The sequence below is a fragment of the Thiemannella venezuelensis genome (genome assembly GCF_014203605.1).
Lineage (GTDB): Bacteria > Actinomycetota > Actinomycetes > Streptosporangiales > Streptosporangiaceae > Planomonospora_A > Planomonospora_A venezuelensis.
Window position 1 is genome coordinate 285,638 of the sequence record NZ_JACHJJ010000005.1, and the last position, 56,817, is coordinate 342,454.

The following is a 56,817-nucleotide window of genomic DNA, read 5'->3' on the forward strand; positions in this document are numbered from 1 at the left end:
CGTCGGGCACCCCGGCGGCCAGCGCCTCCGGCTCCATCCGGTTGTGCCACAGGTGCTCCATGCCGAGCTCGGGCAGCTCCGTGAGCATGGCCCGGCCGAAGCGCTCGCGCGGGCCGACGATCGCCGCGGGGCCCGAGCTCATCAGCGTGTAGGACGCGAACTTGGTGCGGCCGTCGATCACCGCCTCCCGGGTGACCAGCCCGCCGAAGGAGTGGCCGACCAGGTGGACGGGCTCGCCCTCGCCGATCGTCTGCGCGAGGAGGTCGACGTCGTTGCCGAGCGCCTCGCAGGTGTAGGCCTCGGGGTCGTCGGGGCCGCCCGTCTCGAACTGGCCGCGCATGTCGACCGCGATGACCCGGCGGCCGGACTGGGCGAGCGTCTGCAGGACCGCGATGAAGTCCTCCTTGCTGCCGGTGAGACCGGGGACCAGCAGGGCGGGCCAGCGCTCGGGGACGCCGCTGACGGGCAGCGCCTCCAGCGCGGCGAAGGAGCCCGCCGACGTGTCGATCGAGGCCGGGCGGACGCCAGGAGGCAGGGTCAGAAATCGCGGCGTACTCACGTGAGACCACGATACCTCTATGACCGGGATGGCTCGGTGTCTGAAGGAGGACGACGGAAGGGGCCCCGCCCCTGCGGGCGGAGCCCCTTCCGCGCTGGTACGGCTAGTTCGGGCGCCGCGGGCTCCGCTGGGCCCTGGGCTGGGGCCGGCGGCGGTTCTGGATGCGCTCGGAGGCCGCCGAGGGGGCGATCTCGTCGTCGTCCGTCGCCAGGTCCGGCGACTGGAAGATGACCGTGAACGGGCTGGCCGGAATGATCTTCTCCGGCTGGGGCCGGGGCGCCTCCGGCGCGGGCTCGTCGTCCCGGGCCGGGCTGCCGGCCGCCACCGGCTCGCCGAGACCGGCCTCGGGGTTGAGCCCGGTCCTGCGGGTACGGCCGCGCCGGGGCGCGGGCTCGTCGTTGCTCGGTGCCACGTCCGCCTCCACCGGAGGAAGTTCGACGACTTCTACGACAGGGTCCTGGATCCGCCCGGCCTCGACCGGCGCCGGGGTCTCCTCGGTGACACGGCCGCCGCGGGTGCGGCGGCTCCTGGTCTCCTGGGCGGGACGGCGCTCCGCCTCCTCCGCGAGAGGGGCCGGCGTGACCGCGGCCTCCTCCTGCACGGCCTCTTCCTGCACGGCCTCTTCCTGCACGGCCTCCGCGCTCCGGCCGCCGCGGGTGCGGCGGCGCTCGCGGGGGGCGCGGGCGGGCCGCTCGCGGCGCTCCTCGCGGTCCTCGTCACGGCCGCGGCGGGAACCGCGCGAGCGGACGCGGCCGGTCTCGCCGAGGTCCTCGACCTCTTCGGCGGCCAGGCCCGCGCGGGACCGGTTGGCCCGCGGCAGCACACCCCTGGTGCCCTCGGGGATGCCCAGGTCGCTGTAGATGTGCGGGGAGGTCGAGTAGGTCTCGGCGGGGTCGGCGAAGGAAAGCGAGAGCGCGTTGTTGATGACCTTCCAGCGGGTGAGGTCCTCCCACTCCACGAAGGTCACCGCGACGCCGGTACGGCCCGCACGGCCGGTGCGGCCGATCCGGTGCACGTAGGCCTTCTCGTCCTGCGGGCAGTCGTAGTTGACGACGTGGGTGACGTCGTCGACGTCGATGCCGCGCGCCGCGACGTCGGTCGCGACGAGCACGTCGATCTTGCCGTTGCGGAAGGCCCGCAGGGCCTGCTCGCGCTGGCCCTGGCCAAGGTCTCCGTGGACGGCCGCGGCCGCGAACCCGCGCTCCTTGAGCTGCTCCACGACCATGTCGCAGGCGCGCTTGGTCTCGCAGAAGACCATCGTGAGACCGCGGCCCTCGCACTGCAGGAGGCGCCCCAGGATCTCGATCTTGTCCATCCGGTGCGTGCGCCAGACGAACTGCGTGGTCTGCGGGGTCGCCTCCGCCTCGGCGTCGTTGGTCTCGGCCCGCACGTGGGTGGGGCGGTTGAGGTAGCGGCGGGACAGGGCGACGATCTCGCCCGGCAGGGTGGCGGAGAACAGCATCGTCTGCCGCTCGGCCGGGACGAGCTTGATGATGCGCTCGATGTCGGGCAGGAAGCCCAGGTCGAGCATGCGGTCGGCCTCGTCCAGGACGAGCATGGCGATCTGGCTCAGGTCGAGGTGCTTCTGCTTGACCAGGTCGAGCAGGCGGCCCGGGGTGCCGACGATGACGTCGACGCCCTGCTGGAGCGCCTCGATCTGGGGCTCGTAGGCACGCCCGCCGTACACGGTGAGGATGCGGGAACCGAGCTTGCCGGCGGCCGTGACCAGGTCCTCGGTGACCTGGAGGGCCAGCTCGCGGGTGGGCACGACGACCAGCCCGCGCGGCTTCTTCCGGTTCTTCCTGGGCTTGCCGACACGCTGGAGCATCGCCACGCCGAAGGCGTAGGTCTTGCCGGTGCCGGTGCGCGCCTGGCCGATGATGTCCTGGCCGCCGAGGGCCAGAGGGAGCGCCATCTCCTGGATGGGGAACGGCGCGGTGATGCCCTCGGTCTCGAGGGCGTCGGCGATCTCTGGTGTGACTCCGAGGTCTCGGAAGGTCGTCAGCTTGGGCCTGCCTAAGTCTCCGTTGAAGGCAGTCCTGCCGGGACCGCGGGCGAAAAGATCTCCCCGTGCCGGGTCCTCGCGGAAGGGCCAGCCCTCTCATGTCATCAACGACCGCTGCGGCGTCACGCCGACTTTTGGGGGCGTCCGAGGGCGGGTCCCCCCGGATTAACACAGTGCGGTCGCACTTTCACAGATGAGTGTACCCGATACCACAACGGGGAATCGATTTCTCGGCATTCCCGCTGAATCCCCTGGCCATTCTGCCGCCCGCCCCGTGCGCGGCGGGTCGCCGGCCCTGCGGAGACGCCGGGCCCCGCCGCTCGTAAGCTGCGCTCATGAGTGATTCCTCTCCCGGCGTCGTCGACCTTCTCGGCGTCCTGGCGTATGCCGAGCTGACGGCGTTCCTCCGCCTCGCGGAGGACGCCGCACGCCACGCTCCGACGCTCACCGACCGGGCCGCACTCGGCGATCTCGCGGCGGCCGAGTACGCGCACTTCCGCCTGCTCCGCGACCGGCTCGCCTCGCTCGGTGCGGACCCGGAGGAGGCGATGGCCCCGTTCGCCGGGCCGCTGGACGGCTGGCACGAGCAGACCGCGCCGGGGGACTGGCTGGAGGTCCTGGTCAAGGCGTACGTCGGCACCGGTATCGCGCTCGACTTCTACCGCGAGGCCGCGGCCCGCGTGGACGAGGAGACACGGCGGCTGGTCGAGGAGGTCCTCGCCGACGAGGGGCGCTCCCAGTTCGCGGTGGAGCGGGTCAGCATGGCGATCAAGGAGGACCCGAAGCTGAGCGGGCGGCTGGCGCTGTGGGCCAGGCGGATGGTCGGCGAGGCGCTGAGCCAGGGACAGCACGTGGCCGCCGCGCGGCCGGAGCTGGCCGCACTGCTGGTGAGCGCGGAGGAGGACATCGCCCGGATGTTCACCCGGCTGACCGAGGCGCACGGCAGGCGCATGGAGGCGCTGGGCCTGACCCCCGGACCCTGACGCTCCGGGGTCCCGGCCCCGGTCCGGGAGAACCGGTCTGCTGATCGGGCGGCGTGGAGGCGGTCAACGGTTGTACGGTGCGAGACATGAGGGCCTCGCGCCGCTACGGCAGTTCCTTGACGAGATGTGGGCCGAATCGCTGGGCTTCGCGCGCAGTGCTGCGAAGGGGGAGCGCGGGCTGCCCGGCCACCGAGCCGGGACGGGACACCGCCCACGGGGTCCGCCGGACCCCCCGCCCGCGCGGTTGCGGACTCGGCGGACGGGGCGAGTGCCCGGGCGGCGAAGACTAGAGGGTGCCGCCGAAACCGACCGGGCGGGCCTCCTCCTCGCCGATCTCGATGAAACCGAGCGAGGCGATCGGGACGAGGACCTTGCGGCCCTTGACGTCGGTGAGGGAGAAGATCCCCCGGTCGGCGGAGAGGGCCTTGCCGAGCTCCTCCTCCACCTGCTCGGACGAGAGGTCGGTCTCCACTACGAGCTCGCGGTGCACGGACCGCACGCCGATCTTGACTTCCACGGTGTCCCCTTTCGATGAGGGCTGCCGTCCCATCGTGACCCCATCGGGGATCTGACGCGCCGGTTGATCGCGTCAAGCGAACAGGAACACCGCGGGCCCGGGCGGATCGCCGGGCCGTGCCGCGAGCCGCCGGCCGTCAGCTCGTGCGGGGGAAGCCGGAGATGCCGCGCCAGGCCAGGCGGGCCATGAGCTGGGTGGCGGCGTCCTTCGGGATGGAGCCGGTGCTGCTGATCCAGTAGCGGGCGCTGACCTCGGCCATGCCGACCAGGCCGACGCCGAGGAGGCGGGCCTCGTCGCTGGAGCAGCCGGTGTCCTCCTGGATGACGTGGCTGATCATCTCCGCGCTCTCGCGGAGGTTGCGCTCGATGCGCTGGCGGACCTGGGCGACGTTGCGCAGGTCGGACTCGAAGACGAGGCGGAACGCCTCGCCCTGGCCGGAGACGAAGTCGAAGAAGGCGCCGATCGCGGCCTGGACGCGCTGCTTGTTGTCCGTGGTGGAGGCGAGGGCGTCCCGGCAGCGGGTGATCATGTCGTCCACGTGCAGGTCGAGCAGGGCGAGGTAGAGCTCCTGCTTGCCGGGGAAGTGCTGGTAGAGGACCGGCTTGCTGACCCCGGCCCGCTCGGCGATCTCGTCCATCGCGGCCGCGTGGTATCCGTTCTCCACGAACACCTCCTGCGCCGCACTGAGCAGCTGGCGGCGGCGGGCCATCCGGGGCAGCCGGGTGCCCCGGGGCTTGGCGTCCGGGGTAGCGGTCACGGCGGTCTCCTTGCGGGATGCTCCTATGAGCGCCCGGGGCATCCCACCCGGCCGCCGCTGGCTGCGCGCGGCCCGGTCGGCGGGCACTCTACGTCTCGGGCCATCCTACGCGCGGGTAACCAGGTCAGCGATAGTCGTCCTCGTCGATGGCGACCTCCCGGCTCTGCTCGGTGGCGTCCGCGGGGTCGGCGTCGAACGGGATCCGGTCGGGCCAGGCGGGGCCTCCGGCGCGCATCTCGCGGTGCTGCTCGGCCGCGTCGGCCTCGGGGGTCTCGACGTCCCGCTCGCCCCCGGTCCCCGCGGCCGCGGTGTCGTCGATCTCCTCGAGGGTGTCGCCGTTCACATCCATCTCCGACATCGGCCCGTCCTTCCGTCCTCCGCGAGCAATGGACGCCACCCAGCGTACGTCTCGGCGGCCCACCCGTTTGACAAGGCAGGGGCATCGGTTTTCCCGTGGCGGGTATGTGCCCCGTCGGTGAGTGTTTCCATCCACTTGACGATATTTCCGAACATGTGCGCGAAAATCGATGGAGAAACCTCCGGAGAGACCGAGGCAGGGAGGCGCCATGCGGAGCATCTGGAAGGGCGCGGTGTCCTTCGGGCTCGTCACGATCCCGATCAGGTTGTACACCGCGACGGAGCAGCGCGACGTCGCCTTCCACCAGGTGCACCGGGAGGACGGCGGCCGGGTGAGGTTCCGCCGGGTCTGCGAGGTCTGCGGGGAGGAGGTGCCCTTCGCCCACGTGGCCAAGGGCTACGAGCTGCCCACCGGGGAGATGGTGGTGCTCGGCGAGGACGACTTCGAGGACCTGCCGCTGCCGACGGCGCACCGGATCGAGGTGCTCCAGTTCAGCCCCGCGGACCAGATCGACCCGATCCTGCTGAACAGGTCCTACTACCTGGAGCCGGACCCCGTGGGCGTGAAGCCGTACGTCCTGCTCCGCGACGCGCTCGAGCGGTCGGGGCGGGTGGCGATCGCGAAGGTGGCGCTGCGGCGGCGGGAGTCGCTCGCGGCGCTGCGGGTCCGGGAGGGGGTGGTCGTGCTGGAGACCATGCTCTGGCCCGACGAGGTGCGCGAGGCCGGCTTCGGCTTCCTGGACGAGAGCGTGGAGATCCGCGCGCAGGAGTCGAGGATGGCCGCCTCGCTCGTCGAGTCCATGAGCGGGGACTTCGACCCGGCCGCGCACCGAGACGCCTACCGGGAGGCGCTGCAGGAGGTCATCGAGGCGAAGGTGGCGGGCCGTGAGATGGTGCGGCCCGCGGCCCCGGTCGCGGAGGGCGGCCCGCCGGCGGATCTGATGGACGTGCTGCGGGCCAGTGTGGACGCGGCGAAGCGGGAGCGGAAGAAGCCCGAACGCGGGTCCCGCAAGGCCCGCGAGTCCGCCTGAGGCCGTGGGGAGCCGGGGGAGGGCGCGCCTGCGCCGTGCGTCCGCGGGGCGGTCGGCGTCCGCGGGGCGGCCCGGGCCCGGCGCGGACATGCCCGTGCCGTGGGCCTTCGCGGGCGCCACGGCACGGGATCACCTGGTGGTGAACCGATCATCGGTTCAGGGCGTGAACTGGAACTTCCGGCCCTTGTTCAGGTAGTACTTGTGGGCGCCGCCCCACAGGCCCGAGTTGCCGATCACCCACCGCCAGTTCTCCTTGGCGCGCCTGCACTGGCCGACGGTCGTCTGGTTCGGGTAGAGGACGTCGATGACCTTGTACCTCTTCTTGACGACGGGCCTGATGCCCGGCTTCCTGTGCACGTTGAGGACGCTGCCGGCGGAGACGTTGCGCACCTTGTAGAAGCAGGCGGTCTCGGCGCTGGCCGGGGTCGCGGTGATGGCGCTGAGGGCGATCAGGCCGCCGCCGGCGACGGTCGCTGCCGCGAGAGTGCTCGCGAGGCGCTGGAACTTCATTTAGGTCACTTCCTTGCAGTCATTTCGAACCAACTTGTCGCCCGAATAATCGGTTATGCAGCCATGTAACGGGACATATGCGACTATTGGATGGACGAAAGTCGTCGGACGCGTCTTCTTCTCAAGGCCCGTGGATGTGCGAACAAGTGCGACGCATCGGGACCCGCGTGGTGAGGGCCGTGCCATCGATCGTCCTGGGCCGTCGGGGCTGTCAGTACACCCGCAGGAGCTTCTTCAGGTAGCGCTTGTGCGAGAAGCCCTCGTTGCCGCCGATGCCGGTGACGGAACGCCAGTTCGCCCGCTCCCGCTTGCACCGGCCGACGGTGATCTGGCCGGGGTTCAGGGCGTCGATGACGGTGGCGCTCGCGAACGGGGCGTCGCGCACGGCGAGGGCGCTGCCGGCGGGGACGTGGCGCACGCGGTAGGCGCAGGTCGCAGCCTCTGCGGCGGTCGCGGTGGCGGCGCTGAAGACGACCATGCCGCCGCCGGCGACGGCGGCTGCGACCATGGCGCCAGCGAGTCGCTTAAAGATCATTAGTCACTCCTTCTCTCTCGATGCGGTGACTACGGCCTTGATGTCCGGATTCATGCTACAAAAACGGGCACTCAGCGTCATATACCAAATACATAGAGTTACATGATGCGTCCTTGCGCCTTTTCCGGACAAAAGGGACATGCCGCGGAGTCCGGGCGGACTCCGCGGCATGGGAAGGGTGAAGGGAGGGCGGCGGCCGTCCTAAAGGCCGTACTCCCGGGTCGTGCCGAGCCTCTTCAGATGCTTCTGCCGGACGTAGCCCCGCTCGAGGTCCCGCGTGCCCACGATCTTGTGCCACTTCTCGCCGCCGCCGTACCCCTGGCAGCTCCCCAGGGTCCGGTCGCCTCTGCGGAGCCGGTCCACGGCCCTGCCCTTCCTGGAGGGCTTGGCCTTCACCGGCGCGCTGTGCCTGACCAGGAACACGCAGCCCAGCCCCGCGGCCTCGGCCGGAGCCGCCAGGGCGGCGCCCGTCACCACCGTGCCTCCGGCGGCGACGGCCGCGGCGGCGAGGGCGACGGCGAAGCGCTTGAGTCGCATGGTGTAACCCCTTCTCGACATAGGACCCTGCTTCCGTCCTGGATGTCACCGCCCGGCGCTCGAGGAGGGGCGACGCTCGGCCATATGCCGAACGCTTAGGTTCTCCCGGGTCGTTCTTGTGGAATAACGTCGGAACAGGACATGAACCTCGGGAGGGCGCGTGGTGGACAGGCCGATTCCATGCTGGCCGGGAGAGCTGGTCGACCTGGGAGGGCAGCGCGTCCACGTGCGCTCGACCCCGCGCGGGCCCGCCGAGACGGCCGTCTACGTGCACGGGCTCGCGGGCTCGGCGACCAACTGGACCGACCTGATGGGCGAGCTCTCGGACGCGGTGACCGGCCACGCGGTCGACCTGCCCGGTGCCGGGTACTCACCGGAGCCGCCCGGCGGCGACTACTCCATCGGCGCCCACGCCCGGACCGTCGCGAAACTGATCGAGCGGGTCGCCGACCGCCCCGTCCACCTGTTCGGCAACTCCCTGGGCGGCGCGGTCTCGGTGCGGCTCGCCGCCGCCCGCCCCGACCTGGTCCGCTCGCTCACCCTCGTCTCCCCGGCCCTGCCCGACCTGCTGCCGAGGTACGGCCCGGCGCGCGTGGCCCTGTCCGCGGTGCCCGGCCTCGGCGAGTGGGCGTTCGACCGGCTGCGCGTCCTGCCCGCCGAGCGCAGGCTCAACGCCACCCTCGGCATGTGCTACGCCGACCTCGGCCGGGTGCACCCGGAGCGGCTCCGGGAGGCGGCCGAGGAACTGCGCCGCCGCGACGGCCTGCCGTACGCCGGGAGCGCCCTGCTCAACTCGGCGCGGGGCCTCGTCGCCGAGTACTTCAGGCGCGGCGAGGAGAGCCTCTGGCGGCAGGCGGCCCGGATCCAGGCGCCCACGCTGGTGATCCACGGCCGCCACGACCGGCTCGTCAACCCGCGCATGGCCGCCCGGGCCGGCCGGACGTTCCCGCACGTGCGGCTGGTGCTGCTGCCCGACGCCGGGCACGTGGCCCAGATGGAGCTGCCGGAGAGGGTGGCCCGCGAGGCGCGTCGTCTGATATATGAGACGACGCCCGTCACGATTGGGGAATGACCGGGGCCCCCGGCTAGGTTGTGAGTGGTGCGCTAGCCGTACCACTCAAGACCCCCTGAAACGGGAGCAGAACTGTGTCGTTGCCACCGCTGGTAGAGCCGGCAGCCGAGCTGACCGTCGACGAGGTGCGCCGTTACTCGCGGCACCTGATCATTCCCGACGTGGGCATGGCCGGGCAGAAGCGCCTGAAGAACGCCAAGGTGCTCTGTGTGGGCGCCGGCGGCCTGGGCTCCCCCGCCCTGCTGTACCTCGCGGCCGCGGGCGTGGGCACCCTGGGCGTCATCGACTTCGACGTCGTCGACGAGTCCAACCTGCAGCGCCAGGTCATCCACGGCCAGTCCGACGTCGGGCGGCCCAAGGCCGAGAGCGCCGCGGCCTCGGTCAGGGAGATCAACCCCCTGATCGACGTGGTCGTCCACAACGAGGTCCTGACGACCGAGAACGTCATGGACATCTTCGCCCGGTACGACCTCATCGTCGACGGCACCGACAACTTCGCCACCCGCTACATGGTGAACGACGCGGCCGTCCTGCTCGGCAAGCCGTACGTCTGGGGCTCGATCTACCGCTTCGACGGCCAGGCCAGCGTCTTCTGGGCCGAGCACGGCCCCTGCTACCGCTGCCTCTACCCCGAGCCTCCGCCGCCCGGCATGGTCCCCTCCTGCGCCGAGGGCGGCGTGCTCGGCGTGCTGTGCGCGTCGATCGGCTCGATCCAGGTCAACGAGGCCATCAAGCTGCTCACCGGCATCGGCGAGCCGCTGGTCGGCCGGCTGATGATCTACGACGCCCTGGAGATGACCTACCGCTCGGTCAAGGTCCGCAAGGACCCCGAGTGCGTGCTCTGCGGCAAGAACCCCACGGTCACCGAGCTGCTGGAGGACTACGAGGCGTTCTGCGGCGCGGTCTCCGAGGAGGCCCAGGAGGCCGTCTCGGGCTCCACGATCACCGCGGCCGAGCTCAAGTCCTGGCAGGACGCGGGCGAGAACATCTACGTGATCGACGTCCGGGAGCCGAACGAGTACGAGATCGTCTCCATCCCCGGCGCGGTGCTCATCCCCAAGGGCGAGTTCCTCAACGGCTCCGCCCTGGAGCGGCTCCCGCAGGACAAGAAGATCGTGCTGCACTGCAAGTCCGGCGTGCGGTCCGCCGAGTGCCTGGCGGTCGTCAAGAACGCCGGCTTCTCCGACGCGGTCCACCTCGGCGGCGGCGTGCTGAGCTGGATCAAGACGGTCGACCCGAGCCTGCCGACCTACTAGCCGCTCTCGTACGGCCGGCGCCCCGCGGAGCTCCTGCTCCGCGGGGCGCCGTTCATGTGGGGCGCTGGTCCGGGGTGAGGCTGAGCCCGGAGGCGGCGACGATGGCCTGCAGGGCCGCCACGTGGGCCCGGTAGGCCTCGCGCCCCCGGGCGGAGAGCTTGAGCCAGGTCCGGGGCCGCTTGCCGACGTACCCCTTGCGGATCTCGACGTATCCCGCGGCCTCCAGGGCGCTCGCGTGCTTGGAGAGCACCGAGTCGCTCACCCCGACCTGGTCGCGGACGAACCCGAACTCGGCGTCCTCCGCCGCGGCCAGCAGGGCGACGATCTGCAGCCGCGCGGGCGCGTGGATGACCGGGTCGAGCTCCATCACTTGCCCCTCTCGATCTTGCTCGCGTTGCGCCCGGAGATCCAGCGGGCGAGGAACGGGCCGGTGAGGCCCATGGCCGCGGTCATCGCCAGACCGGCGCAGGCCGCGGCGTACGGCACGTCCCGCCAGGCCAGGAACAGGGCGAACGGGATGGTGAGGCCGACGATCGAGAGGACCCAGACGAAGTATCCGATGAGCCCCCCGGCGTCGGTGACGCTCTTGTGGGCGCGCATGCTGCCGCTGCGGCCGACCGCGACGGAGCATCCGGTGATCCCGGCCGTCGCCAGCACGATGCCCGCGATCCTCATCGGCACCGGGGTGAGGGGGTCGGAGGCGGCCAGGATGCAGGTGACGGACAGGCCGATGCCGATGACGAACCAGGCGGGGAACCAGGGGGTGGAGCGCACGGCCCGGGCCTGCGTGGCGCGGATGTCGGACAGGGCGCGGGCGGCCTCCTCGGGGGAGAGGTCCGCGTTCTGGGGAGTGGTGTTCATGGGGGCTCCTCTCAACTGCTTTCCACTAAGGAAAGTACTTTCTACTTTCCACTCCGTCAAGTACTTTCCTTCCCCGGATAGGGAGGGAACGGCGGGTGGCATCCATCCCGCCGCATTAAGGTCGGGGGCGTGAACGACGTGCCGGACCGCCGCCGGCGGGTGTGGCCGGTGCTGGTGGCGGCCTCCGCGCTCACCCTCCTGTGCGCCGCCGTGGCCGGCGTCGCCGCGAGTGCCGCGGGCGCCGAGCTCACCCGAGGCCCGAGCGCGGCCGAGCTGCGCCGGGCGTCCGCCGAGGAGGTGGCCCGCCGCTGGCGGACGTGGCCCGCGGGCCGGATCTTCCCCGAGACGGTGCGCTACTCCGCCGAGCAGGGCGGCGCGGAGCGGGCCCGCCGGGTGGGCATCTCGCCGGAGACCGGCTGCGACCCGGCCGTGGACGCCCGGTTGCGCGCCCCGCTGCGGCGGGCGGGCTGCAGGGCCGTCCTGCGCGCCACCTATCTCGACGCGCTCCAGGGACTCGTCGTCACCGTCGGCGTCGCGGCCTTCCCGGACGACCGGAGCGCGGCCGCGGCCAGGGCGGCGCTGCCCCGCGGCGGGCGCCCCTCGCCGGGGCTGAGGGCGCTGGCCTTCCGCGGCACGGTCACCGACCGCTTCACCCCGGCGGGGCGGCAGACGTTCTCGGCGCGCCGGAGCGGGCCGTACGTGGTGATGGTCACGGTGGGCCGGACCGACGGGCGCCCGGCCAGAGCCGCCGGGGAGCAGCGGCCGACCATGTTCGCCTTCGCCGACGACATCGCCGCGCAGATCCTCGCGGCCCTGTCCACCCCGGCCTCGCCGGACTGCGGCTCGCGGGAGTGGCGGTGCTGAGTCGTACGGCCCGCGCGTTCTCCGCGGTGCTTGCGGCCGTGCTCATGCTGGGATTCACGCTGGGTACCGCGCCCGCCGCCCACGGGGACGACGTGCGCGACAGCCAGCGGGCGGTGCTGCGGACCCTCGGGCTGCCCGAGGCGTGGCGGATCTCCGAGGGCGAGGGGGTGACCGTCGCGGTGCTGGACTCGGGGGTGGACGCGCGCCACCGCGACCTGGCGGGGGCGGTGACCGAGGGCGCGGACTTCACCGCGGGGGCCAACCCGCCGGGCGTGGAGCCCCTGCGGCTGCACGGCACCTACATGGCCTCGCTCATCGCCGGCCACGGGCACGGGCCCGGCGGGCGCGACGGGGTGATCGGGATCGCCCCCCGGGCGCGGGTGCTCTCGGTGCGGGTGATCCTGGAGGACGAGGAGCCGGGGTTCCAGGAGTTCAACACCGCGGAGCGGTACGAGAACGTGGTGGCCAGGGGCATCAGGTACGCCGTGGACCACGGCGCCGACGTGATCAACATGTCGATCTCCAAGGAGCTGGCGACCAGGGAGGAGCGCGCCGCGGTCCGCCACGCCATCTCCAAGGGGGTGGTGCTCGTCGCGGCCGCCGGGAACGACGGCGCGGGCGAGCGCGACGCCAGCGGCTACGCCCCCTACTCCTACCCGGCGGCCTTCCCCGGGGTGGTCTCGGTCGCCGCGACCGACGGGGGGCTGCGCCGGGCGTCGTTCTCCAACGCCAACCCCTCGGTCCTGCTGGCCGCGCCCGGGGTGGACATCCTCGGCGCGGGCCCCGGCGACGAGTACTGGGTCGGCCGGGGCACCTCGCAGGCGACCGCGCTGGTGTCCGGGGTCGCCGCCCTGATAAAAGCGAAATATCCGAAAATGTCACCTGCTCTGGTCGTGCAGGCGCTCACCGCGGGGGCGACCCGGAGGCCCGCGGGCGGCTACGACACCGCCACGGGCTTCGGCGTCGTCAACGCCGGCCGCGCGCTCGCCGAGGCGGCCCGGATCTCCCGCCACACCCACACCGCGGCGGCCCGCGACGCCCAGGACCCCGCCCGCCCGCTGGGCGGGACGGCGGAGGGCGACCCCGCCCCGGTCCGGGTGGTCCACCGGGACCGGCGCACGATCACCTTCTACGGGGGCGTGGCCGCGGCCGCCGGCCTCGGCGCGCTGGTCTGCCTCGCCGTCATCGCGGTGGTCGTCGCCCGGGCGCGAAACGTGAGGGAGTGAACACGCTCCGGAGGTGGGGCCGGGGAGCGCCGCGACGTAGCATCGAAGTATGTCGCAGACCGGGAGGTCCCAGGAGCCGGAACGGCGCCCGGAATCCTCCTCGGCGCGCGCCCGCGGCGGCTGGCCGCCCGCCGGGTCCCGCATCGCCCGGGGCGCCGCGGGGCGTCGCGGTCCCCTGCCCGAGGGTTCCCCGGCCGGAGGCGCCGGAGCGGCCGGCTCCGGGAGCGGCGACTCCGGGGCGCACGACTCCGGGGCGGGACCCCCGCGCCGGACGCCCGCGCCGCGTCCCGCCGCCCGCCGCGCCCGGGTCCGCCCGTGGTCCGCGACGGTCCGCGACCGCCTCGCGGCGGAGCGCGCCGGGGCGGTCGCGCTCGAACGGGGCATCCGGTTCCGCGCCGTCTTCCTGCTGCTGATGGGCACGATCCTGGCCGTGGCCGCGGCCGACGTGCTCTCCGGCACGGTCGGGCTGCTGAGCGAGACCGCCGCCCGCCCGCTGACCGCCGCCGAGCAGAACCGCTACGTCCAGGAGGACGTCGCCAGGCGCTGGCGCACCTGGCCCGCGTCGCTGGTCTTCCCCCGCGAACTGGAGTACATCGGCCTGGCCCGGACGCAGCAGTACGCCCAGCGGGTCGGCATCGCCCCCGAGACCGCCTGCCGGTCCGGCACGGACGCCGCGGTCGGATCGGTCCTGGCCCAGCACGGCTGCCGCACGCTGCTGCGGGCCACCTACGTGGACCAGACGTCCACCTTCGCGATCACGGTGGGCGTCGCGGTCATGGACGACGCGGAGAAGCGGCGGGCGGCCACCGCCGAGCTGCCCGTCGACGACCGGGTGGGGGTCCGGCCGGTGGCCTTCCCGGGAACCGCGACCGACCTGTTCGGCGCGGCCCAGCGTCAGCGCAACGCGTGGATCGGGGTCGGCCCGTACATCGTCTTCTCCACCGCCGGCTACACCGACGGCCGCACCCGCGCGTCGATCGCCCCGGAGGAGATCCCGCACAGCGAGCTGTGGCCGGCGGCCCAGGCCGTGGCCGGGCGCATCGCCCACGCGCTGGGCGCCGAGCCCGCCGTACCGCGGTGCACGCAGGGGAACGCGTGCTGAGGCGGGCCCGGGCGGCGGGCGCGGCGGTCGTGCTCCTCGCGGCGGCCTGCCTGGGGCTCCTCCCGGCGCCGCCCTCGGCGGCGGCGGGCGCGCCGGCCGCCGCCGACGTCAACCGGGAGCCGGGCTGGAGCGCGGACGACATCCGCGAGGAGCAGCGGTGGGTGCTGGAGGCGCTCAACGTCGAGGAGGCGTGGCGGGTCACCCGGGGCGCCGGGGTCACCGTGGCCCTGGTGGACGGCTCCGTGGACGGCGGGGTCGCCGAGCTGCGCGGCCGGGTCACCGTCGGGCCCGAGCTGGGGCCGGACGATCCCGGGGCGCGGACGGGCACCCCGGGGGAGGGAGAGGACTCCGCGACACGGCACGGCACCGCCATGGCCTCGCTCATCGCCGGCGGCGGCACCGGCGGCGGCAGGGGACTGCTCGGGATCGCGCCCGAGGCCCGGATCCTCTCGCTGCCGCTGAACTTCTCCGGCGAGGACGGCACGATCCCGCCGGAGGAGGACGTGCGGACGCTCCGGAACAGCCCCGTGGCCCGGGCGATCCGCTACGCCGCCGACAACGGGGCCCAGGTGGTCAGCATGTCGCTGGGCGCCTACGGCCCGCACCGGGCCGAGCGCGAGGCGGTCTCCTACGCCCTCTCCAAGGGGGTGGTGCTCGTCGCGTCGGTGGGCAACGGGGGCGACAGCGAGTACGCCGCGGCCAACGCCACCTCCTTCTGGAACTTCCCCGCCGGGTACTCGGGGGTCATCGGGGTCGGGGCGTCCGGCCCGGCGGGCGAGCCCGCCCCGTTCAGCAGCGACAACCTCTCGGTGCTGGTCTCCGCGCCGGGCGTGGCGGTGCCCGTGGTGCTCCCCGGAGGGGAGTACGGCTCCTCGGACGGGACGAGCGCCTCGGCCGCACTCGTGGCGGGAGTCGTCGCCCTGATAAAGGCGAAATACCCTGACATGTCGCCGCAGATGGTGTCACGCGCGCTCACCTCCACCGCCGCTTCCGCCTCCGGCGCCGGGTACGACGACCACCTCGGGTTCGGCGTGGTGGACGCCGGGGCGGCGCTCGCCAGGGCCGGGGAGCTCGCCGGCGCGGGGAGGACGCCCCCCGCCGCGACCCCGCCCCCGGTGGCGGACGAGCACCACTTCGGCGTGGGCCCGCTCCCCGAGGAGCCGCCCCGCCCGGGGGCCGACCCGCTCCACCTCTGGCTGTACGGCGCCGGCCTGCTCCTGGGCGTCCTGGCGTTCGCCGGAGCCGTGGTGGCCCTCACCCGGAGATCCGGCGCCGGGGGACCGGCGTGACGCGATTCGAGCGCGTTTTGGACACTGTTCGGATGCGGTCGACGCGATGTCGGCTTTCCCTGTCCGGAAAGGGGTGAAGGTTCGCTAGGGTCGCGCAGCATGGGGTACGAGTTGCGGGTGGAACGCCCGGCGCCTTTCGCCTTCGCGGAGCTCGCGGACGTGCTCGGGCGGGCGGGGTTCGAGTTCCGCGGTTCGCAGGAGGCGGGCGAGATCCTCGCGCGCCACGGTGAGAGAGTCCACGCCGTCGCGGTCTGGAACGGCACGCTGTCCGGCGCGCCCGGATCCGACTGGCAGGTGGCCCAGCTCGCACGGGTGTCGGCCCTGCTCGGCGCGTCCCTGGTCGGCGAGGACGGGGAGTCCTACGCGATCCGCGACGGCCTGGTCGAGCAGCGCAGCGGCTCGGACGCCTACGAGTTCGGGCGGCTGGACGAGATCCTCGCGGCCGGGCCCGCCGTATGGAGCGCGTAGCGGACCCCCGCCGGAAGGCGGAACGCCGGTGACGGGGCGCGCCGAGCCTCAGGGCCACCCGCCCCCGTACGCCGAGGCGGTGCTCGACCTGGTCGAACGCATCCCGCGCGGCATGGTCATGTCCTACGGGGACATCGCCGAGTACCTCGGCCAGGGCGGCCCGCGGCAGGTCGGGAGCGTCATGTCCGCCTGGGGCGGCGGTGTCCCGTGGTGGCGCGTGGTGCACGCCGACGGCACCCCGCCCCCGGGCCACGAGCAGCGCTGCCTCGCCCACTGGAGGCAGGAGGGGACCCCGCTGCGGGGCTCCCGCGCGGACATGCGCCGTGCGCGATGGGACGGACAGTTGGAAAGTAGCGCGTAACCGACTCCCGGAGCGCACTAACATGGCGTGGGACGGACAGCGTCTGCCCGAAAGGCGGTGCCTCCCCCATGGCCACCGGCGTCTCACCCGCGCGAGCGAGCGGCGATGCCGTCGTCGAGCGTCTGCGGACCGTGCAGGACCTCTGCGACCGGGGAGAACCCCTCTCGTTGATCATGGATGCGCTGCTCGCCGGAGGGCTGACCCCGGCCGAGCGCAGGCGGTTCGACGCCGAGGTGCTGGCCGGTCCGCTCGGCTTCCGGATGGACGTCGCGGTCAAGCGGGGGGCCGCCCGCCGCCGCGAGTTCCTCACCGCGGTCAGGCCCTACCTCGCCGGGGTCGACCCCAAGGTCAAGCTCGAGCTCCCGGTCGCCCGGCGGCTCGCCTTCCATCTGATCGAGAACCACGGGATCGACGAGCTGGCCGAGGGCGACGCCCTGAGCAAGCTCGTCACCGCCGCCGCCGAGCCGTCCCGGCGGATCCGCAAGAGCATGCGCTGGTACGCCGACCTGCCGCTCCGCGACCAGATCCCGGAGCCGCTGTACCGGCTCCGCGCCGCCGACCTCATCCCGGTGACCCAGGTCGAGGACATCTCCTGGGAGGGCGGGCGGCTCCGGATCACCGGCCACGCCTACCTGGCCGGGCTCTCGGTCCGCAGCCGCCGCTTCAACCGCGCCACCGTCGTGCTGCGCGGCCCCCGCTGGCTGCCCCCGATTCGGCTGCGCACCCGCCGGATCCACCACCCGGAGGCCACCCACGGCGCCCGCGAGGCGGGCTGCAACTACGACTGGTCGGGGTTCACCGCCGAGCTGTCGCCGTCGGCGCTACGCTGGCGCGCCGCCCTGCGGGCCGTCGTCCGCGGCGGCAAGCGGCTGCTCCGCCGCCGCGCCACCGTACGCGACACCACCACCTGGCGCGCCGAGATCGTGATCTGGAGCCGGGGCGCCCGCGCCGTCGGCCTGCTCCGCGGCCCCTCCAGCGGCCGGACCGAGCGCCCGTCGGGCATGGAGACCCGCCCGCGCTGGTGGATCCGGCCCGTCTGGACCTCCGACCGCGCCCTGCAGGTCGTGCTGCAGCCCACCCGGGCCGAGCTGACCGGGGTGCGGCTGGACGGCGAGCGGCTGGAGCTGAAGGTCTTCCTCCCGGAGAAGAAGGTCGTCAAGGGGCACGCGCGGCTGGACGGCCACCGCATCGCGGCCGACTTCACCCCGGCCGAGGGCGGCACCGAGGTCGTCGTGCCGCTGGCCGTGTCGTCGCTGCTGTCCGAGCGCGACGGCGGCCGGCTCTGGATCGAGCCCAAGGGCGATCCGGCGGCCCCGGTCATGCTGGGCGGCGCGCGGGAGAGCCGGACCGTCATCGGCGCGCGGGAGATCACGGTCCTGGGCGACCGGCGCGACCGGGTGGTCATCTCCGCGCACCGGGTCCGCCCGGTCGTCTCGGCCGCGACCTGGGAGCAGGACGGCTCGCTCACGCTCGAGGGCTCCTATCCCGGTTCGGACCGGGCCGAGCTGACGATCCGCCACCGCAGCGGGCTGATGTACGCCACCGAGCTGGAGCGCGACGACTCCCGCTTCACGGTACGGCTCACGTCCGCCGCGATGCCCCGCTTCGGGGAGACCGTCCCGCTGGGCAGCGGGAACTGGAGCATGGCGGTCCGCGAGGCGTCGGGGGAGATCGTCCCGGTCCGGATGGAGCACGAGGCCCTCGGCGCGCTCGACGAGAGCCCGAAGGCCGTCGACGGCCGCGAGTACCGGCTGATCTCCACCCGGTTCGACGTGCCGGTGCTGGCCGTCGCCGAGGTGCGGCCCGACGACGAGAAGGGGCCGGGCGGGCTGCACGTCCTGCAGCGCACCTTCTACCCGGCCGAGCGGACCCGCGGGCTGACCGACGCGACCGTCTACGTCGCCTACGACGGGCGGCAGTACGAGGGCAACGTCCGCGCGATCTACGAGGAGCGGGTGCGCCGGGGAGACGACCGCGAGCACATCTGGATCGTCAAGGACGGCGCGTTCACCCCGCCCGGCTCGCGGGAGCTGGGGTTCGGCCCGGACATCCGCCCGACCGTGGTCCGCGCCGGAAGCCGGGAGCACTACGCGGTGCTCGCCCGCTCCCGGTACGTGGTGACCAACGGCTTCCTGCCTCCGTGGTTCCGGGCGCGCGAGGACCAGACGGTCGTGCAGACCTGGCACGGCAGCCCGCTCAAGCGCATGGGCAACGACCTGCCGCACATGTCCCGCGACCCGAAGCCGCCGGCCTGGCACCGGCAGGCCGTCGAGGTGCGCGGCTGGGACCTGCTGGTCGCGCAGAGCCCGTGGGCCGTCCCGGTCCTGCGCAAGGCCTTCGGCTACCAGGGCGAGGTCCTGGAGAGCGGCTACCCGCGCAACGACGTCCTGGCCTCCCCGGACCGCGATGAGCCGGCGGCGCGGGTGCGCGCCCGGCTGGGCGTGGCCGAGGACGCCAGGCTGGTGCTGTACGCGCCGACGTTCCGCGACTACGACCGGAAGAACGCCTCGCTCAAGCTGGACCTGGCCGAGGCGCACCGGGTGCTGGGCCCCGGCCACGAGTTCCTGATCCGGGGCCACTCGATGCAGGCGGCGCCCAACATCCCCCGGGGGTTGGGACGTGACGTCACCACGTATCCGGACATGGCGGATCTGCTGCTGGTCGCGGACGTGCTGATCACGGACTACTCGTCGGTCATGTTCGACTTCGCCGCGACCGGGCGGCCGATGGTGTTCTTCACCTACGACCTGCAGCGCTACTCGGCCAAGCGCGGTCTCTACCTCGACCTGGCGGCCGAGGCCCCCGGCCCGCTGCTGTCCACCGGCGCCGAGGTGATCGAGGCGCTGCGGACGATCGACGAGGTGGCCGCCGCCCACGCCGACCGCTACGAGCACTTCAGGCGCGTCTACGCGCCCCGCGACGACGGCAAGGCCACTGCCAGGCTCGTCGACCACGTCTTCTGAGCGCGGCGGGCGGTCCGGCGGGGAAAGAAATGTTAAAGAAACTTTCCAATTAGGGTTCCCCCACCGGGTCGGTGATGATCTGATTCGGTCATGAGATGGCGCGCACCTCTCGTCACCGCCCTGGCCGCCGCCGTGCTCTCCGCGGGAGCGTGCTCCGGCGCGGACGGGGACGCCGGGGGAGCCCCGCACGGCCTGGTGCCGCTCCCCGCCGAGGTCGTCTACCGGGGGGCCGGGTTCACGATCCCCGCGGACCTCGTGATCACCGCGCCGCCGGAGGCCGCGGGGGCGGCCGGGCAGCTGGCGGCCGCCGTACGGGAGGCGACCGGGCGGGCGCCGCGCACCGGGGAGGGCGGGGCCGTCCGCCTGGAGCTCACCGGCGGCGGGAGTCCCGGCCCGGGACCGGGAGGGGCCGCGGGTCCGGAGGCGGTCCTCGAAGGGCCCGAGGCCGAGGCGTACGAGCTCACCGTGGACTCCGGCGGGGTCCGGATCCGGGCGGCGCGGCCGGTGGGGCTCTTCCGCGGCGTGCAGACGCTCGGGCAGCTGCTCCCGGCGACCGGCCCGGCCCGGGCGTCCGGGACGACCGGGGTGACGCTGCCCGGGGTGCGGATCGCCGACCGGCCGCGGTTCGCCTGGCGCGGCGCGATGCTGGACGTCGCCCGGCACTTCTTCACGGTGGAGGAGGTCAAGCGCTACATCGACCTCGTCTCGGCCTACAAGATCAACGTCCTCCACCTGCACCTCAGCGACGACCAGGGCTGGCGGCTGGCGATCGCCGGACGGCCGGAGCTGACGGAGGCCGGCGGCGCCACCGAGGTCGGCGGCGGGCCCGGCGGCTTCTACACCGAGCAGGACTACCGGGAGATCGTCGCCCACGCGCGGGAGCGCTTCGTCGAGGTCGTGCCCGAGATCGACATGCCGGGCCACGTGAACGCGGCGCTGACCGCCGACCCGGAGCTGAGCTGCGACGGCCGCCGGCGCGAGCCGTACACCGGGACCGACGTCGGGTTCAGCGCGCTGTGCGTGGGCACGCCCGCCGTGGACCGGTTCGTGGCCGACGTGGTCGGGGAGCTGGCCCGCATGACTCCCGGCCCCTACCTGCACATCGGCGGGGACGAGGTCTCCGAGCTCGCCCCGGAGCGGTACGACCGGTTCGTCGAGCGGGCGCAGGAGCTGGTCGGGGCGGCGGGCAAGCGGGCGGTCGGGTGGCAGGAGATCGGCGGCTCGCGGCTCGCGCCGGGCACCGTCACCCAGTACTGGCAGACCGGCCGCACGCCCGAGGAGGCGCTGAGCGCCGTACGGCAGGGCGGGAGACTGGTCATGTCCCCGGCCTCGCGGACCTACCTGGACATGAAGTACGACTCCGGGACCCGCCTCGGGCTGCGCTGGGCCGGGCTCATCGAGATCGAGGACGCCTACGACTGGGACCCGGCGGCGATGATTCCCGGGGTCGGGGACGGCCAGGTGCTCGGCGTGGAGGCGCCGCTCTGGACCGAGACCGCCGAGACGATGGACGACCTGGAGTACCTGGCGTTCCCGCGGCTCCCGGCGGTCGCCGAGGTGGCCTGGACGCCGCAGCGGGCCAGGGACTTCGACGGCTTCGCGGCCCGCCTGGCCGGGCACGGGCCCCGCTGGGCCGCGCTGGGCGTGGACTTCCACCGGTCCGGGGCGGTGGCCTGGCCCGGCTGACCTGCCCGGACCCCTTCCCCGTCATGCCGTGCGGGCGGACTCGGCACGATCACTGCCCGGGATCTGGTGGAATGGCGAGTTGTGAGTGGTCAGGGCTGGCGGCTGGTGCGTCGCGGGGGTGCGGGGAGAGCCGTGGCCCCCGTGCTCGACGAGCACCAGCGGGCGGTCGTGGCCCATGGGAGCGGCCCCCTGCTCGTCCTGGCGGGCCCCGGCACCGGCAAGACCACCACGATCGTGGAGACCGTGGTCGACCGGGTCGAGCGCCGGGGGACGGACCCCGAGCGGGTGCTGGTCCTCACCTTCAGCCGCAGGGCCGCCGACGAGCTGCGCGGGCGGATCACCGCCCGGCTCCGCCGCACCACCAGGACGCCGCTCGCGCTCACCTTCCACAGCTACGCCTACGCCCTGCTCCGCCGCGAGGCGGTGCTGGCCGGGGGGCCCGCGCCCCGGCTGCTCACCGGCCCCGAGCAGCTTCTGGAGATCCGCCGCATGCTCCTGGGCGAGCTGGAGGACGGCGGGCTGCACTGGCCGGACGACATGCGCGAGGCGCTCAAGACCCGCGGGTTCGCCCAGGAGCTGCGCGACTTCATCGCCCGCGCCGCCGAACGCGGCCTGGACGGGCAGGGCCTGGCCGCGCTCGGCCGCCGCCACGGCCGCGCCGACTGGGCCGCGGCCGGGCGGTTCACCGACCGCTACCTGGACCGCTTCGACCTCGACCCCGACCCGGTGCTCGACTACTCCGAACTGATCCGCGCCGCCGCGGGCCTGCTCGCCGACCACGACGTACGGCAGCGCGAGCGCTCGGCCTACGACGTCGTCCTCGTGGACGAGTACCAGGACACCGACCCCGCCCAGGAGGCCCTGCTCCAGAGGCTCGCCGGCGAGGGCCGCGACCTCATCGCGGTCGGCGACCCGGACCAGTCGATCTACGGCTTCCGCGGCGCCGACGTCCACGGGATCATGGACTTCCCCGACCGGTTCCGCGACACCGCCGGGCGGGAGGCCCCGATCATCGCGCTGCGGACCTGCCGGCGCAGCGGTCCCGCGCTGCTGGCCGCCACCCGGCGCGTCGCCGCCCGCCTGCCCGCCGTCCCCGGCGGCGCCGCGCACCGCGACCTGACGGCGCTCGCGGAGGCCGAGCACGGGGACGTCCGGGCCGTGGTGGCCGACAGCCCCACCCAGGAGGCGGCGATCGTCGCCGACACCCTGCGCCGCGCCAACCTGCTCGACGGCGTCCCGTGGTCGCGGATGGCCGTGCTGGTCCGGTCGGCGACCCGGCAGGTGCCGCTGCTGCGCCGGGCGCTGGTCGCCGCCGGGGTGCCGGTCGTGGTGGGCGGTGGCGGGGTGCCGCTGATCCAGGAGCCGGGCGTGCGCCCGCTGATCCGGCTGATCCAGGTGGCGCTCCACCCGGAGACCCTCGACGAGGGCACGGCCGAGGAACTGCTGACCGGCGCCCTCGGAGGCACCGACATGATCGGGGTGCGCCGCCTGCGCCGCGCGCTGCGCGTCGCCGAGCACGAGGCCATGACGCTCCCGGCGGAGATCGAGGAGCCCGGCCCCGAGGGCGGCGTCCAGGACGCTCCCGAGACGTCCGGAGCACCCGTGCCGGAACCGTCCGGTCCCGCCGGTTCCGGGACCCCCGAGCCCGAGCCGTTCACGCCCGGTCCGGGGTCCGCCGATCAGGAGGCGCCCGCCCCCCGGGCTCCCGGCGGCAGGCCGAGGTCCTCCGGGGAACTGCTCGTCGCGGCGCTCAAGGACGCGCGGGAGCTGGTCCTGGTGGAGCCGCACATCGCGCTCCCCGCCGAGCGGCTCGCCCGGCTGATCGCCGCCGCCACCGAGGCCGTACGGCGGGGCGGCACGGCCGAGGACGCGCTCTGGGCCGTCTGGCAGCTCACCGGCCTCGCCGAGAAGTGGAGCGACACGAGCGCCGCGGGCGGGCACCGGGGCCGGCAGGCCGACCGCGACCTGGACGCCGTCATGGTGCTGTTCGACCGGGCGGCCAAGTTCGTCGACCGGCTGCCGCACGCGGGCGTCGACGTGTTCGTGCAGGACCTGGTCTCCCAGGAGATCCCCGAGGACTCCCTGGCCGCGCGGGCGCCCGAGAGCGACGCGGTGCACGTCATGACCGCCCACAGCGCCAAGGGCCTGGAGTGGGACCTCGTGGTCGTCGCCGGGGTCCAGGAGGGGACCTGGCCCGACCTGCGGCCGCGCGGGTCGGTGCTGAGCACCGACGACATGTGCGCCCGGGCGGAGGGCTCCGGGCACGAGAACCCGGCCGCGGTCCACGCCGCGCTCGCCTCCCAGCTGCTGGCCGAGGAGCGCCGCCTGTTCTACGTGGCCGCGACCAGGGCCCGGACCCGGCTCGTCGTCACCGCCGTGGGCGGGGAGGACGTCGAGGAGCGGCCGTCGAGGTTCCTTACCGAGCTGGTACCCGGCACGGGAGAGGAGGCGGCGGCCGTCGACGACCGGTCCCGCTGGCTGACCATGCCCGCGCTGGTGGCCGACCTGCGCGCGGCGGTGTGCGACCCGACCCGGCCGGAGCCCCTGCGCAGGGCCGCCGCCGGGCACCTGGCCCGGCTGGCCGCGGAGGGCGTGCAGGGCGCCCACCCCGACGAGTGGTACGCCCTCACCCCGATCTCCGACGACCGCCCGCTCGGCTGGCCCGACGACGTCGTGCGGATCTCGCCCTCGGCGGTGGAGAGCTTCACCAAGTGCGGCCTGCGCTGGCTGCTGGAGACCTCCGTGGGCGCGGGCGGCACCGACGTGGCCCGCGGCCTGGGCACGGTCGTCCACGCGCTGGCCGTGCTCGCCGCGGACGGCATGCCCAGCGAGGAGACCCTCGCCAAGCACCTGGACAAGGTCTGGGACGAGCTGGACTTCGGCGGTGTCTGGTACAACCGCAAGCAGCGCCGCGTCGCCGAGAAGATGATCGCCAGGTTCGTCGAGTGGCACAGGGAGAACCCCCGCACCCTGGTCGCCACCGAGGAGTCCTTCGTCGCGATGGTCACCGAGGGCGTGCAGATCAAGGGCCGGGTGGACCGGATCGAGCGCGACGGGCAGGGCCGCGCCGTGATCATCGACATCAAGACCGGCGGGAGCAAGCCCTCCGACGCCGACCTCGAACGCCACCCCCAGCTCGGCGTCTACCAGCTCGCCGCGCTGCTCGGCGCCTTCCAGCGGTACGGCATGACCGAGCCCGGGGGCGCCGCCCTCGTCCAGGTCGGCAACGCCGCGGGCAAGGACGCCAGGGAGCAGATCCAGCGCCCCCTGTCGGACGACCCCGAGCCCGGCTGGGCCCACGACATGGTGGACACCGTGGCGCGGGGCATGTCCCTGCCCTTCTTCCACGCCAAGGTCAACGACGGCTGCCGCACCTGCGCCGCGCGGGCGAGCTGCCCGGTCAACGAGAGCGGGGGCCAGGTGTGCTGAGCCGTGCCGTGTCCCGCCGTGCCGTGTCCCGCCGTGCCGTGTCCCGCCGTGCCGCGCGGGGCCGTGCCGCATCCTGCCGTGTCCTGCCGTGCCGTACCGATGGAGGCCGGGGTTGCTGAGTCCGATCCAGCTCGCGGACAAGCTGGGCATCCTTCCCCCGACTCCGGAACAGGCGGCGGTGATCGAGGCCGGGCTCGAACCCATGGTCGTGGTGGCCGGGGCCGGGTCGGGCAAGAGCGAGACCATGGCGGGCCGGGTCGTCTGGCTGGTCGCCAACGGCCTGGTCCGGCCCGAGCAGGTGCTGGGCCTGACCTTCACCAGGAAGGCGGCGAGCGAGCTCTCCCACCGGGTGCGCGAGCGGCTGGCCGCCCTCGGCCGGGACGTGTCCGCGGACCCTCTGGCGGGCGAGCCGACCATCTCGACCTACCACGCCTACGCCGCCCGGCTGGTGACCGACCACGCCCTGCGCGAGGCGCTGGAGCCCACCATGCGGCTGATCACCCCGGCCATCGCCTGGCAGCTCGCCGGGCACGTGGTCAGCGCCTACGACGGGCCGATGGAGCAGCTCGACTGGGGGCCGGCCACGGTCACCCGCGCGGTGCTGGAGCTGGCCGGAGAGCTGGCCGAGCACATGCGCGAGCCGCAGGACGTGCGGGAGGTGGGCGCCTGGCTGACCGAGCGGTACGGCGCGCTGCCCGGCTCCCCGATCGTGGCCCAGCGCAGGCCGCTGGCCGTGCAGAAGGCCAGGGAGCAGCTGCTCCCGCTGGTGGAGGCCTACACCCGGCTCAAGCGCAGGCGCGAGGTCGTCGACCACGGCGACCAGATGGCGCTGGCCGCCCGGATCGCGGCCGGGCACCCCGAGGTCGGCCGGATCGAGCGGGACCGGTTCGCCGTCGTCCTCCTGGACGAGTACCAGGACACCAGCCACGCCCAGCTCGTCCTGCTCCGCTCGTTGTTCGGCGGAGGCCACCCGGTGACCGCCGTCGGCGACCCGTGCCAGTCCATCTACGGCTGGCGCGGCGCGTCCGCCGGGAACCTCACCCGCTTCCCCCGCGACTTCCGCACGGCCTCCGGGGAGCCCGCCCCGGTCCGCCGGCTCTCGGTCAGCTTCCGCAACGGCGACGCCGTCCTCGACGTCGCCGCCCGCGTGCAGATCCCGCTGCGGATGGAGGCGCGGGAGGTGCCGGTGCTGGTGCCCGGAGGCAACCGGGTCGAGCGCGGCCGGGTGCTGTGCGCCTTCCACGAGACGGCCGAGGACGAGGCCCGCTGGATCGCCGGCCAGGTGTGCGGCCTGCTGGGGAGCGACACCGCCCCGGACGGCCTGCCGTGGGGCGAGGGGGAGCGCAAGAAGGCCAAGCAGAGCATGTGGGGCGGTCCGCAGTGCCTGCAACCGCACGACGTGGCGATCCTCGCGCGCAAGCGCTCGCAGTTCCCCGCGCTGCGAAGGGCGCTGGAGGAGCGCGGCGTGCCGGTGGAGGTGGTCGGCCTGGGCGGCCTGCTCACCGTGCCCGAGGTCGCCGACGTGGTGGCCACCCTTCGCGTGCTCTACGACCCGACGGCCGGGGACGCCCTGGTCCGGCTGCTGTCCGGCCCCCGCTGGCGGATCGGCCCGGCCGACCTCAAGGAGCTGGGCGAACGGGCCCGTGAGCTGAACCGGGAGAACCGCGAGGACGGCTCCCCGGTGACCGACCCGCTGGACCAGGTCGTCGCGGAGCTGTCGGAGGAGCGCGGCAGCCTGGTCGACGCGCTGGACGAGCTGCCCGACCGGCCCGAGTGGCAGGACCTGTTCTCACCGCTGGCGCGGGTCCGGCTGGTCGCCATGGCGCAGGAGCTGCGGGCCCTGCGCGCCCGAGCGGGGCAGCCGCTCCCCGACCTGATCACCGAGGTCGAGCGCCGTCTCGGCCTGGACATCGAGGTGGCGGCCCGGGGCGCGGCCGCGGGCCCGTTCGCCGCCCGGGCCGACCTGGACGCCTTCGTCGACGCGGCCTCCCGGTTCGCGGGCGACTCCGAGGACCCGACGCTGGGCGCGTTCCTGGCGTTCCTCAAGGCCGCCGACGAGGAGGAGAACGGCCTGGACGCCGGGCGGGTGGGTGAGAGCAACAGCGTCAAGCTGATGACCGTGCACGCGTCCAAGGGCCTGGAGTGGCCGGTCGTGATCGTGCCCGGGATGTCGCAGGCGCTGTCGAAGACCGGCGGGCTGACCGTCGGCACCGTCTTCCCGGCCCGGCCGGTGGTGAGCCCGAGGTGGACGGAGAACCCGCGCAAGCTGCCCTACCCGCTGCGCGGCGACGCCTCCGACCTGCCCAGGCTGGCCGGGCTGGCCAGGGAGGAGCTCGCCGGGTTCGACGAGCTCTGCCGCGACCGCGACCTGCTGGAGGAGCGGAGGCTCGCCTACGTCGCGGTCACCCGCGCCCACTACCTGCTGATCGCCTCGGGGTACCGCTGGGGCAGCGCGGCCAAGCCCCTGCAACCGTCGGACTTCCTGCTGGAGATCCGGGAGACCTGCGGCCGGGTGGCCACGTGGCCGCCGGAGCCGGAGGAGGGCGCCACGAACCCCCTCCTCGCCGAGCCCGCGGAGACCGTCTGGCCGGTCACCCCCGAGGGCGCCCGCTACGAGGCCGTCGTCGACGGCTCCTTCCTCGTCGAGGAAGCCCTCCGCTCCCTCGCCGAGCCCGCCGAGACCGCCGCACACGGCACACCCGGCGGAGACGGCCCCGAGCCCGCGGAGCCCGCCGAGACCGCGGAGCCCGGGGGCGAGGAGGACCCGCGCCTGGCGGAGCTGCGCGGGTGGGACCGGGAACGGGCCAGGGCCTGGGAGCGGGACGCCGAGCTCCTGCTCCGGGAGCGGGAGCGGAACCGGCGGCGCGGCGGGCGCCAGGTCGAGCTGCCCGCCCACCTCACCGTCTCGGCCCTCGTCGCCCTGGCCGCCGATCCCAGGGCGCTGGCCCGGCAGATCCGCCGCCCCGTCCCGAAGCGGCCCGCGCCCCTGGCCCGCCGCGGCACCTCCTTCCACCAGTGGCTGGAGTCCCGCTGGGGCCAGCAGCGGCTCCTCGACGAGCTCGAGCTCCCCGGCGCCGGAGACGAGGCCGAGGAGGCCGAGGCGCTCCTGGCCGAGCTGCGGGAGAGGTTCGAGGAGAGCGAGTGGGCGGGCCGGGAGCCGCTCGACGTCGAGGTCCCGTTCGAGACGATGATCGCCGACCGGCTGGTCCGCGGCCGGATGGACGCCGTCTTCCGGACGCCGGACGGCGGCTACGAGATCGTCGACTGGAAGACGGGCCGCCGCCTGATGGAGACGACCCGGGCCGCGGCCTCCGTCCAGCTCGCCGCCTACCGCCTGGCCTGGTCCCAGCTGGCCGGCGTGCCCCTGGAGCGGGTGAGCGCGGCCTTCCACTACGTGCGTTTCAACGAGACGGTCCGCCCGGTGAACCTCCTCGACGAACGCGGCCTGGTCGCCCTCGTCGAGTCGGTCCCCGAACCCGGGTGAGCGGGGCCGGGTGCCGGGGCGGGCGGGGCGGTTCCGGCGACCGGCCGCTTCCCGGTACGGCTCCCGCCCGCCGCACGGATCACGACGGCACGGATCACGACAGCACGGCCAGGGGGTTGGCGACCGGGACGTACCCCGCCGCCCGGTCGGCCGACCGGTTCCACCGGACCGAGAGGTTGGCCTTGGCGGGCAGCGGCGCCCCGGCCAGCAGGTCCGACAGCTCGCGCGGCCGGCCCCGGGAGGCGGCGTAGCCCGCCAGCACCTCCCCGGCCGCCGCCCACAGCTCCCGCTCCGTCACCCGCGCCTTCCGCTCCGGACCGGTCCCGGCGAGCGTGGCGGCGATCTCCGGCAGGTGGTTGACCATCAGGCAGTACAGCACCCGGTTCCAGCCGCCCGCCGCGTCGTAGGTGAGCGCCCCGGCGACCCGGGGGTGGAGTCCCGCCAGGTCGTGGCGGCCGGCGACGAGCTTGGTGCCCTCCAGGTCGCGGAAGACCCCCTCCACCGGCATCCCGGCGGCGTCCACTCCGACCAGCACGTTCTGCAGGTGCGGCTCCAGCACCACGCCGTGGGTCAGGTAGGCGTCCAGCACCGGGAGCGCGACGCGCTCCACGTAGGCCCGCCACCAGCGCACCGGATCGGCCGCGGCGGCCCCCGCCACGGCCCGCGCGCCCTCCGGAGGGCCCGGCGGGGTCCACGGCTCCCCCGGGGCGGCGCCCGGCGTCGCCAGGGCCCCGCTCAGCACGGGGGTGACCCCCGGGCGGCACGCCGACCAGGGGCTCTCCCGGATGATCACGCCCAGCCCCTCCAGCAGCCGGGTGCCGAGCCCGGCCGAGCGGTAGCCGGGCTCGGGGAGCCAGCGGGTGCCGGGGAACTCCTCGGCCAGCCTGCCGAAGACCGGTTCCAGCCGGGAGGTCAGCTCGACCGCCCCGGCCAGCTCGTACCAGGAGTTCTTCCGCACGCAGTTGGTGATCCGCACGTCCAGGCTGAACTTCAGGCACCGGTCGATCGCCGGCTCGTAGACCGTGCGGACCGACGAGGTCGGCACCGCCGGACGGGCACCGTGCCCCAGGTCGAGCAGCCTCCCGTCGGCCAGCGGCTCGGCCAGCTCGGCCGCGAGCAGGTCGAGCTGCCAGGGGTGCGCCGGGAGCAGGGAGTAACCGGGCGGCGCCGTGCCGAGCCCGTCCAGCGGCGCGGTCCGGCCCGCCTCGGCCAGCACGTCGTCCCGGACCGCCAGGAGCCGGAGCGGGAAGCTCGCGTGGGCCTCGGGGGCGTACGCGAGCCAGTCCGCGCCGGGGCCGCCGTCCGCCGTCCGCGCCTGCCCGGCGCCTTCCCCCCGTCCGCCGCGCGCCTTGGGGCTGGGGTGGAACGGGTGCCCGAAGACCAGCGCCTGCTCGGACGCCAGCCACGGGTCGGCGGGGGGGACCGCCTCCCGCCGGGCGCGCAGCAGCGCCGCCACCGCCTCCCGGCTCGCCCCGACCTGGGCGGAGAACTCCTCGTTCCCGCCGCCCAGCTCGGCCTCGACCAGCCGGACCAGCAGGTCGGCGGGGAGCGGCTGCCAGCAGCCGTCCTCCAGCCACTCCGGGGAGCCCCGGAAGCGCAGCGCGAGTCCGCCGTGCGCCCGGGCCCGCAGCAGGGTGCCCGCCACGCGCAGCAGCACGTACGGCCCGGCGTGCCAGACCTGTCCGCGCGGCCCGGCCACCTCCCGGACGGCGCAGCGCAGCAGCGCCGACAGGGTGGCCTCCTCGGCGACAGCGGCGGGGGAGTCGAGCGCGAGGCTGGTCATGGCGTCCTTCGCTGGGTCACGGGCCGGATGGCCGCGGGGGGCTGCCGGAGGTAGTTGGGTCCGCTGGTGCCGTAGAACTTGTTCACGTCGCGGGCCCCGGTGCGCGCCTTGTCCACCAGGGTCCCGGCGGTGACCATCGACTTGCCGACGAGCCGGGCGGCGTCGAGGGTCCTGGCCCGCAGCAGCCGGGCCATCGGGTCGTCGCCGTACGGCTCCAGCGCCCCGGCGAGCGTCTCCCGCAGCAGGCGGGCGGCGCGTGCCGGGGGCAGCGCGCCGAACGCCGGGGCGGCGGCGGCCAGGTGCAGGGTGATGGTCACGAACACGTCGGCGAGCGCGTGCGGGTCGTCGGTCAGCATGCGCTCGTCGGTGAAGGCGGGTGCGGCCAGGCCGGCGGCGCGCAGCCGGTCGGGGGAGGTGAGCAGGCCGTCGTTGTCCTTGACCAGGAGCCGGAGCGGGCCGGGGCCGCCGCCGATCACCAGCGCGAGGTTCTGCTGGTGGGCCTCCAGCGCGGTGCCGTACCGGACGAAGAGCCGCACGCCGTAGCCGAACAGCAGCCGCAGGTACTCGCCGAGCAGCCGCTCCGCGTCACCGCCGCAGAGCCGGTCCGCGAGCGCCTCGACGACCGTGCCGCCCCCGGGAAGCGGGGCGGGCAGCGCGGCGACCGGGACGATCTCGCCCGGCGGCAGGCCGCGGGCGAGCCAGCCGAGGTACTCGTGCCCGGCGTGGGCGTGGGTCTGCTCGTCGGCCAGGAGGACCCCGGGGTACGGCATCGCGCGCAGCAGCAGTTCGGCGGCGGCCCCGTCGGCCAGTGTGCCGGGCTTGATCGACCGCCGGTTGCGCAGGCCGAGGGTGCTGGTGGCCAGCGGCAGCTTCAGCTGCGTGCGCCCGCCGGCCGCGACGGTGCGCATCGAGAGCGTGGGCCTGACCGGCAGGTACGGCACCGGCGCCAGGACCGCCCACGGGATCTCCCGGACGGCCGGGACCGTCAGCGGGTGCACGGGGAAGAGCGCGTGCGTCTCCGCGAGCCCTCCGGCCAGCCCCACCCGCGCGAACTCCGGGGCCAGGGGCACGGGCCGCCCGGTGACCCGGTCGCGGGGCACCGCCGCCCACCGCAGCTCGAAGCGCGGTGCGAACTCCGGCGCGTACGCCGTCAGCTCCTCGTCCGAGAGCCCGGCCCTGGCGCGCGCCGTCGGGTACACCGGGTGGTCGGCGAAGGCCGCCAGCGTCTCGTACCGGACGGCGTCCTCGCCCGGATCCGTTCCGGCCGGGGAGGCGCCCGCCCCGGCCTTCCCCTCCGGGCCCCGCAGGGGAAGGCCTCGGCCCAGCCGGGCCAGCACGCTCTCGCGGTGCCGGCCGTGGAGGTCGAGGGCGCGCAGGGCCTCGTGGCACTCCCGGACGAACGCCTCGACCCCCGGGGCGTCCGCCGGGGCGGCGATCTCCCGCAGCGTGTCCAGCACCTCCGCCAGGCGCAGGCGCTCCTCGGGGGCCGTCACGAAGTCCTGGAAGAGCGAGCCGGGGACCAGCCGGACCCGCCGCCCGCCGGGCAGGACCAGGGCGACGCCGTCCTTGCTCCGGGTCACCCGCCGGGCGAGGCCGCCGTAGTCCTCGCGCAGCAGCGCGTCCAGGACCCGGGCGGCGAGGTACGGCTCCCGTCCGGCGACGGCGGTCTCCACGGTCATACGATCACCCAGGGGTGCTCGGCTGTGAAGGCCGCGACGGCCTCGTCCACGCTCGCGCGGTCGGGCCCGACGGCGCGGACGACGCCCAGGTAGTCGCGGTTGGTGTGGCTGAGGTCGACGCGCTCGCCCACCGCCCTGAGCGGCCGGTGCCAGAGCCGCACCGGCTCCCCGCCGGACGGCGTGACCGTGCCCGGGGCGGCCGCCACGGTCCCCGAGCGCTCCGCGAGGAGGCTCAGCGCGGTCCCGTGGCCGCGGGCGGCGCCCGGGTCGCCGAGGCCCGCCCCCAGGTGCACGCCGAGGATCCGTTCGAACAGCGGGATCCCGAGCAGGTCGGCGAGGAGGAAGTCGCAGTGGTCGCCGATCACCCGGTAGTTGACCTCGATGATCCGCGGCCCGTCCGCCGTCATCACGTACTCGGTGTGGCAGGCCCCGAACCCCGCGCCCAGCGCCTCCAGCGCCCGCAGCACGTGCTCCCGCGCGGGCGGGGGCTCCCAGTCCAGGCGCTCCTCCACGAAGTACGGCAGCGGCCCGAGCGTGGTCCGGAAACCGCCGAGCACCCGGATCTCCCGGCCGTCGCCCAGCGTCTCCAGCGTGTGCAGCGGGCCGTCGAGGTACTCCTCCACGACCAGGGCCTCGCCCGGCCGCCGGTCCCGGATCGCCCGCACCGCCTCGGCCAGCTCGCGCCCGTCCCGGGCCAGCACGACGTCCTCGCTGGCCACGCCCTCGCGGGGCTTGACCACGGCGGGCAGCGGCACCTCCCGCGGGAGCGGGTCGCCGGGCGCCAGCCGTACCGAGCGGACCGCCTCGACCCCGGCGGCCGCCAGCCGCCGCCGGGTGAGCGCCTTGTTCTTGGCCGTGGCGCAGGCCCGCCAGTCCTTGCCGGGCAGCCCGAAGTACTCGGCCGCCAGGGCGGTCTCGGCCTGGAGGTGGTCGGAGTTGGAGAAGACCGCGGCGGGCGGGTGGTGGTGGGCGATGACGTCGATCACCGCGCGGGCGTCGCGCACGTCGCAGGGGAGCACCTCGGTCCCGGAGCCGAGGTGCCGCTCCGGACGGTCGGTCAGGATCGTGACGTCGCAGCCCAGCGCGCGGGCCGCGGGAAGGAAACCGTCGGTGACCGAGTCGGTCGGTTTGAGCGCGGTGAGGTACAGCCGCAATGCAGGCCCCCGATATCAGGTAAGGCTAACCTAACCCCTCGCATCTTAGCCGGACAGAGATCATCGTGAGGCCCGACCGGGGAATCGCGGGCGTATGTCCGGCTCACCGGGAGCCGCGTCCTCTGCGGCGTGACGCGCCCCGCAGGCCCCGCGCCCGGCGGCGGTACGGTGTTCCATCGAGAAGGCGTGGGCCCGGCGTGCCGGAGGGGTGCGGCCGGTCCTGGGAGGGGCGGACGACGTGGAGATCACGGCAGACGAAGGACTACTGGGGCCGCTGCTGCTCGCGCGCGGCGCCGTCGACCGCGCGGCGGCGCACCGCGGCGACGCCGAGTGGATGCGCCGGGCCTGGTCGGATCCCGCGGCCAGGGTCGTGGTCGTCGACGACGGGCGGGCGCTGGTACGGCGGAGCGGGCACGAGGTCGGTCTCGTCCTGCTGCCCGCGGCCGACGCGCCCGAGGGCGAGCGCTACCTGCTCGGCGTCGGCCCCGGCGGAGCCGCCTACTTCGCGGTGGCGGCCCCGCTGCCGGGCGCCGGGGAGGGCTCCTCGGTGCGCGGCGTGGCCCTCACGGAGGCCTCGGCGCTGCCGGAGGGGGAGGCGGTGCCCGCGGGCCTGCGCCGGGTCGGCGCCCTGCTCGGGGATCTGGACGCCGGGCTGCTGGTCCACGCGGTCGCGCTGGAGGCCTGGCACTCCACCCACGAGTTCTGCCCGCGCTGCGGGAGCCGTACGGAGGTGCGGGCGGGCGGGCACATGCGGGTCTGCCCCGGCGACGGCAGCCAGCACTTCCCCCGGGTCGACCCCGCTGTGATCATGCTCGTCCACGACGACGAGGACAGGTGCCTGCTCGCCCGGGGGCCGCAGTGGCCCCAGGGGCGGATGTCGGTGCTCGCCGGGTTCGTGGAGCCGGGCGAGTCGCTGGAGCACGCGGTGATCCGCGAGGTGGCGGAGGAGGTCGGCGTGCACGTCGCCGCCCCCCGCTACCTGGGCAGCCAGCCCTGGCCGTTCCCCCGGAGCCTGATGCTCGGCTTCTTCGCGCGGGCGACCTCCACCGAGCTCGTCCCCGACTCCGAGGAGATCGCCGAGGCCCGCTGGTTCAGCCGGGCCGAGCTGCGGGCCGCGCTGGAGAGCGGCGAGCTGCGCCTGCCCCCGTCGGTCTCGATCGCGCGGCGGCTGATCGAGGCCTGGTACGGCGGGGAGCTCGCCGGAGACTGGTGACCGGCGGTTCCGGGCCCGCACGGCCGGGCCACTGGGGCGATTGCGCTCTTCGTTGCTCTATGTAGTCATGTGATGACTGTGAGTGTTTCTGTAGGTGGGCGGGGGTATTGACTCTCCGGACCCGGGCCGCGACCGCCCGCCGAGGGCGGGGCGCCCGGGTCCCATCCGAGCTCGGGTCCATCGGGGGGCCGGGGTGAGAGAGGAGTGAGAGTCACATGAGGAGAACTCTGTGCCGGTTCGCGATCACGGCGGCCGCCGCCGCGGCACTGGCCTTCGCGGGCGCGCCCGCGGCCATGGCGCACGGCGGTGACGACATGGGCGGCGGCAGCGGCACCTTCTTCAAGACGTCCACGTCGCAGGCCGGTCCGCTCGGCGCCGCGAACACCTACACCGTCAGCTACGCGAACTGAGCCCGGAGGGCGCGCCCGCCCTCCATGACGCACGGTCGGGGCCCCGCCGGCATGCGGGCGGGGCCCCGCAGCCCTCACGAAGGAATCGCAGATGATCGATATGAAAGTGCGCCGCCTCCTCGGCGCGGCGGCCGTGGTGGCCTCGCTCGCCCTCGCCGTCCCCTGCGGGACGGCCATGGCCGAAGGCGCGCTCTGGGAGCGGGTCCAGACCCAGGTGGGTCCCAACGGCGCGAGCCTGAAGGTCGTGCGCGCCTACAGCGACGGCGCGGGCGGGGTCGTGTTCGAGGAGCTGAACTACACGGCGGGGCGCGGCGGCGCCAAGACCGACCGGACCGTCAGCGCCGCGGGCGGGAGGTCGCCCGCCGGAGCTCCGCTCCGCACGGGGAAGGGGGCCACGCCCCGCCGGTGATCCGATGACCGGCCCGCGGGCTCAGGCGGCGCCTTCCAGGAGCCGCCTCACCTCGGTGACCGAGGGGTTGGTCAGGGCCACCTCGCCGGCGGGCGAGTGCACGACGACCGTGGGCACGGTCTGGTTGCCGTTGTTGACGCTCATGACGAACGCGGCGGCGTCCGGGTTCCGCTCGATGTCGATCTCCTCGTAGGAGATGCCCTCGCGGGTGAGCTGGGCCTTCAACCGCCTGCAGGGGCCGCACCAGGTGGTGGTGTAAACGGTGAGCGACATGTCGGCAAAAATCCCCTCATGTGATGTTTGGCCTCATTGACAACACGCCGAGGGCCGTACATCTTCCCGCAGACCGTGCCCGGTCAGAGAAGCCGGCCCGCGATCCACTCCTGGACCCGCTCCGCCACTCCGGGCAGCCGGTAGAGCGGCGCGCTGTGCTCGATGCCGGCCTCGGTGAGCACCGTCACCTCCACGCCCACCTGGCGCAGGCGGTCCTTGAGCTGGAGGCTGTGCGAGGCGGGCACGAACTCGTCCTGCGAGTGCACGCTCAGCACGGGGACGTCGCCGCGGCTCGCGTGCTCGGAGACCTCCATGCTCTGCCAGATCCTGGCGCACTTGCCCGCGGGCGCGCAGCCCCCGGCGAGCTGGATGGCGGCCTGGCGGAGCTTGCGCTTGTTCGGGTCCAGGGTGTCGGCGCCGTCGATGTAGGCGGTGAGCGGGGAGACCACCGGGGAGATCCCGACCACGCCCTTCAGCCCGGGGAGTCCGCCGGTCTTGTAGGTGCCGACCGCGGTGGCGAGGTGGCCGCCCGCGGAGAAGCCGACGACCACGTAGTTGTCCGGGTCGAAGGACCACAGGGCCGCGTGCCTGCGCGCGGTGGCGATGGCGTCGAAGGCGTCGATGCGCTGGGCGGGCCACGCTGCGTCGCCGGAGAGGCGGTAGTTGATATTGAAGACCGTGTACCCGAGCTCGGCGTAGCTCCGGCTCACCTCGGTCATGTACTTCTTGTCGCCGGAGGACCACCAGCCGCCGTGGATCAGGAAGACGCCCGGCCGCTTCAGGCCGTCGGACTGGTACCAGACGTCCATGCGCTGGCGGGAGTGCCTGCCGTACGCGACGGAGTCGACGAGGGTGCCCTGGGCGAGGGGCTGGGGCGTGACCGTGGGCTCCGGGTCGCCCTGCCCGCTCCTGGGGGCGGACGAGCCCTGCGCGGAGGAGGCGAGCACGGCGGAGGCGGCGTCCGCGGTGGAGGACGCCTGCACCGCGGACGGTGCGAGTACCAGTGCCGCCAAGGCGAGTGCACTCACGGTTGCCGCAGTTCGCACGGACTCTCTTCCTTTCCCCCGGGGTTCGGTCGGGACCATTGTGGAGTAAAGAACCCTGTTTGCGCATCTCAGCGGTTGCGCAAGCGGCAGACGGTACGGTGCCAGAATGGGCGAAGCTTGGCCAGTGACCGGAAAAGCGGCGCCGCCCGTCCCGCCGAAAGTGACGAAGGAGTCCCATGGAACCCGCTGACGTCCTGGCGGGGCTGGACCCCGAGCAGCGCGCGGTCGCCGAGGCGGTGCGGGGCCCGGTCTGCGTCCTCGCCGGCGCGGGCACCGGCAAGACGAGGGCGATCACCCACCGCATCGCGCACGCCGTGCGCAGCGGGGCGGCCGACGCGCAGGGAGTGCTGGCCGTGACGTTCACCACACGGGCCGCGGGGGAGCTGCGGCAGCGGCTGCGCGCGCTCGGCGTGCCGGGGGTGCAGGCCCGCACCTTCCACGCCGCGGCCCTGCGCCAGCTCACCTACTTCTGGCCCCGGGTCATCGGCGGGGACCCGCCCTCGGTGATCGAGTCCAAGCTCCCGCTGCTGGCCGCCGCCTCCCGCCACGCCGGGCGGGATCTCGAACGCTCCGACCTGCGCGACGTCGCCGCCGAGATCGAGTGGGCCAAGGTCGTCCAGGTCGGCCCCGAGGACTACGCCGAGAACGCGCGGAAGGCGCACCGCACCCCGCCGGTCCCGGCCGAGGAGGTGGCCCGCCTCTACGACGCCTACGAGACGCTCCGCCGCGAACGCCACCTGATCGACTTCGAGACCATCCTGGAGCTCACCGCCGCGCTGATCACCGAGCACCGCGAGGTGGCCACCCAGGTCCGCCAGCAGTACCGCCACTTCGTCGTCGACGAGTACCAGGACGTCAACCCCCTGCAGAAGCTGCTGCTCGACACCTGGCTCGGCGGCCGCGACGACCTGTGCGTGGTCGGCGACCCCAACCAGACGATCTACTCCTTCAACGGCGCGACCCCGCGCTACCTGACCGGGTTCGCGGTCGAGTACCCCGACGCCGCGGTGATCAGGCTGGTCCGCGACTACCGCTCCACGCCGCAGGTCGTCTCCCTGGCCAACCGGCTGCTGGCCGCGGCGCGGACCCCGCACCGGATGACCCTCCTCGCCCAGCGCCCCGACGGCCCCGAGCCCGTCTTCACCGAGTACGACGACGAGCCCGCCGAGGCCGAGGGCGTGGCGCGCGCGGTGCGCCGGCTCGCCGACACGGGCGTGCCGCTGCGCGAGATCGCCGTGCTGTTCCGGGTCAACGCCCAGTCCGAGGCCTACGAGGAGGCCTTCGCCAAGGCGGGCATCCCCTGCCTCGTGCGCGGCGCCGACCGTTTCTTCGAGCGGCCGGAGGTCCGCAAGGCGGTCGTGCTGCTGCGCGGGGCGGCCCGCTCCGCCGGGGCCGGCGACGATCTGGCCCCGACCGTCCACCACATCCTCGCCGGGGAAGGGCTCACCCCGCAGGCCCCCGGCGGCGGCAAGGCGCGCGAGAAATGGGAGTCGCTGAAGGCCCTGGCCGACCTGGCCGAGGACATGGCGGCCGAGGGCGCGAGCCTCGCCGACTTCGTCACCGAGCTGGAGCGCCGGGCCAGCGAGCAGCACGCCCCGCCGGTCGAGGGCGTGACGCTGGCCTCCCTGCACGCCGCCAAGGGCCTGGAGTGGGACGCGGTCTTCCTGGTGGGGGCCACCGACGGCATGCTGCCGATCGTCTACGCCGAGACGCCCGAGCAGATCGAGGAGGAGCGCCGCCTCCTCTACGTGGGCGTCACCAGGGCCAGGGCGCACCTGGCGGTCTCCTGGGCGCTGGCGCGCTCCGCCGGCGGACGCCGGTCCCGGCGCCCCTCCCGGTTCCTCGACGGGCTCACCGGCCGTCCGGCGCCCCGGAGCCGTCCGGCCGCCGCCGGCTCCGGGGCGCCCAAGGAGCGCCGCGCGGCCGCCGCGACGGCGAGCTGCCGGGTCTGCGGCAAGACCCTGGCCGCCGCGGCCGAGCAGAAGCTCGGCCGGTGCGCCACCTGCCCGGTCGACTACGACGAGGGCCTGCTGGAGCGCCTGCGGGCCTGGCGCACGGCCGCCGCCAAGGAGGCCAAGGTCCCGCCGTACGTCGTCTTCACCGACGTGACCCTCCAGGCCATCGCCGAGCGGGCGCCGGTCTCCGAACAGGACCTGCTGGCGATCGCAGGAGTCGGACGTATCAAACTGGAGCGGTACGGCGATGCGGTGATCGGCCTCTGCAGGGCCGCCGCGGACGGAACGGAGAACGCGTGAACGAGGCGCTCAAGGAGCTGCTGGGCCTGCTCGACCTGGAGCAGATCGAGCTCGACATCTTCAGGGGCCGCAGCCCCGAGGAGCGCATCCAGCGCGTCTTCGGAGGCCAGGTGGCCGCCCAGGCGCTGGTCGCCGCCGGCCGTACGGTGCCGCAGGACCGGCACGTGCACTCGCTGCACGCCTACTTCATCCGCCCCGGCGACCCGGCGATCCCCATCGTCTACAACGTCGAGCGGGTCCGCGACGGCCGCTCCTTCACCACCCGCAGGGTCGTGGCGGTCCAGCACGGCAAGGCGATATTCACCATGTCGGCCTCCTTCCAGGTGCTGGAGGGCGGTGTCGAGCACCAGGCGTCGGAGATGCCGGCGGTGACCGGGCCGGAGGAGCTGCCCGAGTTCCAGGAGCGCATGCGCGAGATCGTGGGCGACGAGTCGCCCTGGCGGGAGTGGCTGAGCAGGCCGCGCCCGGTGGACGCGCGCTACGTGACCCCGCTCACCTGGGAGGCGTACCGCGATCCCGGGCTGCGCAGCACGGAGACGAACGTCTGGTTCCGCTACGACACCGAGCTGCCCGACGACCCGCTGCTCCACGTGGTGCTGGCCGCCTACGCCTCGGACTACACGTTGGTGGACACGGTGCTGCTGACCCACGGCCTGGCCTGGGGCGCCTCCAACGTCATCGGGGCCTCGCTCGACCACGCGATGTGGTTCCACCGGCCCTTCCGCGCCGACGACTGGATGCTGTACGCCCAGGAGTCGCCGTGGTCGAGGGCGGCGCGCGGGCTCGCCAGGGGGCAGATGTTCACCCGTTCCGGCGAACTGGCGGTATCCGTGGTGCAGGAGGCCATGATCCGTGTCTCGTAGGTCGTAAAACTGCAGGTAGAAAATATGTTGCCCCTTCCCGCTCGCGGGTTTAGGGTCATGGTCAAGCGAGTCGGACACCCCTGTCCGACGATCTGTGAACGGAGGTGAGTCCACTGTGAAGAGCTACATGATGCCGACCCTGACCGGGCTCGCTTCCGCATGCAGTGGCACCGCCCTGCCCGGAACCGGTCGCCGAGTCATCCTCGCGGATGCAGCGGCAGTCCGGATCCGACGGGAGAAGTCCGTCCTCTTCCCGATCCAGGCCGTCCGCACGGCCGTCGTTCCCGCCTTCCCGGCGGGCGGCGTCCCGGCGGCCCCGGTGACGGAAGCCGGCGAGCACGCACAGCAGACCAAGCACATCGGAAACGGTGGACTGCGCGGTCCGCAACCCTGGAGGCACCCCCAGGTCACATGACCTGACCGAGGGAGAGCCTTCAGGCCGCGGATCCGTAGACAGGATCCGCGGCCTTCTTGTTTGCCGCGTCATTCCTGACCCCCACCCGCGAGGTAGTCCAAAAGATCAACATCAAACGAGAGGTGACACAGATGGGGGCACAGCCGGTCATGGACCTGATCGACGAAGCCACGATCCCCTGTCGTACCGACCCCGACCTCTGGTTCGCCGAGTCTCCGGAGGACGTGGAGTTCGCCAAGGCGCTCTGCGGAGGCTGCCCGATCCAGCAGGCCTGCCTGGCCCGCGCGCTCGAGCGCGAGGAGCCGTGGGGCGTCTGGGGCGGCGAGCTCGTCCTGAGGGGAGCCGTCGTCCCGCGGAAGCGTCCGCGCGGACGTCCCCGCAAGACCCCGGTCGCCGCCTGACCGACCACCCGCTGAACCGCACGATCCCTGAACGTTCCCGAAAGGACCACTTCCGATGACCTACTTCATCAGCCACAGCATGGACGCGCCGTCTCTGAACCAGGAACTGGTACGAGACCGAATACGGATGCTTCACCGCGAGGCGGAGGAGCATCGGCGGGCCGCCGACATCCAGCGGCTCCGGCGCGCCCGGCGCGATGTCGAGCGCGCGTCCGCGCGCCTGCGCAACGCACTCCTGCGCCTGGCCTGATCCCGCCCCGGCCCGTACGGACACCTCGTGCGGGCCGTGACGGAGGCCGGGACCGGCCGCGTCCCCCGGCCCGGAGATCGACAGGGATCTCCGGGCCGGGGTCGACAACCGGTTCCGAGGCACGGGCTCGACGGAGCCCGGATCCATGACGGCGAAGGGGCGGCCCCACCGGGCCGCCCCTTCGCCGTATGTCCGTCGTCTCCGTCGTCTCCGCCGCTCCGGTCAGCCCGCGAGCGCGGTCTCCTCGGCGTCGAGGGGGCCCTCGCCGGAGAAGCCGGGAACCCAGCGGATGACCTCGTCGCGGAAGCGCGCGGTGGCGCCGAGCTGGCAGAGCACACCCACCCCGGCGGCGTGCACGCGGTGGATGAGGACGTAGGAGACCGGCAGGTTGAGCTGGCGCACCACGTTCCCCGGGCGCAGGTCGGTGGCGGTGGCGGCCTGCCGCTGCAGCCACTCGCGGCTGAAGGCGAACTCCTCCACCGCGGTCGGCTCGACGTAGGGGGCGAGGAACGCGCGCAGCGCCTCCGGGTCCACCTCGATGTGGGGGAGGATGAAACCCTCGTCGCGCAGCCCCTGGATCACGGTCTCCATGTCGCCCTGGTTGAAGATCCGGGTCAGTTTGCCGAAGACCGGCGGGTAGCCGTCGGGCAGCCGGTTGACCGCGCCGAAGTCGAGCACGCACAGCCGTCCGTCCGCGGTGATCCGGAAGTTGCCCGGGTGCGGGTCGGCGTGGAGCATGCCCACCCGGGACGGGGAGCAGAACAGGAACCGGACGAACTGCAGCCCGGCGCGGTCGCGCTCCTCCTGGGTCCCGCCGGAGATGATCCGGGAGAGCGGGGTGCCGTCCACCCATTCGGAGACGAGCACCTGCTCGTTGGCGGCGACGACGTCCGGGACGAGGAAGTCGGGGTCGTCCTTGAACTCCAGCGCGAAGGCGTGCTGGGCCTCCGCCTCCCGCAGGTAGTCGAGCTCCTCGGTGATGCGCTCGCGCAACTCCGCCAGCACGGCCTTGATGTCGAGGCCGGGCAGGAGCACCCCGAAGAGCTTGCCCAGGCGGGCGAGCTGGTTGAAGTCGGAGAGCAGCGCCTTGGCGGCCCCCGGATACTGGATCTTGACCGCGACCGTGCGCCCGTCGTGCCAGACGGCCTTGTGCACCTGCCCGATCGAGGCGGCGGCGGTCGGCTGGTCCTCGAACGACTGGAAGTGCTGGCGCCAGTCGTCTCCGAGCTGCTCGGAGAGCACCTTGTGCACGGTCGCGGCGGGCAGCGGCGGGGCCGCGTCCTGCAGCTTGGTCAGGGTCGCCCGGTAGGGGCCGGCGATCTCCTGGGGCAGGGCGGCCTCGAAGATGGACAGGGCCTGGCCGAGCTTCATCGCCCCGCCCTTGAGCTCTCCGAGGACCTTGAAGATCTGCTCGGCGGTGCGCTCCTGGATCTCCTGGGCGACGAGTTCGGCGGATCTTCCTCCGATGCGCTTGCCCAGGCCGAGAGCCGTACGGCCGGCGAATCCGATGGGCAGGGCCGCCAGCTTGGCGGAACGCGTGACTGCACGGCGCGGAAGGTCACTCACCTCGGTTCGCGGCATGCCTCCCGTTGGGCGAGACGCCGCTCCCTCCCTTCGTTGTGGTGCCGGTCAACGGCAGGTAGCCGACGCGACCATTGTCAGCGACCCGAACTCGTTTCGGAAGCAACGACATAGAGGATGAACGTTCCAGGATGTCCTCTTCCATCTCCAATCAGGCAATACATCTATTGTGCTGTTGGTCACAGCAGGGTCGTGACCATCGATCAGAGCAAGCGCATGGCCGGTGGCCATGCCCGCGACCAGCGTCGCCGTCGCCGTCCCGCAGGCGATCTCGCCCGCGGGGAAGCCGCCCAGCCGGGCGCTGACGACCGGCCAGCCGGGGTCGCGGTCGCGCCGGGTGAGGTCGAGGCAGTCCAGGCAGGCGCTCCGCCCCGGAAGCACCAGCGGGCCGACCGAGCCGGAGCCCTCGAAGGCGCTCACCAGCAGGTGCGGGATCTCCCAGGTGACGAGCTCCCGCACCAGCAGGCCGTCCAGCGGCTCCACCGGCGCGAGCACGACCAGGTCGGGGCGGCGGGATCCGTCGGCGAGCTGGGCGGCGTGCTGCCCGGTCCACGCGGTGAGGGCCGGTGCCAGGCGCCGGGCCACCGCCACCGCCCCGTCCTGCCGGCTCATCCCCAGCTCGGCCTGGGTGAGCCCGCCGGGTGAGAGGTCGCCGGGCCGGGCCGTGCCGGGATCGACCACGCAGAGCCGTCCGACTCCGGACGCGGCGAGCAGGGCGGTGATCTGCGCGCCCACCCGGCCCGCGCCGTACACCCTGACCTGAGCCTCGCGCCGGCGCGCCATGGCCGCCAGCCCGCCGTCGGTCGTGCCGGGGGCGAGGGAGAGCGTGTCCAGCTCGGGCTGGAGCCGGTCGCGCTCGGCGAGGGAGAGGGAGCGCAGCGGGCGCGGGGACGCCCCGGCGTCGTCCACGACGCCCCGGCCGGTCAGCAGGTCGAGCAGGACGCGGCCCTGCCGCTCGCCGATCCCGGCGCGCTCCGCGGCGGCCAGCACCCCCGTGAGGTCCCGGGTGCCGTCGAGGCTCTCGACCCAGTGCAGGACCTGGGGTTCGAGGTCGGCCAGCACGACCGCGCGCCGGGGATGCACCCCGAACTGCAGGGTGCGCTCGTCGCGGGCGATCCGGCGGAGCGCCGGCTTCAGGCGGGGCCGCATGGAATGCCTTCCTTCTCGGGGACCTCTCCGGGCAGGCGCCAGCGTGGCATGCCGGACCGGGCGCCCGGACACCCTTTCCAGGCCCTGTGGACAACCTCGCGGTGGAGGACGCCCCTGTGGACGGCGGGCCCGGCTCCACTACGCTCCCGGCATGAACGAGCTCTTGGTGGACCGGCGGGACGACGGCGTCGTGGTGCTCACCCTGAACCGGCCCGACCTGCGCAACGCGATGACCGACGGGATGACCGAGCAGTGGCGGCGGACCGTCGCCGGGCTGCGCGGAGACCGGGACGTGCGGTGCGTCGTCGTCACCGGGGCGGGGAACGCGTTCTCCTCCGGCGGGGACCTGTCCTGGCTCGCGGACCGGAACGCCGAGAGCGTGCCCGACCTGCGCGACCGGATGCTGGGCTTCTATCGGACGTGGCTCTCGATCGCCGACCTGGAGGTGCCGACCATCGCCGCGGTCAACGGCGCCGCCGTCGGCGCCGGACTCTGCTTCGCCCTCGCCTGCGACCTGGTCTACGCCGCGCACGACGCCAAGCTGCTCGTCCCCTTCACCGCGCTCGGCCTGCACCCCGGCATGGCGGCGACCTACCTGCTGCCGAGGGCCGCCGGGGTGGGCGTGGCCAGGGAGATGCTGCTGACCGGGCGGACCCTGCTCGGCGCGGAGGCCGCCTCCGCAGGCCTCGTCACCCGGGCCTTCCCCCGCGAGGCCCTCCTCGGGGAGGTCATGGAGATCGCCGCCAGGACCGCGGCCAACGCCCCCGTCGCGACCAGGCTCACCAAGATCGCCCTGTCGGGCGGCGGCCACGCGGACCTGGAGGCCGCGCTGCGCTGGGAGTCCCTCGCCCAGCCGGTGACCATGGCCTCCGACGACATGCGGGAAGGCCTGGCGGCCCAGCGGGAACGGCGGGCCCCTCGATTCGGGAACTCCTGAGGCGGGAGATATCCAGGTTAATTCCATAAGGCGCGGCCATAGCGGACCGATCTCGCTTAACAATCTACGAACGGGGATTGACCAGCAGGAACGTGTTCTGCCCCCTGGTGGGAATTCACCATTCTCGGCTACCGTGCATATGTGCCCCCCGAGACAGTCGAGGTCCGTCGCAGTTCTCGCCGCCGCCGGACCGTCTCCGCGTACCGCGATGGCGAGAAAACGATCGTGCTGCTCCCCGACGGCCTGAGCAGGACCGACGAGGAGCAGTGGGTGCGCCGGATGCTCGACCGGCTCGCGGCCAAGGAGCAGCGCAGACGCCCCTCCGACGAGGATCTGCTCGACCGGGCGAACGAGCTCTCGGAGCGCTATCTGGAGGGCAGGGCGCGACCGGCCAGCGTGCGGTGGGTGGAGAACCAGCGGCACCGGTGGGGCTCGTGCACCCCGGACCACGGCACGATCAGGATCTCCACCCGGCTGCGGGGCATGCCCGCCTGGGTGGTCGACTACGTGGTCATGCACGAGCTCGTGCACCTGCTGGTCCCGAGCCACGGTCCCCGGTTCTGGGCACTGGTGGAACGCTATCCCAGAGCCGAGCGGGCGCGCGGGTTCCTCGAAGGATTCTCCATGGCGGGCAACGGCGTCCCGGAGGAATGGTGACGGAGGAACCGGCCGCCGGCGACCGGCGGCTGGTCGCCGTCCTCGTCGCCCCCGCGATGGCGGCCGCCGCGCCCCCGGGGATCGATCCCGCGGCGTTCCTCGCCGCCGTGGCCGAGGACAGCTACGAGCTGGCGGCCGGGCTCGACTTCGTCACCCCCGTCCTGGTGACGGGCGTGCCGGGGATGGACGAGATCGTCTGGCCGGGCACGCCGGTCGTCGAGATCGATCCCGGGCTGTCCGGGAGCGCCCTGGTCGCGGCGGCGTTCACGGCGCTCTCCGCCGCGGTGCCGTACGGCGGGCAGGCCGTCCTGCTGAGCGGCGACGCGCCGGACCTGCCGCCGCTGCTGATCGGCAAGCTCTTCCGCGAGCTGGGCCGCGCGCGGATCGCCGTCTGCCCCGCCGCCGACGGCGGCGCGGTGGCGATCGCCGCGCACCTCCCCTACCCCGGGTGGGCCGACGCGGGCTTCGACGACCCCGACCCCGTCAAGGCGTTGCGCGCCTCGGCCCCCGGCCCCCGGACCGTCGCGACCGGCCCCGGCTGGCACCGGCTGCGCACCCCCGCGGACCTCGGCCTGCTCGACCCCGGCCTGGAGGGCTGGGACAACACCCGCGGCCTCCTCGCCTCAGGCGGGCACCGGTGACCACCGGCGGCAAGCCCCCGCCGGAGCACGCTCCCGGAGGGCCCGCCAGGACATGACGCCGGCCCGGAGCACGGCGGCGGCGAACCCCCGACGGAGCTGGCAGGATCTGACCGTGGCGATCCAGGTGGCGGTCTGCGGCCCGCGGGACTGCACGGCCGAAGAGGAGTCCGACGCCCGCGAGGTCGGCCGGCTCCTGGCGGAGCGCGGCGCGGTGGTGATCTGCGGCGGGTACACGGGGGTCATGGCCGCGGTGGCGTCCGGCGCCCGGTCGGCGGGAGGGACGGTGGTGGGCGTCCTGTCCCGGGCGGACCGGGAGGGCGCAGGCCCGGACCTGTCCGTCGTGATCCCGACCGGCGTCGGGGAGGCGCGCAACGCCATCATCGTCAACTCGGGTGACGCTGTGATCGTCATCGGCGGATCATGGGGCACGCTGTCGGAGCTCGCGCTCGCGATGAGGCGGGGCCGTGTCCCCGTCGTCCAGCTCGGCGGCTGGCGGCTCCTCGACCGCGACGGGCGGCCGCTCGCCGGTGCCAGGCACGCCGCGTCGCCGGAAGAGGCGCTGGCGGCCACCGGGCTCTGGCCCGGCTAACCGGGCAGGCGCAGGTCGGCGAAGACGGCGCGGTGGTCGGTGCCGGGGACGGTGTGCACACTTACCTCGTTCACCGCCACCCGCTCGTCCACCACGACGTGGTCGATGGTGATGAGCGGCGGGATGCTCTTGCCCGCGGGCCAGGTGGGCGTGAGCCCCTGCCCCGCCCGGTCGGCGGCGTCCGCGTAGCCCTTGTCCAGGAAACGGCGCATCACCGCGTGGTCGAGGCTGGCGTTGAAGTCCCCGGCGAGGATGCGGATCGTGTCGGGGGAGGCGGGAGGGAAGGCGCCGATCGCCGCCGTCCAGTCGTGCACCTGGCTGCCCAGCGGAGGGTAGGGGTGCACGTCGACGAACTCGACGGGCTTGGCGCCGGGAAGGGTGATCACGGCGGCGGGCATGTTGTGCCCGATCGGCCGGAACAGGTTCTCCAGCGGGGTCATCGGGTGCCGCGAGTACAGGCCGCTGCCCCCGGCGCTCCACTCGTCCTGCAGCACCCGGTGCGGCAGCAGCTGCCCGAGGCCGGCCGCGTCCAGCTTCTCGACCATTCCCGGAGTGAGCTCCTGCGTGCTCAGGACGTCCGGCTTCAGCCGCCTGACCAGGTCCATGACGGCGTCGGGTTCGGCGTGGCCGAACAGCATGTTGAGGGTGAGCACGCGCAGCGGAGCGCCGGACCCGGGCCCGGCCTCGGCCGAGCCGATGGCGCGGGGGAGCACGCTGAAGCCGAGCGCGGCCGTGGTGACCAGCGCGACGGCGGTGGCCGCGCGGTTGCGGGCGAGCGCGCCGATGAGCACGGGCACCAGCGAGGCGGCCGCCACGTAGGGCGTGCCGGTCATGATCTGGGTGGTCAGCGACCCGCGTTCCAGTCCGCCGACGCGGGCCGCCGCCCACACGGCGAACGGCGCGACGGCCGCCCACGCGAGGGCTCTGGGAATGCGCCGCCGTCGGCGGGGAGGGCTCACGATCGTGCCGCCGACACGTGCGCCGGATGCGGTCTCCACACTCACGTTGCCCCGTTTCGTTCGTCTTACCTGTGAGAACGACGATAACCAGAGGCCCGTGAAACAGATGTAAAACGGTCCAAAAGCCCTCCGGTCATCCGGCGCGCAGGACCTCCCGGGCCCGGCGGGCCAGCCTCCGGGTGGCCTCGTCGCTCGGGTCGGGGATGGCGTCCACCGGGAACCAGCGCAGGTCCAGCGACTCCTCGCTGATCACCGCCTCGGCCCCCGCCGGGGCGACGGCGCCGTACTCGACGTCGAGGTGGTGGCTGAACGGGGGATGGCACCAGACGCGGTGCCGGTCCAGCGCCAGCGGCCCGGGCAGCAGCCGCAGACCGGGGATGCCCGACTCCTCCGTGGCCTCGCGGAGCGCGACGCCCGCCAGGGAGAGGTCCCCGGCCTCGCAGTGGCCGCCCATCGGCAGCCACATCCCGGCCTTGCCGTGCAGCGTCAGCAGCACCCGCTCGCCGTCGTGGGAGAGCACCGCGGTCGTGGCCGTCAGGTGGCCCGGGACGCACTCCCGGTACATCCCGTTTCCGTGGAGGCGAAGGTGCTCGAGGAAGTCCTCGCGCAGGAGCTCCTCCGGCCCGGTCGGGGCCGCCCATCCCGTGAGGACGGCCCGGGCGTCCGAGTGCAGCCGCCCGTCCCCGTCCGCGCGCGGACGGCCGTTCCCCGCCCCGCCGGGCACGTCCGGGGAAGGGGCGTGCCCGGCGGGACGCCCGGTCCGCTCGCTCACGGGGCCCCGTCCTCCCTGCCCCCGTCCTCCCTGCCCCCGTCCTCCCTGCCGCCGTCCTCCTCGCCGCCGTCCTCCTCGCCGTCTCCGGAGCCGCCGTCCTGCTCCCGGAGGGAGGCCTCGAGACCGGACAGGTCGAACTCCGGCTCGCCCCGGACGAAGCTCGCGGGGTCGTCGAGGTCGGCGGCGGTCGGCATCAGGTCGGGGTGGTTCCAGACGGCGTCGCGGCCGTCGACGCCCCGGTCGGCCTCCAGTGCCTGCCACAGGGCCGCCGCCTCGCGCAGGCGGCGCGGGCGCAGTTCCAGGCCCACGAGGGTGGCGAAGGTCTGCTCGGCGGGGCCGCCGGTCGCGCGGCGGCGCCGTACCGTCTCGCCCAGGGCCGCGGCGGAGGGCAGCTTGCCCGCGGCGGCGCCCGCCACCACCGTGCCGACCCAGCCCTCGATCAGGGCGAGCATGGTCTCCAGACGGGCCAGGGCGGCCTTCTGCCGCTCCGTCTCCTCGGGCTTGAGCAGGTTGCCGCCGCTCAACGCCTGCTGGAGCTGCTCTGGGTTGTTGATGTCCAGCCCCCGGAGCTGCTCCTCCAGGGCGGACACGTCCACCGTGATGCCCCGGGCGTACTCCTCCACGGCGCCGAGCAGGTGCGCGCGCAGCCACGGCACGTGCTGGAAGAGCCGGTGGTGGGCCGCCTCCCGCAGGGCGAGGTACAGCCGGATCTCCTCGGCGGGCATCTCCAGCCCCTGGCCGAACGCGGCGATCCCGCCGGGCAGCAGGGCGGCGTCGGCCGAGAGGGGCAGCCCGATGTCGGTGGAGCCGACCACCTCGCGGGCGAGCGAGCCGAGGGCCTGGCCGATCTGCTGGCCGACCATCATGCTGCCCATCTGCTTCATCATGCCCATCAGCGGCCCGGCCACGGCCTGCGCCTCGGCGGGCAGGCCGGCGGCGCCGAGCGTGCCGCTCATGGTCTCGACCATGCGGGCGGCGACCGGGTCGCAGAGCTGCCGCCAGACGGGGACGGTCTTCTCGATCCACTCCGACCGGCTCCACGCCTGGGGGTTGCCCACCCCGCTGGGGAGCGCGGTGGCCTCGTTGAGCCACAGGTCGGCGAGGTTCAGGGCGTCCACGATCTGGCGCCGCTCGCCTTCCATGACGCTCGGATCGCCTCCGGCGGCCACGGTGTGCCGCGCGATGTTCTTCGCCATGTCCCAGTTGACGGGACCGGAGCCCTGCGGAGCGGACAGCATGTCGGCGAACTGGCGCATCGCCGCCGCGATCTGCTCCGGGTCGCCGAACATGGCGAACGGATTCTCGTTGGGGTCGTTTTCCCGACCTGGCAAGTCAGTCACCGCTCTACCTCGTGCAGGATGGAGGAGTCCACATCCGCCACGTTATCCGTCGCACGGCGGATCAGTGCAAAGTGAGGACCTGGTGCCTACCTCGAAACGCCTCCGGCCCCCGGTCGTCGCCGTCACCGGCGCGGCCTCGGGCATCGGCCGCGCATTCCTCGCGAAGGTCGCCTCGTCTGCGGATTTCCGCAGGGTCGTGGCCATCGACGAGCAACGCGGCGACGTGCCCGACGTCACGTGGCGGGTGCTCGACGTCCGGGATCCGCTCTTGGCGAACCGGATATCCGACATCGACGTGCTCGTCCATCTGTCGGCCGACTACGCGCTCGGCTCCGACGCCGGAGAACGCCGCGCGTACAACCTGCGCGCGGCCCAGACGGTGCTCACCGCCAGCGCCGCGGCCCGGGTGCGCAGGGTCGTGCTGGTCACCAGCGCCATGGTGTACGGCGCGGCGCCCGACAACGAGGTCCCGCTGCCGGAGGACTCCGCGGTGGCGGCCGAGCCCGACACGGGCATGGTCGGCGACCACCTGGAGATCGAGGCGCTGGCACGGCGCTCACTGCGCAGCCACCCCGGCCTGGAGGTGACCGTGCTCCGCCCGGCGGCCCTGGTCGGTCCCGGGGTGGACAGCGTGGTCACCCGGCACTTCGAGGCGCCCAGGCTGCTCACCGTGAAGGGGTGCAGCCCGCGCTGGCAGTTCTGCCACATCGACGACCTGGTCTCCGCGCTGGAGCTGGCCGCGCTCGGCGCGGTCTCCGGCGTGGTCGCGGTGGGCGGCGAGGGCTGGCTGGAGCAGGACCAGGTGGAGGAGATCTCCGGGCTGCGCCGGTTCGAGCTGCCCGCAGGCCTGACCTTCGGCACCGCCCAGCGCCTGCACCGGCTGGGCATCACCCCGGCTCCCGCCACCGACCTGCACTACGTCGTCTACCCCTGGGTGGTCGACTGCGCGGCGCTGCGCGAGGCGGGCTGGAAGCCGCAGTGGACGAACGAGGCGGCGTTCGCGCAGCTGCTGGAGCTGCGCGAGGGCAGGCACGCGGTCGTCGGCCGCCGCCTGTCCGGCAAGGAGGCCACGCTCACCGCGGCCGGCGCCACCGTCGCGGTCCTCGGCACCGCCGCGATCGTCCGCGTCGCGCGCAAGAAGCGGCGGACCTAGCCGTTCCGTCCCGTGAGGTCGGGCACCCGGGGAGGACGGGCGGCGTCCCCCCGGGACGCACCGTTCCGGGGCGGTAGTCTTTCTGGCGTGGATGTCATCCGGTTGCTGGGTATTCGTGACCAGGCGCTCTCCGTGGACGAGGTGCTCGCCGCCGTGGGCGACCACGCCGCCGGAGGGACGGCGGTCTTCATCGGCACGGTCCGCGACCAGGATCACGGCAAGCCGGTCACCCGGCTGTCCTACTCGGCGCACCCCGGCGCCGAGGCCGAGCTGCGCCGGGTCGCCGAGAAGATCTCCGCGGAGTTCCCGGTCACCGCGCTGGCCGCGGTGCACCGGGTCGGAGACCTGGAGCTCGGCGACATCGCGGTCGTCGTCGCCGTCTCCTGCCCCCACCGGGGCGAGGCGTTCGCCGCGTCCCGGCGCCTGATCGACGACCTCAAGAGCGAGGTCCCGATCTGGAAGAACCAGCTCTTCGCCGACGGCTCGACCGAGTGGGTGGGGGCCTGCGAGTGAGGCCCCGTCCGCCGGTCCGCCGCACGCGCGTCCGCCGTCCGTTCACGGCCTCCGCCACCGCATAGGCTTCCCCCCATGTCCCGACGTGCGCTGACCCTCATGGTGGCCGGCTTCCTCACCCTCGTCCTGGGCGTCGCCGGGACCGTGCTGCCGGTGCCGTACGTCGTGCTGAGCCCCGGGCCGACCGAGAACACCATCGGCGACGTCAAGGGCAAGCCGGTGATCAGCATCTCCGGGCGCCAGACCTACCCGACCGACGGCAAGCTCAGCCTGGTCACGGTGGCCTACCAGGGCGGGCCGGGCGCGAGGATCGACCTGTTCACCGCGTTGCGGGGCTGGCTCGACCCGGCCATCGCGGTCGTGCCCGAGGAGACGATCTTCCCCCCGGCGACCACCGCCGAGCAGGTCGAGGAGCAGAACACCCAGGAGATGACCAACTCCCAGGACGACGCGACCGCCGCGGCGCTCACGGAGCTGAAGATCCCCTACACCTCGGTCGTGACCGTGGCCTCCACGGAGAAGGGCCTGCCCGCGCACGGGAAGTTCACCCAGGGCGACGAGATCGTCTCGGTGGACGGGGTGGCCGCCACGGACCGCGGGACCGTCTCCGCGGCGGTCCGCAAGCACAAGGCGGGCGAGCAGGTCGCCTTCGTCGTCAAGCGGGGCGGGCAGGAGATCACGGTGACCTCCCCCACCGTCGCGGCCAAGGACGGCACGCCCATCGTCGGCATCTCCATGGCGATCCGCTACCGGTTCCCGTTCGAGGTGAACATCAACGTCGGCGACGTCGGCGGGCCCAGCGCGGGGATGATGTTCTCCCTGGGGATCATGGACAAGCTCACCCCCGGGGCCATGACCGGCGGCAAGGCCGTCGCCGGGACCGGGACGATCTCTCCGGACGGCGTCGTCGGCCCGATCGGCGGCATCCAGCAGAAGATGGTGGGCGCGCGCGAGGCCGGCGCCACGGTCTTCCTCACCCCTGCGGAGAACTGCGCCGAGGCGCTCGCCGCGGTCCCCGACGGGCTCAAGCTGGTCAGGGTCAAGACGCTGGGCGACGCGGTCCGGGCCCTGGACGCGGTGCGCACCGGCACGGGCGCCATGCCCGGCTGCTCGGCGGGCTGACGCCGGGCCCCTCCGCGCGGGAGCCCGGGTCCGGGCGGGATCCGCGCCGCGGGCCGGGCACCGATCCGGCCTCCCGTGCGTTGGCCGTACTGGACCCGAGATCTGCGGGAGCCGTGGCCGGACCGCGCCGAGCGGTTGAGCGCGACGGAACCCCCGCCGGTGTAGGTTTCCAGACACGGACCGTGCTCTTACGACAAGGGGTTGGCCTTGAGCTTCCGGACCCCCGGAGCCGGTAGGGCGATGCGCTTGCCCCGCCGGCCACGACTTCTGCTTCCCGTGGCGATCGCCCTCGTTGCGATCGTGGTGTTCTTCTTCCTTTTCGCCGGTATCTTCACCGACTACCTCTGGTACGACTCGGTCGACTACACGGCCATCTTCTCCGGCGTGATCGTCACCCAGATCCTGCTCTTCGTGGTGGGCGCGGTGGTGATGGTCGGCATCGTGGGCGGCAACATGCTGCTGGCGTACCGGATGCGGCCGATGTTCGGCCCGGGCATGTTCGGCGGCGCCAGCGGCGCCGACCGCTACCGGATGGCCCTCGACCCGCACCGCAAGCTGATCTTCCTGATCGGCCTGGCGGTGCTCGCCCTGTTCGCGGGATCGTCCTTCGGCGGCCAGTGGAAGACCTGGCTGGAGTTCGTCAACGCCGTGCCGTTCGGCGAGGTCGACCCGCAGTTCAAGGAAGACGTCTCGTTCTTCATGTTCACCCTTCCGTTCATCCGGATGGTGCTGAACTTCCTGTTCACCGCGGTGGTGCTCTCGGCCGTCCTGGCCACGATCGTCCACTACCTGTACGGCGGGTTCCGCCTGCAGTCGCCGGGCGTGCACGCCTCGCGCGCGGCGCGGGTGCACCTGTCGACGCTGCTGGGCGTGTTCGTGCTGCTCAAGGCGGTCGCCTACTGGTACGACCGCTACGGCCTGGTCTTCTCCGACCGCGGTTTCGTGCACGGCGCCTCGTACACCGACGTCAACGCGGTGCTGCCCGCCAAGACCATCCTGGCGATCATCGCGCTGATCTGCGCGGCCCTGTTCTTCGCCGGGATCGTACGGCCCGGCGGCATGCTGCCCGGCGTCGCCTTCGGCCTCCTGGTGCTCTCGGCGATCCTGATCGGCGGGGTCTACCCGGCCCTGGTCCAGCAGTTCCAGGTCAAGCCGAACGAGCAGGCGCGCGAGAAGACGTTCATCGAGCGCAACATCGACGCGACCAGGAAGGCCTACGGCGTCGACAAATCCGAGGTGATCCCCTACAACGCGCAGGGCAACGCGACCGACGCCAGCGTCACCGCCGACACCTCGGTCTCCGGCGTCCGCCTGCTCGACCCGAACCTGGTCGGCCAGACCTACCAGCAGGAGCAGCGGATCCGCGGTTTCTACGCCTTCCCCGACAAGCTGGACGTCGACCGCTACCCCGACCCGCAAACGGGGGTCATGCGCGACACGGTGGTGGCCGTGCGCGAGCTCCTGGGCCCGGAGCGGGCGCAGGACAACTGGATCAACCGCCACCTGGTCTACACCCACGGCTACGGCTTCGTGGCCGCGCCGGGCAACAAGGTCGACGCCAAGGGCCTGCCGGACTTCACGGCCAAGGACATGCCGGTCCTCGGCCCCCTGGTCGACCAGACGCAGCTGAAGGAGTCGCGGATCTACTTCGGCGAGGGCTTCACCGCGGCGGAGTACTCCGTCGTGGGCGGTGACAGGGAGCAGGAGCTCGACTACCCCTTCTCCGGGGAGAACGGCACCGGCAGCGGTCAGAAGAACACCACCTACACCGGCAAGGGCGGCGTCCCGGTCGGCTCGTTCTTCAACCGCATGCTCTACGCGGCCAAGTACAGCGAGATCAACCTGCTGCTCTCCGGCGACATCAACGACAAGTCCAAGATCCTGTACGAGCGGGACCCGGCCAAGCGGGTCGCCAAGGTCGCGCCGTTCCTGAGCCTGGACAACAACCCCTACCCGGCCGTCGTCGACGGCAGGGTGGTCTGGATCGTCGACGCCTACACCACCTCCAACGCCTACCCCTACTCCCAGAGCAAGAGCCTGGAGGCGATGACGCGGGACACGGTCACCGACCCGCGCCTGGTGGTGCAGCAGCCGCGCGACCAGATCAACTACATGCGCAACTCGGTCAAGGCCATGGTGGACGCCTACGACGGCACCGTGAACCTCTACGCCTGGGAGGAGAACGACCCGATCCTGAAGACCTGGATGAAGGCCTTCCCCGGCATCATCAAGCCGAAGAAGGACATCTCCGAGAGCCTCAGCCGGCACCTGCGCTACCCGGAGGCGCTGTTCAAGGTCCAGCGCGACGTGCTGTCCAGCTACCACGTCTCCGAGCCCGACGCCTTCTACGGCGGGCAGGACTTCTGGAACGTCCCGAACGACCCCTCGGGCGGTGACGTCAAGCAGCCGCCGTACTACCTCTCGGTCAAGATGCCCGGGACGGCGAGCCCGTCGTTCTCGCTGACCACGACCTTCGTGCCGCGCCAGGGCCCGAACCTGGCGGCGTTCATGGCGGTGAACGCCACACCGGGAGACGACTACGGGAAGCTGCGCATCCTGCGCATGCCGTCCAACACCACGGTCTCCGGCCCGGGCCAGGTGCAGAACAACTTCCAGAACAAGTTCTCCGGCGAGCTGAACGTGCTCGGCCTGGGCCAGGCGAAGGTCCGCTACGGCAACCTGCTGACCCTGCCGTTCGCCGGCGGCCTGATCTACGTCGAGCCGGTCTACGTCGAGATCCAGGGCGGCTCCGGCCAGGAGCCGTACCCGATCCTGAGCCGGGTCCTGGTCGGCTACGGCAACAAGGTCGGTTCGGCCAACACGCTGGAAGACGCGCTGAAGCAGGTCTTCGGGGACACTGCCACCGCTCCGCCGACGACGCCGCCCGACACCGGCACGCCGACGGCCGCGCCGACCGCCCCGCCGACGGCCGCGCCGGAGCGGCCGGCCCTGTCCGCGTCCGATATGGCCAAGGCGATCGAGGACGCGCAGAAGGCCTACGACGACGCCCAGGCGGCTCTGGCCAAGGACCCGCCGGACTGGGTGGCGTACGGCGAGGCCCAGAAGAAGCTGGCGGACGCGCTGAAGAAGCTGGAAGGCGTGGCGGTCCCCTCCGCCTCCCCGGCCGCCACTCCGGCGCCTTCGGGGTCCCCGACCCCGGCTCCGTCGGCCACGCCCGCACCGTCGCCGTCGCCCAGTTCGTAGGGCGCGCGCCGATCGATTCGCTTCCGTCCCCCGCGTCGGATAGTCTCTAGACACACACCGACGCGGGGTGGAGCAGTTCGGTAGCTCGCTGGGCTCATAACCCAGAGGTCGCAGGTTCAAATCCTGTCCCCGCTACCAAAGGAAGGCCCGGATCTCACAGAGATCCGGGCCTTCCGCGTTACCGAGTCAATTTGCCACCTCTCTCGCCGATGGGGTAACCTTCAATCACACCGACGCGGGGTGGAGCAGTTCGGTAGCTCGCTGGGCTCATAACCCAGAGGTCGCAGGTTCAAATCCTGTCCCCGCTACCAAGGGAAGGCCCGGATCTCACAGAGATCCGGGCCTTCGTCGTTTCGGGGGTGTCCAGGGTGACTATTACATGATTACATGGCATCAATGATCACCTCTCCCCGAGGACGGACCCATGATCGTTGAGTACATCCGCTACCGCGTCCCCGCCGAGCGCGCGGAGGAGTTCGAGGCCGCGTACCGCCGCGCGGCCGTCCCCCTGGCCGGCGCCCCCCAGTGCGTGGACTACGAGCTGACCCGGTGCGTGGACGAGCCGGCCTGCTATGTGCTGCGGATCACCTGGACCTCCGCCGAGGACCATCTCCAGGGGTTCAGGGGAGGCCCGGACTTCGCGGCCTTCCTCGCCGAGATCCGGCCCTATGTCACCGACATCGAGGAGATGCGCCACTACGAGTCGACGGGCGTCCGGGGGCGCGGCTCCTCAGTGCCCACGCTCTACGACTGGGCCGGCGGGCAGGCGGCGTTCGAGCGGCTCACCGAGGCCTTCTACGGGCACGTGCTCAAGGACGATCTGATCGGTCCGCTCTTCGCGGGCATGGATCCCCGGCACCCGAGCTACGTGGCGATGTGGCTCGGCGAGGTCTTCGGCGGGCCGGACCGCTACACCCGCGAGCGAGGGGGCTATCCCCGCATGCTCTCCCAGCACGTGGGCAAGGGCATCACCGAGCCGCAGCGCCGCCGCTGGGTCAACCTGCTCCTGGACGCCGCGGACGAGGTCGGCCTCCCCGGCGATCCGGAGTTCCGTGCGGCCTTCCTCTGTTACATCGAGTGGGGGACGCGCCTGGCCTTTGCCAACTCGCAACCCGGCGCGACTCCGCCCGCCCAGGCTCCGGTGCCGCGATGGGGATGGGGCGTGGCACCGCCGTACACGCCGGAGAACTGAGGGGCCCGGACCGCGCTCAGGTCCTGACCCGGCGGTGCCGCGGGACGAACCTCGGCTCGGTACGGCGCAGCAGCAGGCTCGCCTTGTAGAGAGCCCAGCCCATGAGGAAGGTGCCCATGGCGGCCTGCCCGATCCGGGCCCACACCGACACGTGGACCGCCGCGAAGACCACGACGCCCATCCAGAGAGTCCCGAAGACCCCCACAAGGGCCGTCGCCGCCCAATTCATCCCCCGCTGCCACATGGCCTGAAGTCTTACAGATATCGGTTCAAGGCCAGGTCAATGACGTGGAAGGCCTCATCGAGGGAGGGTACGGCTGGTGCCCAGACACCTGCGGACACGAGGCCCGTTCCCGGCCGTTCTGGCCGGAGTCTGCTCCAGACAGGCGATCAGGGCGGCCGCGGTGTGCGCGTCGGCCAGGATCCGGTTCACCTCGTCGTCGCCCGCCGGCAGCTGGCCGCGCTTGGCGAGCTCGTCGGTGAGGAAGGTGAGCGGCTCCGGGTACCCGGCCGTCTCCGCGGCGACCGTCGCCCGTGCGGCGGTCAGCAGGCGCAGGTAGTAGGCGCGGAGGGTGGCCTCACGCATCCGTGCGGCCTCCAGGTCGTCCAGCAGAGACCGGGCGACTCGGAGAAGGTCACCGGGGTGATCGGCCTCCGCAGCGATGTGCGCGCGGATGTCGTCGAACTCCGAGCGAGTCATGGTGGTCACCTCCGTGGCGGAGTCAGAGTCCTGACCCTCGTGCCTATGTCGTATCCAGACTCGATTGCGGATGACTTGACGTCTGGTTGCGCCCCAACAGGTTTGAGACGTTTGAGCGCTGGGGATGGTTGGCAAGTTGTCTCTGTGACGTCAGAGTGCTGCTAATGTTCTTCCTGCAGGGCGAGGCCCTGCGCCCCCTCTTCTCAAACCCCGACATTTCGGGCGTGTCTGCACGATTGGACACAGACCGGATGTTGGAGTAAGGTTGAAGGGTTGCTCCGGAGACGGGGTGGTCGCGATCCGGA

52 protein-coding genes and 2 tRNA genes (1 of these 54 running past the window's edge) are annotated in these 56,817 nt (G+C 73.4%); 32 read left to right on the forward strand and 22 right to left on the reverse strand.

What is annotated here, in order from left to right; genetic code table 11:
• Positions 1–559 carry the 5' portion of an alpha/beta fold hydrolase gene (locus tag FHS22_RS10835; RefSeq protein ID WP_184940658.1) on the reverse strand. Its footprint begins 314 nt before the window's first position, so only the first 559 of its 873 coding nucleotides appear in the window; its start codon is at positions 557–559; its stop codon lies beyond the left edge, outside the window.
• A gap of 103 nt (positions 560–662) precedes the next feature.
• On the reverse strand, positions 663–2,474 hold the full coding sequence (locus tag FHS22_RS10840) for a DEAD/DEAH box helicase (RefSeq protein ID WP_184940660.1): 1,812 nt from the start codon (positions 2,472–2,474) through the stop codon (positions 663–665).
• A 425-nt stretch (positions 2,475–2,899) separates the two neighbouring features.
• Between FHS22_RS10840 and FHS22_RS10845 the strand changes: the two genes are divergently transcribed.
• On the forward strand, positions 2,900–3,547 hold the full coding sequence (locus tag FHS22_RS10845; RefSeq protein WP_184940662.1) for a ferritin-like fold-containing protein: 648 nt from the start codon (positions 2,900–2,902) through the stop codon (positions 3,545–3,547).
• Between the two features lie 286 nt (positions 3,548–3,833).
• Here FHS22_RS10845 and FHS22_RS10850 read toward each other — a convergent pair whose 3' ends face one another.
• The 3 genes from FHS22_RS10850 to FHS22_RS10860 all read right to left on the reverse strand — a co-directional run bounded on the left by FHS22_RS10850 (position 3,834) and on the right by FHS22_RS10860 (position 5,179).
• A complete protein-coding gene (locus FHS22_RS10850; RefSeq protein WP_184940664.1) occupies positions 3,834–4,064 on the reverse strand; it encodes a DUF3107 domain-containing protein in 231 nt (76 codons plus the stop codon).
• A 136-nt stretch (positions 4,065–4,200) separates the two neighbouring features.
• Positions 4,201–4,821, reverse strand: coding sequence for a TetR/AcrR family transcriptional regulator (locus FHS22_RS10855; protein WP_184940666.1), 621 nt, complete (start codon positions 4,819–4,821; stop codon positions 4,201–4,203).
• Between the two features lie 124 nt (positions 4,822–4,945).
• Positions 4,946–5,179, reverse strand: a complete 234-nt coding sequence (locus FHS22_RS10860) for a hypothetical protein (RefSeq protein ID WP_184940668.1) — start codon at positions 5,177–5,179, stop codon at positions 4,946–4,948.
• 208 nt (positions 5,180–5,387) lie between these two features.
• Between FHS22_RS10860 and ku the strand changes: the two genes are divergently transcribed.
• The gene (gene ku, locus FHS22_RS10865) at positions 5,388–6,209 is read left to right on the forward strand and encodes a non-homologous end joining protein Ku (RefSeq protein ID WP_184940669.1); all 822 of its coding nucleotides are present in this window, start codon (positions 5,388–5,390) and stop codon (positions 6,207–6,209) included.
• A gap of 156 nt (positions 6,210–6,365) precedes the next feature.
• On the opposite strand, the gene FHS22_RS10870 is transcribed toward ku, so the two are convergent.
• From FHS22_RS10870 to FHS22_RS10880, 3 genes are all read right to left on the reverse strand, one after another.
• A complete protein-coding gene (locus tag FHS22_RS10870; protein ID WP_184940671.1) occupies positions 6,366–6,719 on the reverse strand; it encodes a hypothetical protein in 354 nt (117 codons plus the stop codon).
• Between the two features lie 211 nt (positions 6,720–6,930).
• On the reverse strand, positions 6,931–7,254 hold the full coding sequence (locus FHS22_RS10875; protein ID WP_184940673.1) for a hypothetical protein: 324 nt from the start codon (positions 7,252–7,254) through the stop codon (positions 6,931–6,933).
• Positions 7,255–7,455: 201 nt separating this feature from the next.
• A complete protein-coding gene (locus tag FHS22_RS10880; RefSeq protein WP_184940675.1) occupies positions 7,456–7,791 on the reverse strand; it encodes a hypothetical protein in 336 nt (111 codons plus the stop codon).
• A gap of 160 nt (positions 7,792–7,951) precedes the next feature.
• On the opposite strand from FHS22_RS10880, the gene FHS22_RS10885 reads away from it, so the two are divergent.
• Together FHS22_RS10885 and moeZ are read left to right on the forward strand one after the other, a co-directional pair.
• Positions 7,952–8,863 (forward strand): alpha/beta fold hydrolase, encoded by a 912-nt coding sequence (locus FHS22_RS10885; protein WP_184940676.1) that lies wholly within the window; start codon positions 7,952–7,954, stop codon positions 8,861–8,863.
• A 74-nt stretch (positions 8,864–8,937) separates the two neighbouring features.
• Complete coding sequence (gene moeZ / locus FHS22_RS10890) at positions 8,938–10,119, forward strand: adenylyltransferase/sulfurtransferase MoeZ (protein WP_184940678.1); 1,182 nt, start codon at positions 8,938–8,940, stop codon at positions 10,117–10,119.
• Between the two features lie 52 nt (positions 10,120–10,171).
• Here the strand turns inward: moeZ and FHS22_RS10895 are convergent, their stop codons facing one another.
• Complete coding sequence (locus FHS22_RS10895) at positions 10,172–10,486, reverse strand: transcriptional regulator (protein ID WP_184940680.1); 315 nt, start codon at positions 10,484–10,486, stop codon at positions 10,172–10,174.
• A complete protein-coding gene (locus FHS22_RS10900) occupies positions 10,486–10,980 on the reverse strand; it encodes a hypothetical protein (protein ID WP_184940682.1) in 495 nt (164 codons plus the stop codon). The genes FHS22_RS10895 and FHS22_RS10900 overlap by 1 nt, the downstream gene beginning before the upstream one ends.
• Positions 10,981–11,109: 129 nt before the next feature.
• Between FHS22_RS10900 and FHS22_RS10905 the strand changes: the two genes are divergently transcribed.
• The 10 genes from FHS22_RS10905 (at position 11,110) to FHS22_RS10950 (ending at position 27,852) form a co-directional block, all read left to right on the forward strand.
• A complete protein-coding gene (locus FHS22_RS10905) occupies positions 11,110–11,844 on the forward strand; it encodes a hypothetical protein (protein ID WP_338047701.1) in 735 nt (244 codons plus the stop codon).
• On the forward strand, positions 11,838–13,070 hold the full coding sequence (locus FHS22_RS10910) for a S8 family serine peptidase (protein ID WP_338047702.1): 1,233 nt from the start codon (positions 11,838–11,840) through the stop codon (positions 13,068–13,070). The genes FHS22_RS10905 and FHS22_RS10910 overlap by 7 nt, the downstream gene beginning before the upstream one ends.
• A 49-nt stretch (positions 13,071–13,119) precedes the next feature.
• Positions 13,120–14,172: a hypothetical protein gene (locus FHS22_RS10915; RefSeq protein ID WP_184940684.1), complete on the forward strand. Its 1,053-nt coding sequence runs from the start codon at positions 13,120–13,122 to the stop codon at positions 14,170–14,172.
• Positions 14,166–15,461: a S8 family serine peptidase gene (locus FHS22_RS10920; protein ID WP_338047703.1), complete on the forward strand. Its 1,296-nt coding sequence runs from the start codon at positions 14,166–14,168 to the stop codon at positions 15,459–15,461. The genes FHS22_RS10915 and FHS22_RS10920 overlap by 7 nt, the downstream gene beginning before the upstream one ends.
• Before the next feature lie 99 nt (positions 15,462–15,560).
• Positions 15,561–15,929, forward strand: coding sequence for a hypothetical protein (locus tag FHS22_RS10925; protein WP_184940685.1), 369 nt, complete (start codon positions 15,561–15,563; stop codon positions 15,927–15,929).
• 28 nt (positions 15,930–15,957) lie between these two features.
• The gene (locus tag FHS22_RS10930; protein WP_184940687.1) at positions 15,958–16,290 is read left to right on the forward strand and encodes an MGMT family protein; all 333 of its coding nucleotides are present in this window, start codon (positions 15,958–15,960) and stop codon (positions 16,288–16,290) included.
• 68 nt (positions 16,291–16,358) lie between these two features.
• Complete coding sequence (locus FHS22_RS10935; protein ID WP_260407834.1) at positions 16,359–19,253, forward strand: CDP-glycerol glycerophosphotransferase family protein; 2,895 nt, start codon at positions 16,359–16,361, stop codon at positions 19,251–19,253.
• Between the two features lie 90 nt (positions 19,254–19,343).
• A complete protein-coding gene (locus FHS22_RS10940; protein ID WP_184940689.1) occupies positions 19,344–20,939 on the forward strand; it encodes a family 20 glycosylhydrolase in 1,596 nt (531 codons plus the stop codon).
• 141 nt (positions 20,940–21,080) lie between these two features.
• Entirely contained in the window at positions 21,081–24,368 is a 3,288-nt protein-coding gene (locus tag FHS22_RS10945) for a UvrD-helicase domain-containing protein (protein WP_184940790.1), read from the forward strand.
• A 112-nt stretch (positions 24,369–24,480) separates the two neighbouring features.
• Complete coding sequence (locus FHS22_RS10950) at positions 24,481–27,852, forward strand: ATP-dependent helicase (protein ID WP_184940690.1); 3,372 nt, start codon at positions 24,481–24,483, stop codon at positions 27,850–27,852.
• 94 nt (positions 27,853–27,946) lie between these two features.
• Here FHS22_RS10950 and FHS22_RS10955 read toward each other — a convergent pair whose 3' ends face one another.
• From FHS22_RS10955 to FHS22_RS10965, 3 genes are read right to left on the reverse strand one after another with little or no spacing between them, the layout of a single operon-like run.
• Positions 27,947–29,635, reverse strand: a complete 1,689-nt coding sequence (locus tag FHS22_RS10955) for an IucA/IucC family protein (protein WP_184940692.1) — start codon at positions 29,633–29,635, stop codon at positions 27,947–27,949.
• The gene (locus FHS22_RS10960) at positions 29,632–31,314 is read right to left on the reverse strand and encodes an IucA/IucC family protein (RefSeq protein WP_184940694.1); all 1,683 of its coding nucleotides are present in this window, start codon (positions 31,312–31,314) and stop codon (positions 29,632–29,634) included. Before FHS22_RS10960 ends, FHS22_RS10955 begins: the two co-directional genes overlap by 4 nt.
• Entirely contained in the window at positions 31,311–32,468 is a 1,158-nt protein-coding gene (locus FHS22_RS10965) for an ATP-grasp domain-containing protein (protein ID WP_184940696.1), read from the reverse strand. Before FHS22_RS10965 ends, FHS22_RS10960 begins: the two co-directional genes overlap by 4 nt.
• A 238-nt stretch (positions 32,469–32,706) precedes the next feature.
• Here FHS22_RS10965 and nudC point away from each other — a divergent pair, with 238 nt between their 5' ends.
• From nudC to FHS22_RS10980, 3 genes are all read left to right on the forward strand, one after another.
• On the forward strand, positions 32,707–33,681 hold the full coding sequence (nudC, locus tag FHS22_RS10970) for an NAD(+) diphosphatase (protein ID WP_184940697.1): 975 nt from the start codon (positions 32,707–32,709) through the stop codon (positions 33,679–33,681).
• Positions 33,682–33,896: 215 nt separating this feature from the next.
• Complete coding sequence (locus FHS22_RS10975; protein WP_184940699.1) at positions 33,897–34,091, forward strand: hypothetical protein; 195 nt, start codon at positions 33,897–33,899, stop codon at positions 34,089–34,091.
• Between the two features lie 91 nt (positions 34,092–34,182).
• Positions 34,183–34,500, forward strand: a complete 318-nt coding sequence (locus FHS22_RS10980; RefSeq protein ID WP_184940700.1) for a hypothetical protein — start codon at positions 34,183–34,185, stop codon at positions 34,498–34,500.
• 21 nt (positions 34,501–34,521) lie between these two features.
• Here the strand turns inward: FHS22_RS10980 and FHS22_RS10985 are convergent, their stop codons facing one another.
• Positions 34,522–34,773 (reverse strand): mycoredoxin, encoded by a 252-nt coding sequence (locus FHS22_RS10985; RefSeq protein WP_184940702.1) that lies wholly within the window; start codon positions 34,771–34,773, stop codon positions 34,522–34,524.
• 83 nt (positions 34,774–34,856) lie between these two features.
• A complete protein-coding gene (locus FHS22_RS10990) occupies positions 34,857–35,819 on the reverse strand; it encodes an alpha/beta hydrolase (RefSeq protein ID WP_338047704.1) in 963 nt (320 codons plus the stop codon).
• A 176-nt stretch (positions 35,820–35,995) separates the two neighbouring features.
• On the opposite strand from FHS22_RS10990, the gene FHS22_RS10995 reads away from it, so the two are divergent.
• From FHS22_RS10995 to FHS22_RS11010, 4 genes are all read left to right on the forward strand, one after another.
• Positions 35,996–38,074, forward strand: a complete 2,079-nt coding sequence (locus tag FHS22_RS10995) for an ATP-dependent DNA helicase UvrD2 (protein WP_184940706.1) — start codon at positions 35,996–35,998, stop codon at positions 38,072–38,074.
• Positions 38,071–38,937, forward strand: a complete 867-nt coding sequence (locus FHS22_RS11000; RefSeq protein WP_184940707.1) for an acyl-CoA thioesterase — start codon at positions 38,071–38,073, stop codon at positions 38,935–38,937. Before FHS22_RS10995 ends, FHS22_RS11000 begins: the two co-directional genes overlap by 4 nt.
• 546 nt (positions 38,938–39,483) lie before the next feature.
• Entirely contained in the window at positions 39,484–39,753 is a 270-nt protein-coding gene (locus tag FHS22_RS11005; protein ID WP_184940709.1) for a WhiB family transcriptional regulator, read from the forward strand.
• 55 nt (positions 39,754–39,808) lie between these two features.
• Complete coding sequence (locus tag FHS22_RS11010; RefSeq protein WP_184940801.1) at positions 39,809–40,003, forward strand: hypothetical protein; 195 nt, start codon at positions 39,809–39,811, stop codon at positions 40,001–40,003.
• A gap of 222 nt (positions 40,004–40,225) precedes the next feature.
• Here the strand turns inward: FHS22_RS11010 and FHS22_RS11015 are convergent, their stop codons facing one another.
• Positions 40,226–41,584, reverse strand: coding sequence for an ABC1 kinase family protein (locus FHS22_RS11015; protein ID WP_221473464.1), 1,359 nt, complete (start codon positions 41,582–41,584; stop codon positions 40,226–40,228).
• Positions 41,585–41,632: 48 nt separating this feature from the next.
• Positions 41,633–42,733, reverse strand: a complete 1,101-nt coding sequence (locus FHS22_RS11020) for a ThiF family adenylyltransferase (RefSeq protein WP_184940711.1) — start codon at positions 42,731–42,733, stop codon at positions 41,633–41,635.
• 151 nt (positions 42,734–42,884) lie between these two features.
• On the opposite strand from FHS22_RS11020, the gene FHS22_RS11025 reads away from it, so the two are divergent.
• The 4 genes from FHS22_RS11025 to FHS22_RS11040 all read left to right on the forward strand — a co-directional run bounded on the left by FHS22_RS11025 (position 42,885) and on the right by FHS22_RS11040 (position 45,557).
• On the forward strand, positions 42,885–43,670 hold the full coding sequence (locus FHS22_RS11025; RefSeq protein WP_184940712.1) for an enoyl-CoA hydratase/isomerase family protein: 786 nt from the start codon (positions 42,885–42,887) through the stop codon (positions 43,668–43,670).
• A gap of 141 nt (positions 43,671–43,811) precedes the next feature.
• Positions 43,812–44,327: a YgjP-like metallopeptidase domain-containing protein gene (locus tag FHS22_RS11030; RefSeq protein ID WP_184940714.1), complete on the forward strand. Its 516-nt coding sequence runs from the start codon at positions 43,812–43,814 to the stop codon at positions 44,325–44,327.
• Positions 44,324–44,968 (forward strand): glycosyltransferase family protein, encoded by a 645-nt coding sequence (locus FHS22_RS11035; RefSeq protein WP_338047706.1) that lies wholly within the window; start codon positions 44,324–44,326, stop codon positions 44,966–44,968. Before FHS22_RS11030 ends, FHS22_RS11035 begins: the two co-directional genes overlap by 4 nt.
• 112 nt (positions 44,969–45,080) lie before the next feature.
• Positions 45,081–45,557 (forward strand): TIGR00725 family protein, encoded by a 477-nt coding sequence (locus FHS22_RS11040; protein WP_338047707.1) that lies wholly within the window; start codon positions 45,081–45,083, stop codon positions 45,555–45,557.
• On the opposite strand, the gene FHS22_RS39210 is transcribed toward FHS22_RS11040, so the two are convergent.
• The 3 genes from FHS22_RS39210 to FHS22_RS11055 form a co-directional block, all read right to left on the reverse strand.
• On the reverse strand, positions 45,554–46,561 hold the full coding sequence (locus FHS22_RS39210) for an endonuclease/exonuclease/phosphatase family protein (protein WP_338047708.1): 1,008 nt from the start codon (positions 46,559–46,561) through the stop codon (positions 45,554–45,556). The genes FHS22_RS11040 and FHS22_RS39210 overlap by 4 nt on opposite strands.
• Positions 46,562–46,649: 88 nt before the next feature.
• Positions 46,650–47,189 (reverse strand): NUDIX hydrolase, encoded by a 540-nt coding sequence (locus FHS22_RS11050; RefSeq protein ID WP_184940797.1) that lies wholly within the window; start codon positions 47,187–47,189, stop codon positions 46,650–46,652.
• Between the two features lie 95 nt (positions 47,190–47,284).
• Entirely contained in the window at positions 47,285–48,628 is a 1,344-nt protein-coding gene (locus tag FHS22_RS11055; protein WP_184940718.1) for a zinc-dependent metalloprotease, read from the reverse strand.
• Positions 48,629–48,707: 79 nt separating this feature from the next.
• On the opposite strand from FHS22_RS11055, the gene FHS22_RS11060 reads away from it, so the two are divergent.
• The 7 genes from FHS22_RS11060 (at position 48,708) to FHS22_RS11090 (ending at position 55,812) form a co-directional block, all read left to right on the forward strand.
• Positions 48,708–49,781, forward strand: a complete 1,074-nt coding sequence (locus tag FHS22_RS11060) for an NAD-dependent epimerase/dehydratase family protein (protein ID WP_184940799.1) — start codon at positions 48,708–48,710, stop codon at positions 49,779–49,781.
• A gap of 87 nt (positions 49,782–49,868) precedes the next feature.
• On the forward strand, positions 49,869–50,294 hold the full coding sequence (locus FHS22_RS11065; RefSeq protein WP_184940720.1) for a molybdenum cofactor biosynthesis protein MoaE: 426 nt from the start codon (positions 49,869–49,871) through the stop codon (positions 50,292–50,294).
• Between the two features lie 75 nt (positions 50,295–50,369).
• Entirely contained in the window at positions 50,370–51,416 is a 1,047-nt protein-coding gene (locus tag FHS22_RS11070) for a YlbL family protein (protein ID WP_184940722.1), read from the forward strand.
• Between the two features lie 240 nt (positions 51,417–51,656).
• On the forward strand, positions 51,657–54,620 hold the full coding sequence (locus tag FHS22_RS11075) for a UPF0182 family membrane protein (RefSeq protein ID WP_184940723.1): 2,964 nt from the start codon (positions 51,657–51,659) through the stop codon (positions 54,618–54,620).
• A gap of 61 nt (positions 54,621–54,681) precedes the next feature.
• Positions 54,682–54,758, forward strand: a tRNA-Met gene (locus FHS22_RS11080).
• A 96-nt stretch (positions 54,759–54,854) separates the two neighbouring features.
• A tRNA-Met gene (locus FHS22_RS11085) sits at positions 54,855–54,931 on the forward strand.
• 113 nt (positions 54,932–55,044) lie between these two features.
• Entirely contained in the window at positions 55,045–55,812 is a 768-nt protein-coding gene (locus tag FHS22_RS11090) for a group II truncated hemoglobin (RefSeq protein WP_184940725.1), read from the forward strand.
• A gap of 16 nt (positions 55,813–55,828) precedes the next feature.
• On the opposite strand, the gene FHS22_RS11095 is transcribed toward FHS22_RS11090, so the two are convergent.
• Together FHS22_RS11095 and FHS22_RS11100 are read right to left on the reverse strand one after the other, a co-directional pair.
• Entirely contained in the window at positions 55,829–55,993 is a 165-nt protein-coding gene (locus tag FHS22_RS11095; protein ID WP_260407835.1) for a hypothetical protein, read from the reverse strand.
• A gap of 117 nt (positions 55,994–56,110) precedes the next feature.
• On the reverse strand, positions 56,111–56,512 hold the full coding sequence (locus FHS22_RS11100; protein WP_184940729.1) for a hypothetical protein: 402 nt from the start codon (positions 56,510–56,512) through the stop codon (positions 56,111–56,113).
• Positions 56,513–56,817: the final 305 nt, after the last annotated feature.

What these genes read in the sequence shown, in the direction of transcription:
- FHS22_RS10985 (WP_184940702.1), bottom strand. Translation starts at nt 34,773, where the DNA reads ATGTCGCTCACCGTTTACACCACCACCTGGTGCGGCCCCTGCAGGCGG.
- FHS22_RS11010 (WP_184940801.1), top strand. Translation starts at nt 39,809, where the DNA reads ATGACCTACTTCATCAGCCACAGCATGGACGCGCCGTCTCTGAACCAG.
- FHS22_RS11090 (WP_184940725.1), top strand. Translation starts at nt 55,045, where the DNA reads ATGATCGTTGAGTACATCCGCTACCGCGTCCCCGCCGAGCGCGCGGAG.
- FHS22_RS10955 (WP_184940692.1), bottom strand. Translation starts at nt 29,635, where the DNA reads ATGACCAGCCTCGCGCTCGACTCCCCCGCCGCTGTCGCCGAGGAGGCC.
- FHS22_RS10840 (WP_184940660.1), bottom strand. Translation starts at nt 2,474, where the DNA reads ATGGCGCTCCCTCTGGCCCTCGGCGGCCAGGACATCATCGGCCAGGCG.
- FHS22_RS11025 (WP_184940712.1), top strand. Translation starts at nt 42,885, where the DNA reads ATGAACGAGCTCTTGGTGGACCGGCGGGACGACGGCGTCGTGGTGCTC.
- FHS22_RS10935 (WP_260407834.1), top strand. Translation starts at nt 16,359, where the DNA reads ATGGCCACCGGCGTCTCACCCGCGCGAGCGAGCGGCGATGCCGTCGTC.
- FHS22_RS10995 (WP_184940706.1), top strand. Translation starts at nt 35,996, where the DNA reads ATGGAACCCGCTGACGTCCTGGCGGGGCTGGACCCCGAGCAGCGCGCG.
- FHS22_RS11020 (WP_184940711.1), bottom strand. Translation starts at nt 42,733, where the DNA reads ATGCGGCCCCGCCTGAAGCCGGCGCTCCGCCGGATCGCCCGCGACGAG.
- ku (WP_184940669.1), top strand. Translation starts at nt 5,388, where the DNA reads ATGCGGAGCATCTGGAAGGGCGCGGTGTCCTTCGGGCTCGTCACGATC.
- FHS22_RS10975 (WP_184940699.1), top strand. Translation starts at nt 33,897, where the DNA reads ATGAGGAGAACTCTGTGCCGGTTCGCGATCACGGCGGCCGCCGCCGCG.
- FHS22_RS10940 (WP_184940689.1), top strand. Translation starts at nt 19,344, where the DNA reads ATGAGATGGCGCGCACCTCTCGTCACCGCCCTGGCCGCCGCCGTGCTC.
- FHS22_RS10895 (WP_184940680.1), bottom strand. Translation starts at nt 10,486, where the DNA reads ATGGAGCTCGACCCGGTCATCCACGCGCCCGCGCGGCTGCAGATCGTC.
- FHS22_RS11015 (WP_221473464.1), bottom strand. Translation starts at nt 41,584, where the DNA reads ATGCCGCGAACCGAGGTGAGTGACCTTCCGCGCCGTGCAGTCACGCGT.
- FHS22_RS10980 (WP_184940700.1), top strand. Translation starts at nt 34,183, where the DNA reads ATGATCGATATGAAAGTGCGCCGCCTCCTCGGCGCGGCGGCCGTGGTG.
- FHS22_RS10860 (WP_184940668.1), bottom strand. Translation starts at nt 5,179, where the DNA reads ATGTCGGAGATGGATGTGAACGGCGACACCCTCGAGGAGATCGACGAC.
- FHS22_RS10880 (WP_184940675.1), bottom strand. Translation starts at nt 7,791, where the DNA reads ATGCGACTCAAGCGCTTCGCCGTCGCCCTCGCCGCCGCGGCCGTCGCC.
- FHS22_RS10900 (WP_184940682.1), bottom strand. Translation starts at nt 10,980, where the DNA reads ATGAACACCACTCCCCAGAACGCGGACCTCTCCCCCGAGGAGGCCGCC.
- FHS22_RS10870 (WP_184940671.1), bottom strand. Translation starts at nt 6,719, where the DNA reads ATGAAGTTCCAGCGCCTCGCGAGCACTCTCGCGGCAGCGACCGTCGCC.
- FHS22_RS10915 (WP_184940684.1), top strand. Translation starts at nt 13,120, where the DNA reads ATGTCGCAGACCGGGAGGTCCCAGGAGCCGGAACGGCGCCCGGAATCC.
- FHS22_RS11005 (WP_184940709.1), top strand. Translation starts at nt 39,484, where the DNA reads ATGGGGGCACAGCCGGTCATGGACCTGATCGACGAAGCCACGATCCCC.
- FHS22_RS11070 (WP_184940722.1), top strand. Translation starts at nt 50,370, where the DNA reads ATGTCCCGACGTGCGCTGACCCTCATGGTGGCCGGCTTCCTCACCCTC.
- FHS22_RS10845 (WP_184940662.1), top strand. Translation starts at nt 2,900, where the DNA reads ATGAGTGATTCCTCTCCCGGCGTCGTCGACCTTCTCGGCGTCCTGGCG.
- FHS22_RS10960 (WP_184940694.1), bottom strand. Translation starts at nt 31,314, where the DNA reads ATGACCGTGGAGACCGCCGTCGCCGGACGGGAGCCGTACCTCGCCGCC.
- FHS22_RS11075 (WP_184940723.1), top strand. Translation starts at nt 51,657, where the DNA reads ATGCGCTTGCCCCGCCGGCCACGACTTCTGCTTCCCGTGGCGATCGCC.
- FHS22_RS11095 (WP_260407835.1), bottom strand. Translation starts at nt 55,993, where the DNA reads ATGGGCGTCGTGGTCTTCGCGGCGGTCCACGTGTCGGTGTGGGCCCGG.
- FHS22_RS10875 (WP_184940673.1), bottom strand. Translation starts at nt 7,254, where the DNA reads ATGATCTTTAAGCGACTCGCTGGCGCCATGGTCGCAGCCGCCGTCGCC.
- FHS22_RS10925 (WP_184940685.1), top strand. Translation starts at nt 15,561, where the DNA reads ATGGGGTACGAGTTGCGGGTGGAACGCCCGGCGCCTTTCGCCTTCGCG.
- FHS22_RS11100 (WP_184940729.1), bottom strand. Translation starts at nt 56,512, where the DNA reads ATGACTCGCTCGGAGTTCGACGACATCCGCGCGCACATCGCTGCGGAG.